The sequence below is a fragment of the Streptococcus pseudopneumoniae genome (assembly GCF_001074565.1).
Classification (GTDB): domain Bacteria; phylum Bacillota; class Bacilli; order Lactobacillales; family Streptococcaceae; genus Streptococcus; species Streptococcus pseudopneumoniae_J.
On record NZ_JUQX01000059.1, the window covers coordinates 57,672 to 107,322 of the forward strand.

The following is a 49,651-nucleotide window of genomic DNA, read 5'->3' on the forward strand; positions in this document are numbered from 1 at the left end:
TAAAGGACTTTCAGGTTCACAATGCTGGTATCAAAGAAGATAAAGAGGAAGTAGATACCAGTCGTCAGTAGAGAAGTGAAAACCGAAATATAAAACAACTTAGAAAAGACATAGTTGATTTTATTCTTGTCGTCCTTAACCTTACTGATAGCACGAATCCCGTAGTTGTATATTCCAAAGGCTGCTAGTGGAATGACAAAGCTGGCCCAGGTATTGGCGGTATTGAAGTAACCGTAGTTGGATTTGCTGAGAATCCGCGTCAGATAAGGGTTGGTTATCAGTGGAAAAACGATATTGAGAATATTGACCAGCAAGCTGGCCAAGGCATTTACTTTTATATTTTTCATTGAACTTTCTTTCTTAAATCTAAAATCATATCTAGTATTATATCACATTCTCGCTTCATTCTTTTGATAAAATCGTAAAAATCTAGTATAATAGATAGACTGAAAGTATGAGGTTACTAGATATGAAGATGAAACAAATTAGTGATACAACACTAAAAATCACGATGACTTTAGATGATTTGATGGATCGGGGAATGGAGATTGCAGACTTTCTCGTTCCTCAGGAAAAAACCGAAGAGTTCTTCTATGCTATTTTAGATGAGTTAGAGATGCCAGACAATTTCTTGGATAGTGGCATGTTGAGTTTTCGTGTAACACCAAAACCAGATAAGGTGGATGTCTTTGTGACCAAGTCTAAGATTGACCAAAACCTTGATTTTGAAGATTTGGCGGACCTACCTGACATGGAAGAATTGGCCCAAATGTCGCCAGATGAATTTCTCAAGACACTAGAAAAGAGTATCGCAGAGAAAACCAAGGATGATATTGAGGCTATTCAATCCCTAGAGCAAGTCGAGGCTAAGGAAGAAGAACTGGAGCAAGCGAACAAGGAGATTGAGAGCAAGAAGGAACCTTATATCTACTATATCTTGCGTTTCGCTAATCTTGCTGACCTAGTTGCTTTTGCAAAGACGGTTAACTACCAGATGGAAACATCTGAACTCTATAAGATGAATGGACACTATTATTTGACAATCTTAGTTGATGTGGAAAACCATCCTAGTCCATATCCAGCCTGGCTCTTGGCTCGTATGCGTGAATTTGCTGACGACAGTGATATCAGTCGTTCGGTTTTACAAGAGTATGGTCACATCTTAATCAATCACGACGCTGTGTTCGGTCTTCAAAAAATTAATTCATAGTTTTTAGAAATCAATTTTTACTTATCAGAAAAGGCGAATCAGATGATTCGTTTTTTCTTTTCTATCTATAAATAGTGGTTTTCTTGGATAGGAATTTTCACAAAATTCTGTTATAATGGCTATATCAGAAAATTTCTAGGAGACAAACATGACAGTTAAAATTGCTTTACTTGGATTTGGTACCGTTGCAAGTGGTGTGCCATTCCTACTAAAGGAAAATGGAGAAAAAATCGTTCAGTCAGCTCATTCAGAGATTGAAGTAACCAAGGTATTGGTCAAGGATGAAGATGAAAAGAACCGCTTGCTTGCAGCAGGAAATGACTTTAACTTTGTAACCAATGTAGACGATATTTTATCAGATCAAGACATTACGATTGTAGTGGAATTGATGGGGCGTATCGAACCAGCTAAAACCTTTATCACTCGTGCCTTAGAAGCCGGGAAACACGTTGTTACTGCTAACAAGGACCTTTTGGCTGTCCATGGCGCAGAATTGCTAGAAATCGCTAAAGAGCACAATGTGGCACTCTACTATGAGGCTGCAGTTGCTGGTGGGATTCCAATTCTTCGTACCTTGGCAAATTCGCTGGCTTCTGACAAAATCACTCGTGTCCTTGGTGTGGTTAACGGAACTTCTAACTTTATGATGACCAAAATGGTCGAAGAAGGCTGGTCTTACGATGATGCTTTGGCTGAAGCACAAAGACTAGGATTTGCAGAAAGTGATCCTACAAATGATGTTGATGGGATTGATGCAGCCTACAAGATGGTTATTTTGAGCCAATTTGCCTTTGGGATGAAGGTTGCCTTTGACGATGTAGCCCACAAGGGGATCCGCAACATCACACCAGAAGATGTAGCTGTGGCTCAAGAGCTTGGTTATGTTGTGAAATTGGTTGGTTCTATCGAAGAAACTCCTTCAGGTATTGCCGCAGAAGTGACCCCAACCTTCCTACCTAAAGCACACCCACTTGCTAGTGTGAATGGTGTAATGAACGCCGTCTTTGTAGAATCTATCGGTATCGGAGAATCTATGTACTACGGACCAGGTGCTGGTCAAAAGCCAACTGCAACAAGTGTTGTAGCTGATATTGTCCGTATCGTTCGTCGCTTAAATGATGGTACCATTGGTAAAGACTTCAACGAATATAGCCGTGAACTTGTCTTGGCAAATCCAGAAGATGTCAAAGCAAACTACTACTTCTCAATCCTGGCTCCAGACTCAAAAGGTCAAGTCTTGAAACTTGCTGAAATCTTTAATGCCCAAGATATTTCCTTCAAGCAAATCCTCCAAGATGGCAAAGAGGGTGACAAGGCTCGTGTAGTGATTATCACTCATAAGATTAATAAAGCACAACTTGAGAAGGTTTCAGCTGAGTTGGCCAAAGCTTCAGAATTTGACCTCTTGAATACCTTCAAGGTGTTAGGAGAATAGGATGAAGATTATTGTACCTGCAACCAGTGCCAATATCGGGCCAGGTTTTGACTCGGTCGGTGTAGCTGTTACCAAGTATCTTCAAATTGAGGTCTGTGAAGAACGAGATGAGTGGTTGATTGAACACCAGATTGGCAAATGGATTCCCCACGATGAGCGCAACCTTTTACTCAAGATTGCTTTACAAATTGCGCCAGACTTGCAACCGAGACGCTTGAAAATGACCAGTGATGTTCCCTTGGCGCGTGGCTTGGGTTCTTCTAGCTCGGTTATTGTTGCTGGGATTGAACTAGCTAACCAACTGGGGCAGCTCAACTTGTCAGACCATGAAAAATTGCAACTGGCGACCAAGATTGAAGGCCATCCTGACAATGTAGCTCCAGCAATCTATGGTAATCTCGTTGTTGCGAGCTCTGTTGACGGAGAAGTTTCTGCTATCGTAGCAGACTTCCCAGAGTGTGATTTCCTAGCCTACATTCCAAACTATGAATTGCGTACCCGAGATAGCCGCGGTGTCTTGCCTAAGAAATTATCCTACAAGGAAGCTGTTGCAGCAAGTTCGATTGCCAATGTTGCTGTTGCAGCCTTGTTGGCAGGAGATATGGTGACAGCTGGACAAGCAATCGAGGGGGACCTCTTCCACGAGCGCTATCGTCAAAGTCTGGTTCGTGAATTTGCGACGATTAAACAAGTAGCTAAGGAGAATGGTGCCTATGCGACCTACCTCTCTGGTGCTGGGCCAACAGTTATGGTTCTGGCTTCTCATGATAAGATGCCCAAAATTAAAGCTGAATTGCAAAAGCAGTCTTTTAAAGGTAAACTTCATGATTTGAAGGTGGATACCCAAGGTGTTCGTGTCCAAGCAAAATAAAGAATAGAAGATAGGATGGGGAAAGTCTCGACTAGGGGGCTTCCTATCCTTTTTTTGAAAAGAAGTTTATACTCAATGAAAATCAAAGAGCAAACTAGGAAGCTAGCCGCAGGCTGCTCAAAACAGTGTTTTGAGGTTGTGGATAGAACTGACGAAGTTAGCTCAAAATACTGTTTTGAGGTTGCAGATGTAAGCTGACGTGGTTTGAAGAGATTTTCGAAGAGTATTAGTTAAAAACTTGATAAAGGAGAAATAAAGATGGCAGAAATTTATCTAGCAGGTGGTTGTTTTTGGGGTTTAGAGGAGTATTTTTCCCGAATTTCGGGAGTGCTAGCTACTAGTGTCGGCTACGCTAATGGGCAAGTCGAAACGACCAATTACCAGCTACTTAAGGAAACAGACCATGCAGAGACTGTTCAAGTGATTTATGATGAGAAAGTAGTGTCACTTCGAGAAATTTTGCTTTATTATTTCCGTGTCATTGATCCCTTGTCTATTAACCAGCAGGGGAATGACCGTGGTCGCCAATATCGTACTGGTATTTATTACCAAGATGAAGTAGATCTACCAGCTATCTATACAGTGGTGCGGGAGCAGGAGCGTATGTTGGGTCGAAAGATTGCAGTAGAAGTGGAGAAACTTCGCCACTATATTCTGGCTGAAGACTATCATCAAGACTATCTCAAGAAAAATCCTTCCGGTTACTGTCATATCGATGTGACAGATGCTGAGAAGCCATTGATTGACGCCTCAAATTATGAAAAGCCTAGTCAAGAAGTGTTAAGGGAAAGTTTGTCAGCAGAGTCTTACCGTGTCACCCAAAAAGCTGCAACAGAGGCTCCATTTAGCAATGCTTATGACCAGACCTTTGAAGAAGGGATTTATGTAGACATCACGACGGGTGAGCCACTCTTTTTTGCTAAGGATAAGTTTGCTTCAGGTTGTGGTTGGCCAAGTTTTAGTCGTCCGATTTCTAAGGAATTGATTCACTACTACAAGGACTTGAGCCATGGGATGGAGCGAATCGAGGTTCGTTCTCGTTCAGGCAATGCTCATTTGGGTCATGTTTTCACAGATGGACCTCGTGAGTTAGGTGGCCTCCGTTACTGTATCAATTCGGCTTCCTTGCGTTTTGTAGCCAAGGATGAGATGGAAGAGGCAGGATATGGCTATTTATTGCCTTATTTAAACAAATAAAACAGAGAGGGTGGGCGCTTCCCATTTTCTTTATTTCCAGAATAAGAATAGAAGGGATCTATGAAACACTTACTATCTTACTTCAAACCCTATATCAAAGAATCCATTTTAGCTCCCTTATTCAAGTTACTAGAAGCTGTTTTTGAGCTCTTGGTTCCCATGGTGATTGCTGGGATTGTTGACCAATCCTTGCCTCAGAGAGATCAAGGTCATCTCTGGATGCAGATTGGCCTGCTCCTTATCTTTGCAGTGATTGGCGTTTTAGTAGCCTTGATTGCTCAATTTTATTCAGCAAAGGCAGCGGTAGGTTTTGCCAAGGAATTGACTAACGACCTCTATCGTCATATTCTTTCTTTACCAAAGGAAAGCAGAGACCGTTTGACAACTTCTAGCTTGGTCACTCGCTTGACCTCGGATACCTACCAGATTCAGACTGGTATTAATCAGTTTCTGCGTCTCTTTTTGAGAGCGCCTATTATCGTTTTTGGAGCAATCTTTATGGCCTATCGCATCTCGGCTGAGCTGACTTTCTGGTTCTTAGTCATGGTTGCCATTTTGACCATTGTCATTGTAGGCCTTTCTCGGCTGGTCAATCCTCTCTACAGCAGTCTGAGAAAGAAAACGGACCAACTGGTTCAGGAAACACGCCAGCAATTACAAGGGATGCGAGTTATTCGTGCTTTTGGACAAGAAAAACGAGAGTTACAGATTTTTCAAACCCTTAACCAAGTCTATGCTAGATTGCAAGAAAAAACAGGTTTCTGGTCTAGTTTATTAACACCTCTGACCTATCTGATTGTCAATGGAACTCTCCTCGTTATCATCTGGCAGGGTTATATTTCAATTCAAGGAGGTTTACTCAGTCAAGGTGCTCTTATCGCCCTTATCAACTACCTCTTGCAGATCTTGGTGGAATTGGTCAAGCTTGCTATGTTGATCAATTCTCTCAATCAATCCTATATCTCAGCCAAGCGAATCGAGGAAGTCTTTGCTGAGGCTCCAGAAGATATCCATTCGGAGTTAGAACAAAAGCAAGTTGCCAGTAATCAGATTTTACAAGTCCAAGAATTGACTTTTACCTATCCTGATGCGGCTCAGCCTTCTCTGAGAAACATTTCCTTTGATATGACTCAAGGACAAATCCTTGGTATCATTGGGGGAACAGGTTCTGGTAAGTCAAGCTTGGTGCAAGTCTTACTTGGTCTTTATCCAGCAGATAAGGGAAGCATTGACCTTTATCGAGATGGACGTAGTCCTCTTAATTTGGAGCAGTGGCGGTCTTGGATTGCCTATGTACCTCAAAAAGTCGAGCTCTTTAAAGGAACTATTCGTTCCAACTTGACTTTGGGTTTCAATCAAGAACTATCTGACCAGCAACTCTGGCAGGCCTTGGAGATTGCGCAAGCTAAGGATTTTGTCAGTGAAAAGGAAGGACTTTTGGATGCCCTAGTTGAGGCAGGAGGGCGAAATTTCTCAGGCGGACAAAAACAAAGGCTATCTATTGCCCGAGCAGTCTTGCGACAAGCTCCATTTCTCATCCTAGATGATGCGACCTCAGCTCTCGATACCATTACCGAGTCCAAGCTCTTGAGAGCTATCCGAGAAAATTTGCCAAACACGAGCTTAATCTTGATTTCTCAACGAACCTCAACACTTCGGATGGCAGACCAGATTCTCCTCTTGGAAAAAGGTGAGCTCCTAGCTATCGGCAAGCACAATGACTTGATGAAATCCAGCCAAGTCTATCGCGAAATCAATGCATCCCAACATGGAAAGGAGGACTAGCATGAGACGACAAACTGCAAACCAGACGCTCACACGTTTGGCTAAAGACCTTGCAAGTCATCCCTTCCTCCTTTTTCTAGCCTTTCTAGGAACTATTGCCCAAGTTGGCTTATCGATCTACCTACCTATTCTGATTGGGCAGGTCATTGACCAGGTTCTAGTGGCTGATTCTACGCTAGTTTTTTGGCAGATTTTCATTCAGATGATATTGGTTGTCATAGGAAATACCCTAATTCAATGGGGCAATCCCCTCCTCTATAATCGCTTAATCTTCTCTTATACCAAAGACTTGCGAGAGCGAATTATCCATAAGCTCCATCGTTTACCGATTGCTTTTGTGGATCGGCAGGGCAGTGGGGAGATGGTCAGTCGTGTGACCACAGACATCGAACAGTTGGCAGCTGGCTTGACCATGATTTTTAATCAATTTTTCATTGGTGTCTTGATGATTTTGGTTAGTATTCTAGCCATGCTCCAAATTCATCTCCTCATGACCCTCTTGGTCTTGCTGTTGACGCCACTGTCCATGGTGATTTCACGCTTTATTGCCAAGAGATCTTATCATCTCTTTCAAAAGCAAACAGAGACAAGGGGGATTCAGACTCAGTTGATAGAAGAATCGCTTAGCCAGCAGACCATTATCCAGTCCTTTAATGCTCAGGAAGAGTTTATCCAAAGGCTGCGTGATGCTAATGACAACTACGCAGGCTATTCTCAGTCAGCCATCTTTTATTCATCAACGGTCAATCCTTCGACTCGTTTTGTCAATGCACTCATTTACGCGCTTTTAGCTGGAGTAGGAGCTTATCGTATCATGATGGGTTCCACCTTGACCATCGGTCGTTTAGTGACTTTTTTGAACTATGTCCAACAGTACACCAAGCCCTTTAACGATATTTCTTCAGTTCTAGCTGAGTTGCAAAGTGCTCTCGCTTGTGCAGAGCGCGTCTATGCTGTCTTAGAAAGTCCTGAGGTTGCTGAAACAGGTAAGGAAATCTTGACCAGTGACCAAGTGAAGGGAGCTATTTCCTTTAAACATGTCTCTTTTGGTTACCATCCTGAAAAGATTTTGATTAAGGATTTATCCATTGATATTCCAGCTGGTAGCAAGGTTGCTATTGTTGGTCCGACAGGTGCTGGCAAATCAACCCTCATCAATCTCCTCATGCGTTTTTATCCCATTAACTCGGGAGATATCTTTCTAGACGGAAGATCCATTTATGATTATACCCGAGCATCATTGAGACAACAGTTTGGGATGGTGCTACAGGAAACTTGGCTCAAGCAAGGGACCATTCATGACAATATTGCCTTTGGCAATCCTGAAGCCAGTCGGGAGCAGGTGATTGCTGCTGCAAAAGCAGCCAATGCAGACTTTTTCATCCAACAGTTGCCACAGGGATACGATACCAAGTTGGAAAATGCAGGAGAATCACTATCTGTCGGTCAAGCCCAGCTCTTGACTATTGCCCGTGTCTTTCTAGCCATTCCCAAGATTCTTATCTTAGACGAGGCGACTTCCTCCATCGATACTCGGACAGAAGTGCTAGTTCAGGATGCCTTTGCCAAACTCATGAAGGGACGAACAAGTTTTATCATTGCCCACCGCTTGTCTACTATTCAGGATGCGGATCTGATTCTAGTCTTGGTGGATGGTGACATCGTGGAGCATGGTAACCATCAGGATCTCATGGCTAGAAAGGGCAAGTATTACCAAATGCAAAAGGCTGCGGCTTTTAGCTCTGAATAAGCCATCCCTGTCCATTTAAAGTCTTAATGACACTAAAAGTTGCCTTCGGGTGACTTTTTTGTTACAATAGCTAGAAAAAATCAAGGCCTTAGAAGGAGAAAACCAATGAAAGTCTATCAGCATGTAAATATCGTGACTTGTGACCAAGATTTCCATGTCTATCTGGATGGTATCTTGGCTGTTAAGGATTCTCAAATCATCTATGTCGGTCAAGAGAAGCAAGAGATTTTAGATCAAACTGAGCAGATTATAGACTATCAAGGGGCTTGGATCATGCCTGGATTGGTCAATTGCCATACCCATTCTGCTATGACAGGCTTACGCGGAATCCGAGATGATAGCAATCTCCACGAATGGCTTAATGACTATATCTGGCCAGCAGAAGCAGACTTCACTCCCGACATGACTACCAAGGCGGTCAAAGAAGCTCTGACGGAGATGCTCCAGTCAGGAACAACAAGCTTCAACGATATGTATAATCCCAATGGTGTGGATATCCAGCAAATTTATCAGGCAGTCAAGGCTTCCAAGATGCGTTGTTATTTCTCACCGACCCTCTTTTCTTCAGAGACAGAAACAACTGCTGAGACTATAAGTAGAACACGTGCCATTATAGATGAAATTTTAGGATATGAAAATCCAAATTTCAAGGTCATGGTAGCCCCTCATTCTCCTTACAGCTGTAGTAGAGACCTGCTGGAAGCGAGCTTAGATATGGCAAAAGAGCTGGACATTCCTATCCATATCCATGTGGCGGAGACTCAGGAGGAATCAGGAATTATCCTCAAACGCTATGGCAAACGCCCCCTTGCCTTTCTCGAAGAACTGGGTTACTTAGATCATACTTCCGTCTTTGCTCATGGGGTCGAATTAAACGAGCGAGAAATTGAGAGCTTGGCATCCTCTCAAGTGGCTATTGCCCACAACCCTATCAGTAACCTCAAACTAGCCTCAGGAATTGCTCCAATCATCCAACTTCAAAAAGCTGGAGTGGCAGTAGGTATTGCGACAGATTCGGTTGCTTCCAATAACAATCTTGATATGTTTGAGGAAGGTCGTACCGCAGCTCTCTTACAGAAAATGAAGAGTGGAGATGCCAGCCAGTTTCCAATTGAAACAGCCCTCAAAGCTCTAACGATAGAAGGTGCTAAGGTTCTTGGAATGGAAAACTTGATTGGAAGTCTTGAAGTTGGCAAGCAAGCGGATTTTCTGGCCGTTCAACCACAAGGGAAAATCCATCTCCAACCTCAGGAAAATATGCTCTCTCACCTCGTTTATGCAGTCAAATCCAGTGATGTTGATGATGTCTACATTGCTGGAGAACAGGTTGTCAAGCAAGGACAAGTTTTGACAGTAGAGCTTGAAACAGAATTTCTATAAAAAAATCAAAAAAAAAGTCTGCAAAAATCTTGCATTCTTTTTTTGTCTATGCTATACTTATATACGGTTTGAAAAAACTGCCTAAGACAGTAGGGGAGCTCGACTCATAAGTATCCTACCGAGGACAAAACGTATCATGTAAAAAGAAGCGTATTGTACTTTCGTGTCTAGGTTTGGGCGCGTTTTTCTTTTGGAGAAATTCCCCAAGCAAAATAATTACGGAGGTGAACACACTAATGAGTGAAGCAATTATTGCTAAAAAAGCGGAACTAGTTGACGTAGTAGCTGAAAAAATGAAAGCTGCTGCATCTATCGTCGTTGTAGACGCTCGTGGTTTGACAGTTGAGCAAGATACAGTTCTTCGTCGTGAGCTTCGTGGAAGCGAAGTTGAGTATAAAGTCATTAAAAACTCAATCTTGCGTCGTGCAGCTGAAAAAGCTGGTCTTGAAGATCTTGCATCTGTATTTGTTGGACCATCTGCTGTAGCATTTTCTAACGAAGATGTTATCGCGCCAGCGAAAATCTTGAACGATTTTGCTAAAAACGCTGAAGCACTTGAAATCAAAGGTGGTGCAATCGAAGGCGCTGTCGCATCTAAAGAAGAAATCGTTGCTCTTGCAACTCTTCCAAACCGCGAAGGACTTCTTTCTATGCTCCTTTCTGTACTTCAAGCGCCAGTGCGCAACGTTGCTCTTGCAGTCAAAGCGGTTGCAGACAACAAAGAAGACGCAGCTTAATCTTAAGCTACGCAGCGTAGCCTAGCTACGAAAAAAACTATTATAAAATTTAAAACTTATTTGGAGGAAATAACAATGGCATTGAACATTGAAAACATTATTGCTGAAATTAAAGAAGCTTCAATCCTTGAATTGAACGACCTTGTAAAAGCTATCGAAGAAGAATTTGGTGTAACTGCAGCTGCCCCTGTAGCTGTAGCTGCTGCTGGTGGTGCTGAAGAAGTTGCTAAAGATTCATTTGACGTTGAATTGACAGCTGCTGGTGACAAAAAAGTTGGCGTTATCAAAGTTGTACGTGAAATCACTGGTCTTGGACTTAAAGAAGCTAAAGAACTTGTTGATGGTGCACCAGGTGTCATCAAAGAAGGCGTTCCAACTGCAGAAGCTGAAGAAATCAAAGCTAAATTGGAAGAAGCTGGAGCTTCAGTTACTCTTAAATAAGAGGCATATACCAATTAGAATTCGGAATACTATAGTATCAGCCTTTTAGAATCGTGAACACATTTTAGAAACTGATAAATTAATTTGGTTTCCTACCAAAAACCCTACCAAAAATTAATTTGGCAGGGTTTTTCTTTTTAACAAATTTATCGTGGAGAACAATTGAATATTGTTCTCCTTTTTTTATTTTCAGGAGGGAAAATGACAAAAGAATTACAATCATCACGCTATATTGTCATTTCGTTTTTAGTACGTGAAATGGGAATTGATATTGTTGAAGCCATCACTCTTATGGCTGAATTAGAAAAAAGTGGCTTGGTTCGATTGGAATCAAGTGGAGATTTAATAATCAAAGAACTTGGAGGAGCGCTATGAAACGAATTACCGCAAATCAATACCAAACTTCAGAACGGTATTATAAATTACCTAAAATTCTTTTTGAGGATGAGAAATATATGGATATGAAACTAGAAGTAAAGGTGGCTTATTCTATTTTAAAAGATCGTTTAGAATTATCTCTCAGTCGTGGTTGGATAGATGAAGAAGGCGCGGTTTATTTAGTATTTTCTAATTCTAAACTGATGAGGCTGTTAGGTTGTTCGAAGTCAAAATTACTGTCCATCAAAAAAATTCTTAAAGAATATGACTTAATTGATGAAGTCCAACAGTCTTCGAGTGAGAAAGGAAGACTAGCTAATAAGATTTATTTAGGGGAATTATCTTCTACCCCAGTAGCTAGTTCGCACAGGCCTAGCGTTAAAAAAAGACTAGGGCAGGTTGAAAATGAAACGGGCCCCGTCTCACATTCAGCCCCTAGTGAGACTGAAGTTAGTGAGACTAAATATAGTGAGACTGATTCTTTATTTATTGAGGATGAGGAAGAGAGGAACTCTCAACCTATCTTGAGAAGAAAAGTAGAAAAGGTCACAAAATATGATCGAGATTATATTTGGGGATTGGTACAGGATCAATTTAGACGAGAGGGTTTTTCCGAAACAGCCAGTGAAATTGCTATGACTGATTTTGAGAGAATCTATCAGTATGCTCTTGACAATGTTCGCTTTGTTAGAAGAGCGGAAGTTTTAGCTGAATTTGTGTTTAATGGCCTATATTCCGTTTGGAATAACCGTGTTAGAAAAGGAGGTGGTTAAAATGTCGCCAATCGAGTGGATATTAGTTATGCTCATTGTCATTTCAAGTGGTGTGACTATTTGGACATTTATAGTCGGTCAGAAAGGGGTGATAAAGAAATGAAATTTATTGATTTATTTTCAGGTATCGGTGGTTTTCGACTAGGAATGGAAAGTGTCGGACACGAGTGTATTGGATTTTGTGAGATTGATAAATTTGCTAGGAAAGCTTATAAGTCCATTTTTCAAACAGAAGGAGAAATAGAATTTCATGACATACGAGATGTTTCAGATGACGAATTTAAAAAACTTAGAGGGAAAGTCGATGTCATCTGTGGGGGATTCCCTTGTCAAGCATTTTCAATCGCAGGAAGACGATTGGGATTTGAAGATACTAGAGGAACTTTGTTCTTTGAAATTGCTCGAGCGACCAAACAAATCCAACCACGTTTTCTTTTTCTTGAAAATGTTAAAGGCCTACTCAATCACGATAAGGGACGGACGTTCACCACAATTCTTACCACACTTGATGAGTTGGGGTTTGATGTTGAGTGGCAGGTGCTTAACAGTAAGGATTTTGGCGTTCCCCAAAACAGAGAGAGGGTGTTTATTATCGGACATTCTAGAAAGAAAGGTACCAGACTCCTATTTCCTTTCAGACGAGAAGGTCAAGCAACTAACCCTGAGACTTTGAAAGCACTAGGGAATTTAAATCCATCAAGAAGTGGAATGAGTGGTAAAGTCTATTATTCAGAAGGTCTTGCGCCAACCTTAGTTCGTGGAAAAGGAGAAGGATTTAAGGTTGCGATTCCTTGTATGACACCAGATAGATTAGACAAAAGACAAAATGGTAGACGCTTTAAGGAAAATCAAGAGCCGATGTTTACTTTAAATACTCAGGATCGTCATGGCATTGTCGTTGTTGGAGATTTACCAACTAGCTTTAAGGAGACTGGTCGCGTCTATGGAAGTGAGGGCTTATCTCCAACACTGACTACGATGCAAGGTGGAGATAAAATCCCCAAAATACTAATTCCAGAACCAATCCAATTTCTAAAAGTACGGGAAGCAACGAAAAAAGGATATGCTCAAGCAGAGATTGGGGATTCAATCAATTTAGAAAGACCAAGTTCTCAGTATCGTCGTGGTAGAGTTGGAAAAGGTATAGCGAATACGTTAACAACTAGTGGGCAAATGGGAGTAGTAGTGGCTAGCTATGAAGGAGAAGATAAACAAGTTTACCAAGTAGCTGGTGTCTTAATTGATGGGCAATTTTACCGTTTGAGGATACGACGAATCACTCCTAAAGAGTGTTTTAGACTGCAGGGCTTTCCTGATTGGGCTTTTGAAGCTGCTAGAAAAGTCTCTAGTAATAGTCAGCTCTATAAACAAGCTGGTAATAGTGTAACCGTTCCTGTGATTGCCGCAATAGCAAAAAAATTAAAAGAAATAGAGGAAAAAGATGAAAGCATTAAATAAAGAATCAATACTAGGTTGTGATGAATTAGAAACAGAATTACATGACGCAGAAATCAAACAGCTGGATGAACAAATATTTTTGATGCCCAATTATCCATGTGAGTTTGAGGTGACATTTTTAGATGATTACCATAAAAAACACAACTACCCCCTATTTTACGAATCCTATCTTCAAAACATTATGGAATTCCTTGAAAGTCAGGATATAAAGAACGGAGCTGATGCCTTTGTAGATGATCATCAGAATCTTGTTTTTGTTTTATATGGACAAGGCTATCGAGCCGAGGGAAAAGAGGGAATACTTACAACCCAAGTAACTGTAAAAGCTTATGATGAAGACAAGAAACCGATTAACTTCGCAAATTTATTAGATTCCTTAATCGTCTCAGAATATCAAATGGAACCGAATCTTTGGGAGGTCTCCCATGATTGATCTCTATCTAAGTAAAAATAGCCAAAGAAATCAACTTCTTTTAGACTTCTTCCAAAACTATGGCATCGAGGTATCTTGTCATTCAGTTTCTGAAATGACAAAGGACAAATTAATTGAGATGATGAGCTATTCTTCAGATTGTTTCGAGTTTTTATCTCCAAATTTATTACGTTTTAAGAATCGAGATAACCTAAAATTAACAGATTTCATCGAAATGATATTAAAAAATCCTGAACTAACCATCAGACTTCCTCTTGCGGTTTCAAATAAGCGGGTTTATCCAAATCTGAATTTGGAAGAGGCTAGAGCTTTATTGCCAAGAGATACGAAACAATTGATTTACATGGCACAAACACATTATTTATCTAACTAAAGGAGAAGCAATATGGCTGAACGATTTTGGGAGAACTTGTCCATTATTTTGGCTGAAAGAAATATCAGCTGGATTGAGTTAACCAGAAAAATGTTTGCGGGAGAGTTTCACTATCCAAGTGAATTGAATCGCTTGTATCAAAAGATTCGTCACTACAAGATGGAACAACGAATGCCTCAAAGTCCATGGGTAGAAAGGATTGTGCAGGTATTAGATTTAGATTATGAAGATTTATTTCGGAGGTAACTATGAAAAGAATAATTCCAGTTTATATATTCCAACAAGTAAATGTCCTATTGGTATCCCTATACTTACTGAAATTGCTTTGTATCGGTGAGTTAACTATACTACAGATTCTCTATGGTGCATCACTCATTTCTTTTTTATGGATATATGGCCAACGAAAACAAGTGGTCAAGGTCAATATGAAATCTAGGATAAAATGGCTTGGTATTGGATTCGTTAGCCTACTAATTATAAGTCTATGTTTTAGTCTGATTCATGCTCAAGGAAGCACGAATCAAGCAAACTTAATTGGCCTTCAACATCAAGTTCCTTGGTTTTCATTTTTATTGTTCTTAATCAATGCGAGTATGGTTGAAGAATTTCTGTATAGAGAAATTTTATGGAACTTGGTCAGAAAATTAGATATCAGAATTGCGTTGACAAGTGTTTTGTTCGCTTTGGCTCATCATCCAGGAACCATTCTAGCTTGGTGTTTATATGTTTCACTTGGCATGTTTTTAGGGATGGTACGCTATAAATCGGATTTATGGGGCAGTATGGGGCTACATTTGGTGTGGAACCTACTAGTTTATAGTTTGCTGCTTTTTTAGACCAAATTAGTTTGTTTTAGGGAAATGAAATGCTAACGTTATGTAACAATGTTAGTCTTTTATTTCAAACTCTTTGATTAATACGAATTTAGCTCGACAGAAAAATTAGAAATGTGATAAAAATTTCAACTACTCTTATCTATAATAAAGCTACTTGTTCTTTGAAAATTGAATCCACTCCGTCTTGATTAGCGTGCCTGTGTAAGTAGGGACTGAGAGTATTTCCCTGTGAAGGGCAACTGGCACAAGACGTGTGTGAGAATTTTCTAACAGACACGGAGTTTATCGTTACCAGACTTAAACGATGCGACAAACTAGATAAAGGAGTTAATCATGAAGGTAGTAAACTTGTATGATTTAAAACAAATGGGAAATAAAGGTGGTTGTACCATCCAATTGATTCATCACTTTCCTTTTGGTATGGGCTTAGGACATCTAAAAAAAGACTACATTGAATTTAAACGTGTTGGTATCATTGATGGAAAAGCAGTAGAAGTTACTCTTCGAGAACCTTATTCGAGAGATCTACTGCAGGTTGTCAAGTCAATTAAGCAACGTCAAAAATTGATAGCTTATCGTTATAAAGAAGGAAAGCTGCTATTTGTGAAGAAGGAGGCATCAGATGTCCTCTGAACAACAGGAACGAATGGCAGTTCAATATGCTGAGCGTAGTCTTTTATTTACTGTAAAAAGTCTTTTAAAGATTCTAGAATGGTCTAGACGTCAGGCTTTAGCACAGGATTCCGCCTATAAGATAGGGGTGCAGAAATTAGAAGAATTGCTACAATCTCCTTATTCGATTGATACGATTAATCTGAAAAAAGATTTTTTAGACAAACCAATTGATATAGAGAAGTTTAAAGCTTTCTTAGAAAAAGAAGAGATTCCTTTAGCCATCGCTTGGCAAGGGGATTCTCTACATTTCTACACGAAAGACCGTTCGATTCTGGACAATCATTTAGACCATCTGTTAGAAAAAATGGTTAATAATCCAGAGAAATTAGCTGATTTTACCATGGATAAGTCATTAGACGATGCAATTGATGAGGCTAAATCCCAAATAACCTTTAGACAAGAAGGGGCCGTCAAACAGAAAGAGATGGTGAGATGATGTACAGTGGAAAGAAATTCCTACTATTCTCACTGTTAGGTATCTTACTAGGCTATCTTTTTCATCGTTTGACGCTTTTGTATGATTCCTATACTGGAAATACCTTAGATAAATGGACTCATCTTCTGATGGAAGGTCAAGATGAAGTTCTTCAGTCGCCATGGAATGTTTCCTTTACTGGAAAATCAAGTGCTTTTTTTCTACTAGGCTTTGTGATGATGTTGCTGGTTTATCTCTATTTAGAGACTGGTAAAAAACAATACCGAGAAGGGGTAGAATACGGGAGCGCTCGTTTTGGAACTCTAAAAGAAAAGAAGCTCTTTTACGGTAAGGAATTTTCTCATGATACAATCTTAGCACAAGATGTTCGTTTGACATTATTAGATAAAAAACCACCCCAATATGATAGAAATAAGAATATTGCGGTAATCGGAGGTTCAGGAAGTGGGAAGACATTTCGCTTTGTGAAACCCAATCTGATTCAGATGAATAGTTCTAATATTGTAGTGGATCCTAAAGATCACTTGGCCGAGAAAACAGGCAAACTCTTTTTAGAACATGGCTACCAAGTAAAGGTGTTAGATTTAGTCAATATGAAGAACTCAGATGGCTTCAATCCTTTTCGCTATATAGAGACAGAAAATGATTTGAATCGCATGCTGACGGTTTATTTCAATAACACCAAAGGCTCTGGCTCCCGTAGTGATCCATTTTGGGATGAAGCTTCTATGACTTTGGTACGAGCTTTAGCCTCTTACTTGGTCGATTTCTATAACCCACCTAAAACAAGAGAACAGCTCATAGAAGAAAGTCGATTAAGTCAAAAGGAATATCAAAAATTGTTGAAACGTCAAAAAAGAGAAGTGGAAGAACGAAAAAAACGAGGGCGTTATCCAAGTTTTGCTGAAATCTCAAAACTCATTAAACACTTATCCAAGGGTGAAAATCAAGAAAAAAGTGTCTTAGAAATTCTATTTGAAAATTATGCTAAAAAGTATGGAACTGAAAATTTTACCATGCGAAATTGGGCAGATTTTCAAAATTATAAGGATAAGACTCTGGATTCTGTTATAGCTGTAACCACTGCTAAATTTGCCCTCTTCAATATTCAAAGTGTCATGGATTTGACCAAAAGAGATACCCTTGATATGAAGACATGGGGCCAGGAAAAATCAATGGTTTACTTAGTTATCCCAGATAACGATAGCACTTTTCGCTTTCTTTCAGCCCTCTTTTTTTCAACCGTATTTCAAACTCTAACAAGACAAGCAGATATTGATTTTAAGGGTCAATTGCCTCTTCATGTGAGAGTTTACTTAGATGAGTTTGCAAATATCGGAGAAATCCCAGATTTTGCTGAACAAACCTCAACAGTCCGTTCTCGAAATATGAGTCTCGTTCCTATTCTTCAAAATATTGCCCAACTTCAAGGGCTCTATAAAGAAAAAGAAGCTTGGAAAACCATTTTGGGGAACTGTGATAGCTTAGTCTACTTAGGTGGTAATGATGAAGATACCTTTAAATTCATGAGTGGCTTACTCGGTAAACAAACCATTGATGTTCGAAATACTAGTCGTTCCTTTGGCCAGACAGGTTCAGGATCCCTTTCTCATCAAAAGATTGCTCGTGATTTAATGACACCTGATGAAGTCGGAAATATGAAACGGCATGAATGCCTGGTTCGAATTGCCAATATGCCTGTCTTTAAAAGTAAAAAGTACAATTCCACTAAGCATCCAAACTGGAAATACCTAGCCAATCAAGAAACCGATGAACGGTGGTGGAACTATCAAATCAATCCTTTAAATCAAAGACAAGAAAATCATCTTGAAGGCCTTAGAATTCGTGATTTAACTTTTGAATCTAGTTTAAAATAAAAATAGAAAAGAGGAAATAGATGATTACGCATTTTAAATGTTTTGTTTATGGAGTAGACGCAAGTGCTATGTTTGCACAAGCTATGTCTTTGTTACAGAAGGGATTGATTGCGGTTGGTGCCTTTCTCGTTGTTGTAGGGATTGTCAACCTAGCAACCAATATTAAAGATGGTGGACCAGGTGTTCGGAATGCCATTCTTGAAATTGTCGGTGGAGTTATGGTCGGGGCTGCTGGAGCCTTTGTAACTCAGATTTCAATTTAAGAGGATAAACAATGACATGAATTTTAGTTTAGTCTCACCCTTTGTTTACCTTGCATCTGAAAAAATATCAGCTGAAAATTTATTTGAAGGATTTAATGTGGATTTACAATCTACGGTAGATCTGATTAAATCTCTATCTAGCTATAATCCAACAGTTTGGACTTATATGTCTAGTATTACTAAAAGTGTCATGCAACCTCTTGGAGTTGCGATTTTATCAGTTGTTCTCATCCTAGAATTTTCAAAGATGGCAAAGAAAATTGCTAACTCAGGTGGAGCGATGACCTTTGAAGCATTAGCGCCGATGTTGATTAGTTATATTATGGTCGCAGTTGTAATTACCAATACTACCGTTATTGTAGAAGCTATCATCGGGATTGCGAGTCACGCCATTGAACAAGTGGCCTCGATTGTGGCTCACGGTGGGGCGAAGTATGATACAATCTCTGGATTAAAAGGGTCAGGATTTATTGGCCGGATGATTGTGGGCTTTTTCGCACTCCTCATTTGGCTAGTTCGGATAGTAAGTGCAGCCATGGTCAATCTTTTGGTATCCATTCGATTTATTCAACTCTACCTTATGATTCCATTTGCCCCTCTTACGATTCCAACATTTTTAAGTGATGAGTGGAAGTCTATTGGTATTGGCTATTTAAAAAATATTATGGTCTATGCGGTACAAGGGGTTCTTATTTTTCTGATTGTTTCTCTTGTTCCTTTGTTTGAATCTGCTGGGAAAATAGCCGTTTCAAATGGTGCAGGAGTCCTGCAATCTCTTGCGATTATGTTTGGTAGTTTAATACAAGCTATCTTACTGATTATTGCCCTCGTTGGTTCTCAACGTACGGCTCGCTCAATCTTAGGTATGTAATTAGATAAAGGCTAGGAAGTGATTGCTTCTTAGCCTTTTTAGAAAGGAAAGTCATGAATACACGTGTCTTTAAAGACATCTCAAAATACCAACACAGGGCTTGGTTAGGTTTCACCACAAGACAAATCATCTTTGTTTTACCAGCCTTTATTGTCACAATTATTGTTTTGGGCTTGAATCTCTTTTTCTGGCAATTTGGAGATTGGTTTGTTTACGGTTTTGTGTTTGCTTTTACCATTCCCCTCATGCTTTTTGGAGTCTATAAACCCAATGATTTATATTTTGAACATTATTTGAAATACCGTCTTCATTTTGAATTAACGGTTCCCCTACGCACAATTACAGGAAAGAAAGGACCTGAACATGAAAAGAAAATCAAATACATTAAAGAAACAAAAAACTTCAATGACTAATAAAAAGGAAAAAGTTAAAGGGAAAAAAGAGGAAGTGTTACCATCAACGGCTAATACTCTTTCTTATCAAGCCCTGTATCAAAATGGTCTGATGCAGGTAAAAGAAGATTATTTCTCACAAAGCTATTTACTTGGTGATGTCAATTACCAGACCGTTGGTTTAGAAGATAAGGGCGCAATCATTGAGAAGTATTCTGATTTGATTAACTCCCTAGATGACCAAACCAACTTCCAATTGACCATCTTTAATAAAAGATTGAATTTAGAAAAGTTTAGACAAAGTGTTTTGTATGAGGAAAAAGAAGATGGATATGATACCTATCGTAAAGAATTGAATCGGATGATGAATCAGAATTTAGACAGTGGTGAAAATAATTTTTCAGCTGTGAAACTGATTAGCTTTGGTAGAAAGGATTCTAATCCCAAACAAGCCTATCGTTCCTTGTCCCAAATAGGAGAATATTTCAAGAGTGGTTTCTCAGAAATTGATGCACGATTTGAATCCTTGGCTGGAGAAGACCGTGTCAACTTGTTGGCCGATATGCTTAGAGGAGAACACCATCTTCCTTTTTCTTACCGTGATTTAACCAGATCTGGTCAGACAACTCGTCACTTCATAGCACCAAATCTCTTGGATTTTAAAAACAAGAATTACCTACAAATTAATGACCGCTTATTGCAGATTGTCTATGTGAGAGACTACGGCATGGAATTAGGGGATCAGTTTATTCGAGACCTCATGCAAGGAGATTTGGAATTGATTGTGAGCCTCCATGCCCAAAGTTCGACCAAGGCAGATGCCATGAAGAAACTACGTACAAAGAAGACCTTGATGGAATCTCAAAAGATTGGGGAACAACAAAAACTTGCTCGTACAGGTATCTATTTAGAAAAAGTAGGCCATGTTTTAGAAAGCAATATCGATGAAGCTGAGGAACTCTTAAAAACCATGACAGAGACAGGAGATAAACTATTTCAAACAGTATTCTTGATTGGTGTCTTTGGTCAGGATGAAGAAGAACTCAAACAAGCTCTAGACACGATTCAACAAGTGGCCGGCTCAAATGACCTAATGATTGATAAACTTCCATATATGCAAGAAGCAGCCTTTAATAGTTTGCTGCCATTTGGTTGTGATTTTTTAGAGGGAGTATCACGGAGTTTATTAACGTCTAATGTAGCAGTGAACTCTCCATGGACTTCAGTAGACTTACAAGACCGCAGTGGGAAATATTACGGTATCAATCAAATCTCAAGCAATATTATTACCATTGATCGCAGCCTATTAAATACACCGTCTGGTCTGATTTTAGGGACATCTGGAGCTGGGAAAGGGATGGCAACCAAGCATGAAATTATCACGACCAAAATCAAAGAATCTGGTGAAAATACTGAAATTATCATTGTGGATCCAGAAGCAGAGTACAGTGTCATTGGACGGGCTTTTGGTGGAGAAATGATTGATATTGCGCCAGATTCCCAAACCTATCTCAATGTCCTTGACTTGTCTGAGGAAAATATGGATGAAGATCCTGTAAAGGTAAAATCAGAATTTCTTTTATCTTTTATCGGCAAGTTATTGGATAGGAAAATGGATGGAAGAGAAAAATCGATTATCGACCGAGTTACCAGACTCACCTATCAGTCATTTAAAGAGCCTTCTTTGGAAGAATGGGTCTTTGTATTGAGCCAACAACCAGAAGAAGAAGCGCAGAATTTGGCACTTGATATGGAACTGTATGTCGAAGGTTCTCTTGATATTTTTTCTCATAAAACAAATATTCAGACAGGATCCAATTTCTTAATCTATAATGTTAAAAAGTTAGGAGATGAGCTGAAACAAATCGCTCTTATGGTTGTTTTTGATCAGATATGGAATCGTGTCGTTCGGAACCAAAAATTAGGGAAGAAGACCTGGATTTATTTTGATGAAATGCAGCTTCTCTTATTAGATAAATATGCCAGTGATTTCTTCTTTAAATTGTGGAGTCGTGTCAGAAAATATGGAGCTAGTCCGACTGGGATAACCCAAAACGTCGAAACCTTATTGTTAGATCCAAACGGTAGACGGATTATTGCAAATAGTGAATTTATGATTCTCCTTAAGCAAGCAAAAAATGATAGAGAAGAACTGGTTCAACTCTTAGGTTTGTCAAAAGAACTCGAAAAATACCTAGTCAATCCAGAAAAAGGGGCAGGACTAATAAAAGCTGGTTCCGTTGTCGTTCCCTTTAAAAATAAGATTCCTCAAGGTACACAATTGTTTGATATCATGAGTACAGATCCTGATAAAATGGCTTCTAATTAAGGGGAAGGTAAATGAAGGATAAGAGAGAAATCATACGTGCCCGAAAGGCATTTAGAAGAAGTCTAAAAGATGAGAAGAAATTCTTGAAAAAAGGAAAGAAGGAGGTGAGAAAACAGAAAAAAGATTCCGCTGTACTGGATGAAAAAGCATGGAAAAAAGAGATAAAGCAAAAGTTAGAGGAGATGAGAGAAGCTTCAAAGGAGAGAGTAAAACAAGCAAATGAAGACTACAATCATATTCTTCAAAATAGTCCTCCATCTCTTTTGACTCGTAAAGAATTAAGAGACAGACGATTGCCTCATGCTAGGAAACGATTGAAAATAGCCAAGAAGCAATTTAGAGAAGCCAAGGTAGAAGCAAAAGAAGAAAGAAAAGAGAGTCGTAAAGAAAGAAAAACCAATCAAAAATTTCTCTACGGTCAGGAATCGAAACATAAATCTAATTTTTTCTTTCAAGGGAAGAGTTTAGAAGAATTAAAAGCTAAGAAAGAAGTCAAGGCCGCAAAAGAGAATCTAAAATCTACTAAACAAGCCTATAAGTCCAAAAAAGTCAGTAGGAAAGCCAAAACTTTTCTTTATGTCCTTGGACGTGAAGGTGGAGAGTTAGCTTCAGAAAATGAAGATTTAGAAGGTTATCGCACTCTACAAGAGACCATTAGAAAAGGGAAACGCTACAGTCGGCTTTCTTATAACATTGGGAAAGCTAGTGTCAAAACAGGACAAGCAACAGGTCGTTTTACCAAGAAAAGACTGACCAACACAAAAGAGCGATACCATCATTTTAAGGATGGAAAAGGATGGAAACTAGCGAAAGATAATCCAAGCTCCTTTAAAAATCAGTTTCGAAAATTAAAGAAACAAGGTCTTACAAGTGTCCGAAATATCTATCAAAAACTAAAAGCAGCCTTTTCCTTCTTTACATTTGCGGCTGGAAATCCTGTAACCTGGAGAGTTGGAGGATTAGTTTTTCTTCTCTTACTTATGATGAGCTTCTTTTTAGGATTTTCATCTGCTAGTTTGATTCAACAAGATGAATTTGAATTAACAAAAGCTTATACCCACCTAACTTGGGAAGACGCAGAACATACTCGTACAAATGACAAAGGCATTACCTATTACACAAAAGTTGATGATGTGATGGGATATATGAACTTTAAATTCCATGACTATGAGTTACACAAACCAGTTCACTTATTTAGTTCAGAAACTTACAAGGATTATCTGTCTACTTTGTGGCATGATTTAAACGATGGGGAAGATTTGAAATCCATGCAAGACCTCTATGAAACTCCTAAGTATAAACTATCGAAAGACGATCAAGAAGAAATGAAGGAACTAAAAGAAGAGGGTGTGTATGCTTCCATGCAGGAATTGGACAATCCATTTGAGGGACAAAGCAACGAAGATAGTCTAACCATGACTTATCGTTATGGATACTATGATTTAGACGGAAAACCTACCCTTCAGGAGTACATTCTACTAGAAGCGAAGGCTCATCAAACGATTGTTGCACCAATGGATGGAGTTGTATCTCTAGATGGCGACAATGTTATTCTTACTAACGGAAAAGGAGAGAATGAGAGTCGATTGACCTTGTATTCTATTCATAATGGCCGTGCGATTGAGGGGACAAGAGTCCTAACGGGTGATATTATTGGTGAAACACCAGACGATACAGGTTTGAAAGTTTCCTATCAAAAGTATAAGAACAAGAAAGAAAAATTGGTGTATGTCAATCCGCAATTTTATTTTCCAAAGGTCATTCAACTTCAGACAACTATCTTACCTGCCATTGGTCAGTTTGGTGGGGATGAGTTTGAACGAGCGAAACATATTTATGAGTTTTTGAAATCTCAAGGGGCAAGTCCCCAAGCCATTGCGGCAATTTTAGGAAATTGGTCGGTAGAGTCTTCTATCAATCCTAAACGAGCTGAGGGAGATTATTTATCTCCTCCAGTTGGCGCTACCGATTTCTCATGGGATGATGAAAGCTGGTTAGCAATTGGAGGTCCAGCCATTTATGGAGGTGCTTATCCTAATATTCTTCATAGAGGTTTGGGATTAGGTCAATGGACGGATACTGCAGATGGGTCAACACGTCATACGGCTTTATTAAATTATGCACATAGCAAAAATAAGAAGTGGTATGATTTAGACCTCCAACTTGATTTTATGCTTCATGGGGATAGTCCTTACTATCAAAGTTGGTTAAAGGATTTCTTTGGAAATACGGGTAGTGCAGCCAATCTCGCCCAACTCTTCCTCACCTATTGGGAGGGAAATTCTGGTGACAAACTACTGGAAAGACAAACTAGAGCAACGGAATGGTATTATCAAATTGAAAAAGGCTTTAGTCAAACAAATGGAGGACAGGCAAAAAGTGACCCACAATCCCTTGAAGGGGTTCGTGGGGACTTGTATGATCATTCTGTTCCTGGTGGTGGAGATGGTATGGCCTATGCCTATGGACAATGTACATGGGGTGTTGCGGCTCGTATGAACCAGTTAGGATTAAAGCTAAAAGGTAGAAACGGAGAGAAGATTTCAATCATTAATACCATGGGAAATGGTCAGGACTGGGTTGCGACAGCTTCAAGTCTTGGTGGAGAAACGGGTTCCACACCAAGAGCAGGTGCCATTGTTTCTTTTGTGGGAGGTACACATGGCACACCAGCCATCTACGGTCATGTGGCTTTTGTCGAGAAAGTATATGATGACGGTTCTTTCCTTGTGTCTGAAACCAACTATGGTGGCAACCCTAACTATACCTTTAGAAAAATCTCTCAAGCAGATAGTGCCATCAGTTTTGCCTATACAACGAAATAAAAGAATCATGTCATCAGTTTAGGTGACATGATTCTTATTTTTTATATAGTGACATATTTAATGCCATAGGCTGATAAGTTACTTGATGATCGTCTTTAATCAATTGACTGTAAGCAACAAATCCGAACTGTTCATAAAATTGAATGACTTTAGGATGATTGATACTATCTAAAAATACCATCTGAGTTCCTACAATTGCTCGAAATTCTTCAATTTTTTGAATTACAATTTCAAATAACTCTTGTCCTGATAGTTTATTTAGCTTTGTGTTTTTGCCGAATTGACCGATAAGTAACACAGGGAGATAATCAATATTTTTGGGACTTTTCCCTTTTAGGACGAGTTTCTTTTTTAAGGATTTCTCTAAATCAGAAATATCAACAACTTTGAGAGATAAACTAAAGAATCCTATGATGTTATTTGTTTCAGTTTCTTCAACGATAAAATTACGAGACCGATGTTGTTTTTCAAAATTGGGGGCTTTATCAGATAGATAAGTCAACATCTCTCCATTACCGTTGAAATCAACATTTTCTAAAATGATAGTTTTAAATAGCTCCTGAACTTGTTTCTCAGTTTTATCAGGAGCTAGCACTTGAATATTTTCAAGATATTGCTTAAGTGGTGTTACTTGAATTGTCATCTTACAGATACTTTGAAATGAGTTTATTTTTCGTTGGAGCGGTAGCGTCCTGTGATTCAATAGATTTCAAGACGGCTTGTAGCTTTTTAGATGGTTTATGATTAAGAATTTTTAGAGCATCTTCGTTTGTTAGTTTTATATCACGTGTTAAACTGATTGTAGCCATTTGTTCTACCTCCTGTTTCTACTTAAATTCATTATAGCTTATTTTGAACAAAAGTTCAATCTGAAGATAGTGTATGTTTTTTATAGTGTATAAATCCAAAATAAGTTTTTCTCTTGCGTTTGTAGATCATATTCGTTAGAATAATGGTGTAGATGAGTGGTCGGCTCATGGTCAATCTGATAGTAATCTTGGACATAAGGGCCAAGCGGTGGCGGACACCAGAACGAAATCCGATAGCTATCTTGGACGTAAGGGCCAAGCGGTGGCAGACACCAGAATAAACCGACTGACTAGGTGGCTTACAGGTTCTGTAAGTCATCTTTTTACTTTGATAATAATGTTTTATCATTTTAAGGAGAACGCAGTTTTGGCTCGTTCTCTTTTTTTGTTGTGATACTTCTTTCAAGGATTATTTGGTAGGATTGGAGTGAAAAAAGATTAACTAGGAAAGAAGGAAGTATATGGAAGCCATTTATCAACGTGATTCGGATCAAGATGGATTAACTGATGCTCAAGAATTGGCGCTAGGAACCAATCCTCTTAGCGCAGATTCTGATGGTGATGGATGTTCAGATTTAGTGGAAATAGAAGAAGGAACCAATCCCTTAGAAAAGGATTTACAAGACATAGGCCAAACAAGTATCACTGAACCGTCCTCAGTATTTATGGAAATGAAACAAAAGATTTCAGATATGATGGAGAGTCACTACAAGGAATTTATACAGGCTCTGATTAGTATTGAAACAGGGATTGAAAACCAACAAGACCTAGAAGACTTATATACATACTACATGAGAACGGATGCCGTTTCTCTTTTATCTAGTGATTTAGAAACCAGTCCTCAAGAGGTTGAAATGGAGATAGAGTTGTAGGGGAATCATGTGATTCTCCTATTTTCGTATAGATGAAAGGAGCGAGTATGGAAGTAATACAATTATTGGCTATGTTTCGTGGAACAATTCCAAAAGATAGAGAGAAAATGGACTTATTTCTTCGTTATCAAGCGCAACATTTTGATAAGAAATGGCAGGATTTGGTAGAGAGTTTTTTGACTGAAGAGGGCAAGATAGAAGAGATACCTCATGTCTATTCGTTTCATCAAGATATTATTTCTTTCCTAGAGGCCAGTTCTGAAAATAATGACCAAGATTTAGAAAGTTACACAAGAAATTTTGGACAAGCAGGTCTAAGTAGATTATCTCAATTAAGTAATTTTGAGAAAAACTTGGTGCTAGAAGTCGCAACCTATAATCTTTTCACTCGATTTTACATCCAATCTGAAAAAGAGAAGCTAACACCATTGAGTGAGCTTGTATTTCATCAGAATCAGGATGTCAATTTAGTCAATGTCTATCGGGTTGCGAATAATCTATCTGACCGCATTAGTAGAGATATAGAGGAGTTTCTTCTAATGGTTGATTCCAAAGAACTAAAAAAAGAGGTTCTTGAGATTCATTTTGAAGAAAAAGAGGGAGATGTTCTAGCCTATTTAGGTTCAGAATTGATGGCTACTTTAGATACCGTTACGGATCTTGTCCATCATGAAGAAAACTACACACAACTCCCACTGACACAAAAGCTGAAGATAATTACTCATTTTGATGAAGTAAAAGCTAAAAGCGAAAAGTCTAATCAAGTAGAGGAAGTTTTATCTCCTTCAAGTGATATTGAGCAGGAAACGGAAGAAACTAACTCCTTTTCTAATGTCGATAAAATTGTAGAAGAAGCTTTGAGGGAATATCCAATCGGTTCACAAGTAAGTTATAAAGGACAAGTATTTCAGTTGGTTTCGATTGAAAATGCACACTTAAATGACTTAGTTCGATTAGAGTTATTCAATGATTCCAACCAGTTATTTGAAGAGAATCCTATCTTATACTTGAACAGTTTGGAAGAGATTGAACAAGTATTGTCTTTCGTAGAACTTGAAAAAGAAGATTCAGAGATTGAGATTGATTCATCAAGTGAAAGTCAGGAAATAGATTTGTTTTCCTATCTGGAAGAAGAAAATGAAAATGAAAATGAAAATGAAAAGGAAAAAGATAAGGATAAGGAAACAGAAACGCTTATTTCAGATATGGAAGAGACGGATGTACCCGTTCAAGATTTTGTTTTTCCAGATGATTTAGAGGACTTTTACCCTAAGACAAATCGAGAAAAAATTGAAACGAATATCGCCGCAATTGATCTTGTTAAAAGATTAGAAAAAGAGGGACGACAAGCAAGTCCAGAAGAACAAGAACTACTAGCCAAGTATGTTGGATGGGGTGGTCTTGCCAATGAATTTTTTGATGAACTCAATCCAAAGTATGAATCAGAGCGTTTAACTCTCAAGAGTTTAGTAAGTAAGTCAGAATACTCCACTGTGAAACAAAGTTCCCTCACAGCCTATTATACAGACCCAATGATTATTCGCCAGATTTGGCAAAAATTACTGGATGATGGTTTTGAAGGAGGAAGGATACTAGATCCTTCTATGGGGACTGGAAATTTTTTTGCAGCTATGCCTAGAAGTATACGAGAGAAATCAGAACTCTATGGGGTTGAATTAGACAGTGTGACAGGCGCAATCGCAAAACAACTCCACCCCAATACCCATATTGAAGTGCGAGGATTTGAGGAAGTTCCCTATCAAAATAATAGTTTTGATTTAGTCTTAACGAATGTTCCTTTTGGAAATTTTCGCATTGCCGATAAAAACTATGATAAACCTTATATGATTCATGATTACTTTGTCAAACACTCACTTGATTTAGTAAGAGACGGAGGACAAGTGTCGATCATCTCATCTATCGGGACAATGGATAAGCGGACAGATAATGTCTTACAAGAGATTAAAACCAACACTCATTTTTTAGGGGGAGTACGTTTGCCGGATACGGCTTTTAAAAAGATTGCAGGTACTCGAGTAACCACAGACCTCCTCTTCTTTCAAAAGGATCAAGCAAAGAATCTTAATGAGGAGGAACTTGTTTTTAGTGGCTCTATTCCATTTGAGGAGGATAAGCGTGTCTGGATTAATCCTTATTTTGATGGGAAATACAATACACAAGTTTTGGGTGAATATGAGGTACGTAATTTTAATGGAGGAACCCTCAATGTTAAGGGGGTATCAGAAACATTATCTACTGATATAATGAAAGCATTAGAGAATGTGGAAGCACATAAACAAATTGACAATTCTTTGAAAGCACCTGTATTTATCCAAGAAGAAGTGGATAATTCTATCCCAAGTCGTATACGTGAGGACTTAGCGCTCTATTCTTTTGGATATGAGGGAAATCAAATTTATTATCGAGATACGCATGGCATTCGGAAAAGTTCAAAAGTAGACGAAATTAGTTATTATGTAGACGAGAAGGGAGAATTTAAAGCCTGGGACAGTTCTTTGTCTGAACATAAAATAGATCGATTCGTGCAACTTCATTTGACAGATGAGGAAGCACTAGATGTATACAAGTCAGAAGAAGCGAGCAAAAGAGGGAAATATAAGGGACTGTTCAAAAAGACTGTCTTTTATGAAAGTCCCTTATCGGATAAGGACATTAGTCGCATTAGGGGAATGGTTGATCTAAGAGAGACCTATCAGGCCTTAATTGAAATTCAACGTCATCCAGATTATAGTCGGTCTGATTTTCAGGTATTACTTAGTAAACTCAATCGTGACTATGACCATTTTGTAAGTCAATTTGGATACTTGAATGCCTCCGTTAATCGGAACTTATTTGATAGTGACGATAAGTATTCCTTACTAGCTAGTTTAGAAGATGAATACATTGATTCTAAAAGTCAGAAAGTAAAATATAAAAAATCTTTAGCCTTTGAGAAAGCATTGGTTAGGCCCGAGAGAGTGATTACAAGAGTATCAACGGCTTTAGATGCCTTAAACTCCAGTTTATCGGATGGTAGAGGGGTTGATTTAGACTATATGGTATCAATTTACCCTGAACATAGCCAAGCAGCTATTTTAGATGAGTTAGGGGATCAGGTTTTAATGGATCCAGAAAGCTATTTAAGAGGAGAAAGAAAATATCTTTCTAAGAACCAGTTTTTATCAGGAGACATTCTCAATAAGATAGAAGTAGTTCAACTGTTAGTAGAGGAAAACAATCAAGAATGTGATTGGAGCCATGCTTTAGATTTGTTAGAATCTGTCCGTCCTCCACGGATTCATCTGGCAGATATTGAGTTTAATATAGGCTCACGTTGGATTCCTCAATCCGTTTATGGTAAATTTGCCTTTGAATGTTTTACCAATCATGAATTTGAATTGTCTTCGCCAGATGTTGAACAAGTCATTGAAGTGAATCCTGTCGATGGCCAGGTTCACTTAAGGACATCATTTGCTTATCAATATCCAAGTGCCAAAGATAGTAGTCTTGGAGTTAGCGGGTCACGTTATGATACAGGAAGAAAGATCTTTGAGAATTTACTTAATTCGAACCAACCGACGATTACCATGACTGTTACGGAAGGAGAAAAGAAAAAGACCATCACAGATTTGGAAAAAACCTCTGTTCTAAGAGCAAAAGAGCAGCATTTACAAGAGCTCTTTCAAGAATTTGTCTCACGGTATCCAGAAGTCCAACAAATCATTGAGGAAAGCTACAATCGTCTTTATAATCGAACGGTTAGTCGAGAGTATGACGGTAGCCATTTAGTTATTGATGGCTTGGCTCAAAACATTAGTCTTCGTCCTCACCAAGAGAATGCCATTCAAAGAATCGTAGAAGAAAAAAGAGCCTTATTAGCTCACGAGGTAGGTTCAGGAAAGACCTTGACCATGCTTGGTGCTGGGTTTAAATTAAGGGAGTTGGGGATGGTTCATAAGCCCTTGTATGTAGTGCCCTCTAGTTTGTCTGCTCAATTTGGTCAAGAAATCATGAAATTTTTCCCTACTAAAAAGGTCTTTGTGACCACTAAGAAAGATTTTGTGAAGGCGAGAAGAAAACAATTTGTGTCACGTATTATTACAGGAGATTACGATGCCATTGTCATTGGGGATTCTCAATTTGAAAAAATCCCTGTCAGTAAGGAAAGACAGATGAACTATATTGAGGATAAACTCAATGAACTACGAGAGATTAAAACACATTCTGAAAATAAGTATACCGTTAAAGAAGCGGAACAATCAATTAGTGGTTTAGAGAGACAATTGGAAGAACTCCAACGCTTCAATCGTGATAGCTTTATTGATTTTGAAAACTTAGGAATTGATTTTCTTTTTGTGGATGAAGCACATCACTTTAAAAATATACGTCCGATTACTGGACTTGGAAATGTAGCAGGGATTACCAATACAACGTCTAAGAAGAATGTGGATATGGAAATGAAGGTTCGACAGATTCAGGAAGAACATGATTTTAAAAACATTGTCTTTGCGACAGGAACACCAGTTTCCAATTCTATTAGTGAGCTCTACACTATGATGAACTACATTCAACCAGATATCTTAAAACGCTATCAAGTTGATTATTTTGACTCTTGGGTAGGTGCTTTTGGAGAAATTCAAAACTCTATGGAATTAGCTCCTACAGGGGATAAGTACCAACCTAAGAAGCGATTTAAAAAATTTGTCAATCTTCCTGAGTTGATGAAAATCTATAAAGAAACAGCCGACATTCAAACACAAGATATGTTGGATTTACCTGTCCCAGAAGCCCATATTATTCCTATTGAGAGTGAGTTAACTGAAAATCAGAAACTCTATTTAGAAGAATTGGTTATGAGGTCAGATTCGGTCAAATGTGGAACAGTTGATCCGAGCCAGGATAACATGTTAAAAATTACGGGTGAGGCACGAAAACTAGCAATTGATATGCGTTTATTGGACTCTAGTTATAGTCTAGCAGACAATCATAAACTGCTTCAGGTAGTGGATAATGTTGAGAGAATTTATCGTGAAGGAATGGAAAATAAGGCTACTCAGATGATTTTTTCAGATATTGGCACACCTAAGAAAAAAGATAATGGCTTTGATGTTTATTCTGAAATGAAGGCTTTATTAGTTGATAGAGGAATCCCTAGTAAAGAAATTGCCTTTGTACATGATGCCAATAGTGATGAAAAGAAGAATAGTTTATCTCGAAAGGTTAATGCAGGAGAGGTGCGGATTCTCCTTGCCTCAACTGAAAAAGGAGGAACAGGTTTAAATGTTCAGAGCAAGATGAAAGCAGTTCATCACCTGGATGTACCGTGGAGACCAAGTGACATTCAGCAACGCAATGGACGTATTATCCGACAGGGAAATGAAAACAAGGAAGTGGATATTTACCACTACATTACAAAAGGTTCATTTGATAATTATCTATGGGCAACTCAGGAGAACAAACTCCGTTATATTAAGCAGATTATGACTTCTAAGGAGCCGATTCGTGCTGCAGAAGACATTGATGAGCAGACCATGACAGCTTCTGATTTTAAGGCACTAGCAACAGGTAATCCTTATCTCAAATATAAGATGGAACTAGAGAATGATCTAACCCTATTAGAAAATCAAAGACGCGCCTTTCAACGCAGCAAGGATCACTATCGTCATACAATCTCCTACTGTGAAGAAAATATGCCCATTCTTGAGAAACGATTAAGCAAGTATGAAGGCGACATTCAACAGTCTGAAATGTCGAAAGACCAAGCATTTTCTATGACAGTAGGCAAGCAATTTTTTGATCAACGAGCTGAAGCAGGGGAATCCCTACACCGTCTTATCCGTCATAATCAATCAGACAGCAAAGAATTTCGTACCCTAGCCAGTTATCGAGGATTTGACATTAAAATGCTTAGTCTTCCAACAAATCAACCTCTTCCTGAAACTTTCTCTGTTAAGATTGTAGGAGAAAATCTGTATTCTGTCAGTTTAGATTTGTATTCTCCTTTGGGGACAATTCAAAGGCTCCAACATACGATTGATCACATTAAAGAGGACCAAGTGAAAACTCAGAACTTATTGGATGAATTAAAGGATAAATGGACTACTGCTAAAGTTGAAATTGAGAAAAATTTTCCAAAGGAAGAGGATTATCAAACTAAAAAGGCCGAATACAATGTACTCGCGCCATTGATTGAAACAGAAACGGATTTAGATATTATTGATCAGGCCTTAAGACAATTCCACGAAAAAGAAAAAGAAAAGCAAGAACAACTTTCTTTTGAATTGGATTAAAAAATATATATAAATAGCGGACAAGAAAAGAAAAGCGCGGTAAAATAAAGATAGAAAGAAACGAGGTGACGATTATGATGGAAGATACCTATTATCAATTGGAAGAGGCCTTGGTACAGGGATTTCAAACACCTGAAGAATACCAAGCCTACAAGGAGCTAAAGGAACATTATGAGGAAGTGACAGGGGATTACAGTTTTTCTAAACAAGAACTCACTAGTCAATTGGAAATCGCTCTTCAGAATCATCGAGGCGAGGACTTTGAAGATTATGAGAAAGAGGAGTATTTGGTCTTAGTTCAAAAATTAGAAGAGTTTGATTATTCTCTTGCCACCCATTATCGTCAGTTGATTGACTAGAAAGGAGAAAGTCATGAAAGATTTACTCCTTATCCCAGTAATTTTTTTAGCAGTAGGAGGAATTCTCATTCTTTTATGGAGACTCTTTCTTATTGCAAGTGGACTTTTCCTTATTGGTTTTGTCAGTTTTCTTATTTTCATAGAAGTCTATGGAATTTATCTGTTCTTTACTGAACCGACCCTTTATATGGAAGATTTATCCCAGAATGGTCTGATCAGTTTTACAGGATTTTATGTGGTATTTAATCTAGCCTTGCTTGTATGTGGTGTTTTGAAAATCATTAGTTGGACAAGAAGATTAAAAAGTAGCTGAGCAAGAGATTGTTCAGCTACTTTTTAATTGGGCACTATAAAAATTTTTCTCGAAAATAAGAAACTTGCACGATTTACTCATTACTTAGCCAATACTAGAGTTTATACTAGTTACTGTAAAGATGATCATCTAAAAGAAGGAAGGAGGTAACCTTATGCCTAAAAATACAAGTCGTCCAGAGATTGATTCACTAAGTTTCGAGGTTGAAAACCAAGAACTTTCCGGTAAATCAGGTTCTGGTTGGTTTACAGCTGTTCAACTTACATTGGCGGGACGTTGTGGACGCTGGTTCACAGGCTCTTTCGAATGCACAACGAATAATGTGAAATGCGGATAGCCTAGATTTCGATACTCATCAATTTGAAAATGAAATTTTAAGTTAATATAACTTTGTAGAAATTAAACTGTTTTTAATGATTCTTTTACTTAAATTTTCATTTTCTTTGGAGAGTATAGAACTAGGTTTAAACCATAGTGAGTAGGAGTAGAAGAAAATGAGAAAAAATAACAATCATAAAGAAATTGATACACTTGATTTTGAAGTAAAAAACCAAGAGCTTTCTGGTAAATCAGGTTCTGGTTGGTTTACAGCTGTTCAACTTACATTAGCAGGACGTTGTGGACGTTGGTTTACAGGATCTTATGAATGTACATCAAATAATGTGAAGTGTGGCTAGTTTTTCTCACTACTAAAAAGTTTGATGTAGATTTGTTTCTATAGGATTCATTTTTCAATTTGAAACTTGTTTTAGTCCTTTGGTTTGAGAGTAGACTGAAGGACTATATACAAGGTTTATGGAAAATATAAACGGAACGAAAGAAATTTACGGAGTAAAATTATGAAAAGTAAAAAAGTAAATACTGAGATTGATACGCTTGAATTTGAAATTGACAATCAGGAACTCAATGGTACCTCAGGATCTGGCTGGTGGTACACAGCTTTTAAAATGACACTAGCAGGTCGCTGTGGATTGTGTTTCACCTGTTCCTATGAGTGTACGACAAATAATGTTCGTTGTTAGATAAAACAAAAGGTAAATTCTAGTATTTTATTACAAAACATTGACAACACTTTGATTTAGTGTTATATTTACAAGGAGAAATACAAATGAAACAAGACAACTTTGAGATTGATTCTTTGGATTATGAAATTAATAGCCAAGAGTTGAATGGTAAATCTGCTGCAGGGTGGCGTACGGCTGTTAGATTAACAGTACAGGGTCGCTGTGGTTGGTGGTTTACATATTCTTATGAATGTACTTCGCCAAACGTGCGCTGTGGATAAAACTACCTCCATTCTTTGAGAGGAGGATAAAATGGAAGGAATTATTGGAACACTAGACTTCTATGCACCTGTAGTGGTCTTAGGAGTTATTGTCATAGGGATTGTTTACTTTATGAAAAAAAGAAACAATCGAAAATAATCAATATCGACCGATACCTAAAAAGTATCGGCTTTTTTTATAGCGTAAATATATTGCACAAAATACTCATGGCAAACCTTGAAAGAAACCGTATAATGAGAGTGTAAAAAAGAAACGGAGGAATGAAATGATGAAACAGCTTATCGTGACAGCATTAACGAAAACATTTGGTCAAGGGGATAATATCGTTCATGCTTTATCAGATGTGAACTTGTCCGTTGAAAAAGGTGAATTTCTGGCAATTATGGGGGCCAGTGGTAGTGGAAAAACAACACTCCTCAACTGTATTTCAACGATTGATAAACCAACATCAGGTGAGATTCGATTTGAAGATTTTGACATCATCCATGCCAAGGAAAATGAACTAGCTGACTATCGTGCTAAAAACATTTCCTATATTTTCCAAGCTTACAACTTGGTGGAAACCTTGACGGTCTATGAAAATATCGTTTTACCTCTTCAAATTCAGGGGAAAAATATCAAAAAACATCAGGATAAGATTGAGGAAATTTTGGATAAGTTGGCCATCCAAAACTTAAAAGATAAGTTTCCTAATCAGTTATCAGGTGGTCAACGACAACGTGTGGCAACTGCTAGAGCCTTGATTGATGATTCTAAACTGATCATCGCAGATGAGCCGACAGGAGCCTTGGACTCTGCCAATTCTGAAAAACTGATGGCACTTTTGCAGGAAATCAATAAAAGTTTTGGTATTACCATTTTACTGGTTACGCATGACCCTGCCGCAGCCAAGTACTCTTCACGGATGGTGCTACTTAGCGATGGAAAGATTATGGATGATTTGGAACGTAACAGCTTATCTAATGAACAGTATTTGCAAGAGATTTACAGCCGTACCAGATAGGAGGAGGAGAGTATGTATCCAAAATTGATTTTACGAAATGTATTTCGAAATTTACAGACCTATACCATCTATTTTTTCAGTCTGACCTTGATTTATAGCTTGCTCTACGCTTTTAATGCTTTACCAAGCCATCCAGTGATGCAAAGTTTATCAGGAGCAAAGGAAATGTTAACGACGGTGATGAGCCAGTACATGGGCTTGCTTTCCTATCTGATTCTATCGGCGATTGCCTTTCTCGTCGTTTATTCTACAAACTTTGTCCTGGGACGGCGCAAGAAAGAGCTGGGACTTTATGCAACGCTGGGAATGAAGAAGAAGCAGATTATCCGTACCCTGTTCTTTGAAACCATGCTGGTCAATATCTTTTCCTTGATTCTAGGTTTCTTGCTTGGGCTGGTCTTGTTGGTTGTTCTAGCTAAGGTGGCTTCTGAGTTTTTCATGGCGAATTACTTTGGTAATTTGGTTTTCTTTGATATAAAGTCTATCATCTTACTAGTTTATTCCTATTTGGTAACTAGTTTTATTGTTGGTGTCATGGACATTCTTACCTTTAGAAAGCAAAATATCATTGCACTCATTCAAGAAAATGGGGTCAAGAAATCTGTCTTGGCAAAAGGCAAGCCAGTTCTTCAAGCACTTCTCTTTATTCTTTCGACAGCTGTTATCGGTTTTGGTGCTCTCTATTTTTCAGACTATCACCATCTATCACTCTTGAAAAGCTGGGGTATCTTACTTGTATCTGTCTTCGTGATTTTTGTGATTTTATTTTACAATACCTTGAGCCATTTTATCTTGGTTTCCCTTAGAAAACTGCCTCAAACCTACTATAACAGACTAAACAGTTTTAAAATTCGTCAATTTTCAAAACAAGCTGACAGTAATTCGGTCACGTTGGCTGTCTTATCCTTGACCTTGACACTGGCTCTCAGCTTACTAGTTTTTAGTGGTAGTGCCTATACGACTATGAACCGAGAGCTGAACAAATACTCACCTTATGACGTATCTGTCAATCTTTATCGTGGTCAAGAGTTCCAGTTTTCTCAGGAATCTGTAAAAGACAGATTGAAAGCAGATGGATTTGACTTTAACCTCATCAAAGAGGAGTACAGCTATCCTATCTATTCTAGTGATTTAACCTATAAAGATTTGATTGATACTAGCAATCTTTGGGCGCATGATAAGGAACTTCCTGAATCAAAAGTACCGATTTTAGGAATTTCTGCCTACAATCATCTCCGCAAACTGCAAGGGAAAAAAGCGGTTGACTTGGCAGATAACCAATTTCTGGTCAATGCCAACTATAAAGGAACTGCCAAGCAGATTCAGGACTTTCTATCAACGACCAAAAACCTCACGATTAATGGTCATTCTCTCAATCTTGCATCTTCCAAGCCACTTGAAACAGTTTACTTTTTATCTTCAGTAGGTACAAATGACACAGGAACCTTGATTGTACCCGATAAGGTAGTAATTGGACTGACGGAAGACCACATGACCTATGTTGCCAATTTCAAAGAAAATATTGACAAGCGGAAAGTAGAAACATTCTTGAGTCAGTGGATTGAAAAATACTACTTCACTCGTGATGGTACAGAGTTGAATCCGTTCACCTATCAAACGAAAGGAAGAATTTTTGAGATTTATCTTGGATTTATGGGCGTCATCGTCTTTGTCATGATTTTTGTCAGTGTTATTTTTATCATTATTTCCCTCAGTATCTTGTCACTTCAAACTTCTACAAGTTCTTTGGATAGTGTCAATGATTATCAAATCTTATACCTTCTTGGGAATAAGAGAAAGCAAAATCGCTCTATTCTTTTGCAACAGATTCTAAGTTATTTCTTGGTTCCGCTGGTTATCGCAGGTCCGCTAGCACTTGCCTTGAGTACAGCTCTTTTGGGCTATTTTGAGAATTTCGCTAATACCAGCATTTCTATTGATATCACCTATCTGGGAGTAGCGGTTTTACTCTTTGTCCTTTACCTGCTAGTGACTTACAGAGTAAGTTGGCAAATTATTGAAAATTAAGTCAAATACCAGAGTTGCTTATCCGACAATTCTGGTATTGTGTTATAATGATATTAAAGTAGTTCAGGAAGTGGATACATATGAAACAGTTTGTTAAATTGATCTCGAAAAACTCACTTTTATTGTGGTGGTTGACGATTTTTAATCATCTAACTTTGATGATTTATATTTATTATAGGATTCCTCTGGACTTTTCGACAGATTTTTCCTTACAGATGGTTTTATTGCTGATTATTGCTTTAATTGCATTTAGTTATATTTGTAATATTGTGACCTTTCGTTATAGTGAGTTGAAACTCTGGTTGCTCCTGATGATGTTTCTCATTAGCTGGCAATCCATATTTAATCAAGGAGTTACGAGCACCCTGTTGCACTTTTTTGATATCCTTCATCCGCTCAACTCTTTTTTATTGGTGTATAGTTCTCTGTCTATTCTCTTTCTGGGAGAGAAAATAGGAGAAGAACTGATGAGTGTGTCCTTTGTGTTGACACTAATCACCGTTAGTTCGTATCTGTTAAGTCCTTCAATTTTTCTCTTTCTGTCCTTGTTTGCGTCTTTCTTTTTAAACCTTGTTCCCTTGATTTTATTTATTTTATATCATGAAGAGTTGAAAAGTAAACTCAAGTATCAGAGACGAAATTTGTGGATATTAGCTTTAATATTGCCTCTTTCTTATTTCTTTTTGTATATCAATACGACGGGCTCAGGAGTGATGAACCTAGCCTGGTATCTGGAAATTGTTGGCATCTTAGTTTTTTTACACTTCAAAACTATTATCAGCTCTCTTCAAAAAAAGGTATCAGAGTTAAAATTGTCCTATATAAAAGCTTTTTCACACTTATTTTTACTAGTTATGTTTTTGTTAGTAGGTATTTTCATCATCTTTCGTCTAGATTTAAACACGAGCTTTTTGGTCTTGAATATCATGTTACTATTGTTCGGGATTTGTTCGGAAGAATTGATTCGCCTCTTTCGTTCTGCTGAAATGCTAGATGCTAGGGATTATGTAAAAGTTCTCTTTTTAAAGCGTAACCGTATGGTGAAAAATCTGCTGGCAAATGAAGACACAGAACAACAGTTCTCCGAATTTCTTCACAATGAAATCCTGCAAAATGTGATTGCAATAAAAAATTTCAATAAATATAGTAGCAATCAAGTTTTTGGTGAACAGATCAATCTGGTGACAGAGGAGTTGGTTCAGCGGATTCGTGAGCGGATGGATTATTATCAGCCAATGGTAGAAACAGACGAGCAGTTAGACATCCAGTATCAAGGGCTGATTAATCGAATTGTCAAGCGCTATCACGCAGAAAATGAAGTCGTCACACAGTTTCCTGTCCACTTTAGGCTTTTATCTCCTTACGATAAAATTGTCTATCGTCTGGTTGAGGAATTGGCGACCAATGCCGTTAAGTACGCTAGTGGTGGAACGATTTCTTTGAAGATTGATGTGCATGATGACGCTATTTTTATAATTTCTGAAAATGACTGCCTTCAAACAGAAAAATCCTTAGGTTATGGCTTGAAAAATATGTTTAATAAAATTAGTGTTTTAGGTGGACAGATGCAGATTTTTGAAAATAATAAGAGATTTCGTGTAGAAATTACTCTCCCGATTGATAAGGAGTTGTGTTATGAGAATTTTGTTAATTGATGATCATAAATTATTTAGTCAAAGTATCAAGATGATTTTAGAGTTATCGGAAAACATTAAAAAGGTCCAGTTAGTGGATAATTTTTCGACTATTTCGGAGATTGCTTTTAATGACTACGACATTATTTTGATTGACATCAACCTGACGAGTCTGTATCAAGATGATGGGCTGACCTTGGCACAAGAGATTATCGACAATGGTTGTTCTAGTAAGGTTGTGATTTTGACAGGTTACAGTAAAAAAATGTATGAACACCGAGCTAAAGCTATGGGAGCTTATGGATTTCTGGACAAAAGTATGAACCCAGATGAGTTGGTTAAAAAATTGGAAAAGATTTATCTAGGTGGTAAGGTCTTTTCAGATGAAGTGATGGTAGAGGTGCTAACACCACGAGAAATCGAGATACTAGAGCTGGTTAGAAATGGCTTGACCATTGATGATGTCTGTGACAAGGTCTATGTGAGTAAACGTACAGTTTCCAATCACTTGGCCAATATCTTTTCAAAATTGGGAGTGACTAACAGGCAGGAGGCGATTCACATAGCTGAGCAGTTGGGCTATTTTCCACCAGATTAAAAAGTTGCAGAAGATGCAGCTTTTTTAATTTATTTACAAAAATTGCACATATTACTCATTCTAATAAACGGTAAATTTGATAATCTATTAGTAATTAAGGAGGAGATCATTATGTCTATTGTATCTGAAAAATGGTTAAGTTTATTTAATAATATCGAAGATGATGAGCAGTTAGATGAATTTTTAAAGACTACCTCTGGAGATAGTCTACAAGATTGGGAAGAAAAATTTCTTCAGTACGAGCAGTGTGGAAAAGATTATATTGAGCGAGAGTTAGGAACAATCTTATATGATGAATATAACCCTCAGGAAAAGCTCAGAGTAAGTATTCATTGGCTAGATTTATTTAAACCAATTTGTTTTAAATACTTAGAGCGATTATCTAGCTTTTTAAATAAAACGCAATGTATAACCAATACAAATGAATTTATTCTAGATATTGAATCAGTATTTTTTGAAATTTGTATGAATATGAGCTATAGAACGGTTGTCTTAGAGATTAATGATTTAAGGAGAGCGTCTCGTTTAGAAGGTGAAGATAGTAAAAATAGATACAATTATTTTATCAATACTTTATTAAAGGACAGAGATTATATATTGGAGTTTTATAAAAAGTATCCCGTCTTGTTTGAGTTATTAGATAAGAAGATTTCTAACGTCTTAGACTATATTGAACAAATTATTCTCCATTTTGAAGAGAACCTAATTGACCTAGAAAGTTATTTTAATTATAAGAATTTAAAATTATCGAGTATTGATTTTAATGCTGGCGATACTCACTCTAATGGTAAGAGTGTTTGTATTCTTAAATTAAATACTAAGAAAAAGCTAGTTTACAAACCAAGAAATATGTTTATCGATGTTAATTTAAACTTATTCTCTAAAGAATTTGCTCATCGTTTTGGACTTTCAGAATTATTATTCGTCCCTAAAACACTGAGTAAAGATTCTTATAGCTTTGTAGAGTTTATAGAAGAGAAAGAATGCAATTCACTTCAGGAGGTAGAAGCTTATTATACAAATATGGGAAAACTTTTAGCATTTTTACATATTTTTGGTGCTAAAGATTATCATGGTGAAAACATTTTAGCTTGTCAAGAACATCCTTATCTTATTGATAATGAGACGATATTGCATTTCAGTGAGCCTGTAAATATCACTTCAAATGCACAAAATATTTATAATTTTGTAACTAACTCAGTTTATAGTGTGGGAATATTACCAATGAACCTTTATTCAGTAAATAATGACAAAGGAATGGAAATTGGAGCATTAAATTCAGGTGAAAGGCGAGAATCACCTTATTTATCCCATCAACTGGCTAATGTTGGGACTGATGAAATTAGAATTGAAAAAGTATTTAAAATAGTCGGGGATTTCCCTAGCACAGTAAGATATAAAGGAAAAAACGTATCGTGTTCTAGTTACCTCAACGAAGTTCAAAGAGGATTTGAAACTATTTACAAAATTGTTTTACAAAATAGAAATATAGTTTCTAGGATGATCGTTAAATATTTTGAAAATTGTGAGACGAGATATATTTATCGAAATACCAATATTTATGTACAATTTCTTGAAACAAGCCATCACCCAGAATTGTTAAAAAATAAATATGATTTTGAAATGTATTTGCTTCGTTTATTTGAATATGGTGATGTTGCTAATCTTTTTGATAATGTTATGATGAAAGATGAGGTTTGCCAGCTTAGAAAAGGTGATGTTCCAATATTTTATGCGAATACAAGTAGCAATGAAATTCATAATGGACTAGGTCGATATATTTGTGCTTTAGACGGACATAGTATCGTTAATAAGGTTTTAAATAGAATAACTAGTTTATCAGATGATAATTTACTCAGACAAAAACGAATTATAAATATGGCTTTTATGGGGAGCGAGTTATTTCCAAAGAAATCTAGAGTATCTGAAGAACACATGAATACTGAAACTATTACTTCAAAAATAATCAATCGGATTTCATCAGCTAAATTTAAATTTAATAATGAGACTAGTTGGTTAGCGATGGTGGCTATGAATAAAAGCTATGAGATATATCCAATGGATTGTAGTCTATACAGTGGAACTTCTGGTATGATTTTGGGGATAACAAGCATAGATGATACTAGATTACGGACGCTTTTACCTGGGGTTATCAATTATACCAATAACTATATAAAAGAATTACAAGGGAATTTCCCTGTACACCAGTTAGGTGCTTTTACTGGTGTATATGGATACTTATATACATTGTGTGTGTTGAGAGAAGAAGGTACTCTATTTGATGAAGATATCGAAGAGATTATATATGAAACATTGTCATCAACATTTAGACATCTACGAAATATTGATAATTTAGATATAATAGGTGGTTTAGCAGGAATTTTAGGAGTATTGATAAAAATCCAGAAAACAATGCTCGATAGTTCTCGGGTAACTGAGTTGACTCAGAATTTGTCTGAAGGTATAGTTCAAAAAATACTAGAAAAATATAAAAAAGATGGCTTTTGGATTGAAAATGATCCTGGATATGCTCATGGTAATTATGGCATTATTACGCAACTTTATAGATATTCTTTATCTAACACATGCAAATCTGATGTAAAAACTTCCATTATTTCTTGTATAAAAGAATATCTTGACAAAGAGCGTTCGTTACTATGTGGAAAAAAAGGTTTTCCTTTAAGAAAAAATGCCAAGTATTATTCATGGTGTAATGGTATTGTGGGAATCGTTAATGCTAAGAACTATTTAGAAACTAATGAATTTCCTGACAAATTTTTAAAGACCGAAGTTCAAGATTATTCCAATAAAATTTTAAATCAAGATCCTACTTTAGATAATTCAATCTGTCATGGAAGTATCGGGAACCTAGTCATTTTAGATTCTATTTTAGGCTATTCTGTTGATATAGAAAATAGAATAGCTACTGAAAGTATCTCATATCTTTGGGATAAAGAAACTTATGAATGTGATGATTGGGGGATTTTGACAGGAGAAATGGGAATATTGATGGCTAATGATAGAAAAAGTAGGACTAGATTAAATGATATACTACTTTTAAATTAATGGGGGTTAGATATGAAAAGAAACATCCCGTTTATCGAACAACACCAAAAAACAGAGTGTGGATTATGCTGTGTTGCGATGGTGTCAAGTTATTATAATCACGAAATTTCCGTTAAAGATCTGAGAAATCTAAAAGAAACAGGGAGGGATGGAACTAGTTTTCAAAATTTAATTGAACTGTTAGAAAATATGGGATTTAAAGTGAAATCATTCCGTTTTCCAAAAGATAGACCAGATGTATATAAACAGATAAAAGTTCCAGCCATTGCATTGTGGGAGAGTAAGCATTTTGTTGTTGTAGAAAAAGTAACTTCTAAATTTGTTTGGGTAATTGATCCTGAACTCGGAAAACTAAGATATGATTTAAATGAGTTCTCAGCCGGTTTCTCAGAATTTTTAATTAGTATTTCTAGTAGTGATAGAGTAATAAAACAAAAATCAAAAGAGAATTACGGAGAGATTTATGCGCAACTTTGGCAATCTTGGCATTATTTTGTACCTCTGTTATTTCTAACTTTTGTAAGTTATGCGGTTAGCTTTATTCTGCCTATATGGACGCAACAGCTATTAAATCAAGCCACAGGTGGCAATCAGTTTAATCCAGCAATTTTAGCGCTCAATTTTATTATTTTTACATTACTATACTTTATTATAATGCTCGGTCAGAGATATCTTTCTATTAATCTGACAAACGATATAGATAAAAGACTGAATAATAGTGTAATTGGTCGTTTGTTTCAATTACCATATAAATTTTTCTCTACTAGAAGTAGTGGTGATTTAATTTATTCTATAAATGGTTTGGGTAGAATTCGGCAATTATTTACAAATCAGGTTGTACTAGGAATATTAGATATTGGTTTTGTAATTTGTATTTTGTTTTACTTTCTATATATTGATTTTTTCGTGGCGATTATCGCTCTTATGTTAGTGGTAGTAAATTTGTTGTTGCTTCTATTGACTAGAAAAAATTTGGAACAAAAAAGTAAATCTTTTGTGATAGCTCAGAATGATCTCCAAAATAAACAAATCGAAATGATTTATTCTATGATGGGAATAAAAATGGAAGGATTTGAAGTTCGAACGTTTAAACAATGGAAAGGTTATTTAGATAAGTATCTTTATAGATATAGAGCTAGTGAATTGTTCTCAAGTGTTGTTAATTCGTTATTTTCAATTATCACTTTTATATCTCCATTTATCCTATTATTTATTATGTTGTTGCCAGATAATCATTTAGGTAATAAGTTAGGTGGGATTTTTGCAGTATATTCTTTGTCATCTCTATTATTTGGTAAGATTAATAGTATTTTTGATACAATTGTAGCATTCTACAATAGCAAAACATTTTTATCTCGGATTTTAGAGATTTTAGGTGAAGAAACTGAGATAAATGGTGTAGTGAAACACGACTTAAATGGGGAAATCACACTTAAAAATGTTTCATTTTCATATACTAGAGATAGTAAAAAAGTACTTTCTAATGTGTCTATTGAAATAAAGAAGGGTGAGAAGGTAGCAATTGTTGGCTCTTCTGGGTCAGGTAAAAGTACACTTTCCAAATTATTAATAGGTTTATTTCCAGCCTCGTCAGGTAGTATTTTATTTGATGACTTAGATTATAATTTGTTGGATAAACAGTATCTTCGTCAACAAATTGGCATTGTCCCACAAGACATGACTTTATTTAATAAAACCATATATGAGAATATTGCTGGAGATATCTCAGTCTCAGAGGAAGAAATGACAAAAATTTGTAAGTTAGTTAATATCCATGATGAAATTATGGAAATGCCCATGGGGTATAATACTTTAGTTTCAGAAATGGGAATGAATCTGTCAGGAGGGCAACGTCAGAGAATTATTTTAGCAAGAGCGCTAGTTAAGAAACCCAAAATAATACTTTTAGATGAAGCCACAAGTTATCTAGATAATGTTAATGAAAAAGAGATTATGCAGAAATTTAAAGAACAAAATATTACAATTATTGTTATTGCACATCGACTTTCTACCATTATCGATTCTAACCAGATTTTTGTAATGGATAAAGGAGAAATTGTAGAACAAGGAAGTCATACAGAACTATTGAATATGAAAAATGGTTTGTATAAAAAACTTTATCAGACGGATTACTAAATTTGTAATATATATTGGCCACCTTCGGGTGGCATTTTTACTTCTGTGATACTTTTTTCAAGATTTATCTGCTATTCTTGACCTAGTTTTTATAGAAAGAAGGTCTAAGATGTTAAATAAAGTCAAAACTAAAGCCTTAATTAGTGTTGGAGCAGTGGCTGCAACTAGCTTTATTCTCATGATGGGATATACTGTTGGTCAACACTCGACTGCTAAACAAAGTCGTAAAGAGATTGAATTGGCTGCAGCTAAACTTGTAGAGGACAAACAAGCAGAAGATAAGGCAAGTATTTTGTCATCAGATACTGTAAAAGAATTTTTGACACAGTACTATACGAAAGAAAAACTAGGAGAAAATAATACACGTATTCAACCTTATATGACTGAATCGGCTTATTCTCAAGAATTGACAAGTCAAAATGATGCCATGAACCAAGTGTATAAGGACTATATTTTGGATTATCATTTTGAAAAAGCTGATATCTTTGTCAATCAGACTACGAATCAAGCCATTGCCATGGTGTCTTATAATGTAACCTATGTATCTGATTTAAAGAATGCCAACCAATCAAAGACAAACCAAACAGAAACTAGAACTGTTAAGTTGTCTTATTCTAAACTACCTGGTAAGTTATTAGTCAATCAAGTACAGGTTTGGAAATCTGGGTTAGATGATTTAGATAAGGCAATTCCTAAAACTTTAGAAGAATCATCATCAGTTCCATCACTACCAAATACTACGACAAAATGATGATATTACATGGAAATAGAAGAATGTAAGCAAATTTCAATTCTTGATGTAGCAAGTCGTTTAGGTATCTCCTTTAAACAAGTTTCTAGCAGTGTCTATGAACATCCTGAACACGATTCATTCCGGATTTTTTCGAATACCAATACTTTTAAATGGTTTTCAAGAGATATTCAAGGTGATGTCATTGATTTTGTTCGACTTGTTAAGAGAATTTCTTTTAAAGAAGCTCTAGCTTTTCTTTCTGAAGAACCTTTTCAAAAAGAAGCTGGTCAAGAAAAAAGAGAGAGACCATTTTATTATCCTTTAAAGAGAATAGAAGATTCTAACTGTAGTCTGGCCAGATATTACTTAACAGAATGTAGGGGAATTTCAGAAGAAATCATACAAAAGATGATTCAACAAGGTTTGATAGCAGAAGCTATGTGGAAAACAAATGAAACAGTTGAACCTGTTATTGTTTTTAAAAGTTTTGATCATCGTCACAAACTGCAGGCAGCAAGCTTACAAGGGATTTATAAGAATCATTCTCTTCCAAGAGAGAGGTTGAAAACGATTCTAAAAGGAAGCCATGGACATGTTGGAATATCCTTTGATATTGGTAAACCAAATAGACTGGTCTTTTGTGAATCGTTCGTCGACTTGATGAGCTATTACGAACTTCATCAACAAAATCTATCTGATGTTCGTTTGGTATCTATGGAAGGATTAAAAAGGTCTGTTGTCGCTTATCAAACTTTACGACTGATAGCTGAAGAAAATCAGAAGTTGGAATTTTTAGATACAGTAATACCTTCAAAGTTATTGCCTTTGTTCAATACAATTCGTGATACCACTACCTATTTTGATAATCATCCTGATTTATTGACACTGGCGGTAGATTGTGATGATGCAGGTAAAGATTTTTCTGATAAGTTATCTAGATCAGGTTTTCCTGTTTTACTGGATTTGCCTGATAATGAATCTGGGAAAGAAAAAATAGACTGGAATGATGTCCTTAGAGAAAAGAAATCAGATTTACAATTGATGATCGAGACTGCAAAAGAGACATTTGGAAATCCACCAGTAAGACAAACCTCTCAATGTTTAGAATTGTGATAACAAAATCAAGATGTTCTAGCTAAAATTAGTATGAAGGAGGATCGTATATGACCATAATTGAACGCTTAGAAGAAAAGGTCACTAGGCAAGAAAGTAAGGTAGCAAGAGAGACAGAAAAACTCGCTGCTTACAAAGAACAACTGGAGACAGCGATGTTTGCGACGTTCAAAAGGCGTCAAAGCATCAGTCACATGAGTTTTGAAGAAGCTCTTGACCATGCCTTTGGTAAAGAAAGACAATTCGATGATTCTGAATTTAGAAAGGATGAAATGAGTGAATGACAAAAGATTGGAATTTTAATCAACCATTAGAAAGTAAATCAGAAAATCAAGGGGATTCAGATAAAATTGCGGCCTTATTTGGAAATCATCAAGGAGGTAATGATGTAAATTATGAAGCAGCTTTTCAAAAGCGAAAACAAGCACCTGTGACGGAATCAAATTCTAGTTCTAAACCCAAAGTTACAGAGGTTAGAACAGGAAAAGAGACAGATATCACTAAAAGTTATCAGCAACATCTTAAAAGACTTATTGCGGATAACAATAGCGATATTCAAAGTAGTCAAAAGAAAATTGAAGAGCTACATACGTTGATCGACACAAAGAATAAAGATAATAAGAAATTGCAGTCCATTTATGATGCGATTTCCGAATTACATTAAGCAGTCCTGATAGGCTGCTTTTTTTGAGAGGTTATAGATGTTTACAAAATTTTTTAAGAAAAATCAAGACAATGCTGATATATTTAAGAAGCTAATTCATCGACTATCTGATATGTCTGTCCAAGATCTTGAAAAAATAGATCGACTGTTAGATATCATTTTCACTCCAGATCAAGAATCAGAACAACTAAAAACAGAAGCAACTTTCAGAGAAGAAACTTTGGACGACACATTAAAGGAAGCTAAGAACCAACTTCATAAGGAACAATTGGAGAAGAATTTAGAGATATTTAGGAAAAACAGTCAATAACGCACCAAAAATGGTGCATTTATTTTTTCTAAATGTTATAATAGTGGTATCAAATAAAAGGAGTTTGCCATGATTGGAAAGAACATAAAATCCTTACGTAAATCACATGACTTAACACAACCTGAATTTGCCCGAATTATAGGAATTTCTCGAAATAGTTTGAGTCGTTATGAAAATGGCTCTAGTTCAGTCTCTACTGAACTAATAGATATCATCTGCCAGAAGTTTAATGTATCTTATGTCGATATTGTAGGAGAAGATAAAATGCTCAATCCTGTTGAAGATTATGAATTGACTTTAAAAATTGAAATTGTGAAAGAAAGAGGTGCTATTCTATTATCTCGACTCTATCGTTATCAAGATAGTCAGGGAATTAGAGTTCATGATGAATCTAATCCTTGGGTTTTAATGAGTGATGATCTATCTGACTTGATTAATACGAATATCTATTTAGTAGAAGCTTTTGATGAAATAGAGAGATATAGCGGCTATTTGGATGGAATTGAACGTATGTTAGAGATATCTGAAAAACGGATGGCAGCCTAATGGGAATCCAAGATTATACCGATAGTCAATTTAAACAGGCTTTAGCAAGGAACATTCGCTCACTGACAAGAGGAAAAAAGTCCAGTAAGCAACCTATAGCGATTTTACTTGGAGGGCAAAGTGGTGCTGGTAAGACTACAATTCATCGTATTAAACAGAAAGAATTTCAAGGAAATATTGTTATCATAGATGGCGATAGTTTTCGTTCTCAGCATCCACACTATTTAGAACTGCAGCAAGAATATGGCAAAGATAGTGTTGAATACACCAAAGATTTTGCAGGGAAAATGGTAGAGTCTTTAGTAACTGAATTGAGTCATTTGGGATACAATCTTTTGATAGAGGGAACTTTACGAACAATTGATGTTCCAAAGGAAACAGCACAACACTTGAAAAGTAAGGGATATGAAGTACAATTAGCCATAATCGCAACAAAGCCCGAATTGTCCTATCTGAGCACCCTTATCCGATACGAAGAATTGTACGCTATCAATCCAAATCAAGCACGCGCAACTCCAAAAGAACATCATGATTTCATTGTAAATCATCTAGTTGATAATACACGACAATTGGAAGAACTAGCTATCTTTGAAAGAATTCAAATTTATCAACGAGATAGAAGTTGTGTATATGATTCAAAAGAAAATACAGCTTCAGCAGCAACCGTTCTTCATGATCTACTATTTGGAGAATGGAATCAAGTAGAGAAAGAGATGCTTAAATCAGGAGAAGAAAGATTGAAAGATTTAACGAATCGAAATGATTGTTAGATCATGAGTTTTAAAATATAGTCTACTTATAAGTTTTGTTAGTTTTTGAGCTGGGCGAAAAGTTTTTAAAATCAAAAAAACGCATAGTTGTATTGACCCCCAAAAGTTGGACAATTAATTTATCCGAAGGATTTAGTTCTGTATTGCACAGGGCTAAGTCCTTTTAGTTTGACTTTGATTCGTTTGTTGTTGTAGTAATCAATGTAGTCCACAATAGCTTGTTCAAGGTCTCCTAAAGACCTAAAGTGCTTCTCATAATCATAAAACATTTCGGATTTCAAAATGCCAGAGAAGGACTCCATCATGCCATTGTCTGGGCTGTTGCCCTTGCGTGATATGGATGCTTGAATTCCCTTACTCTCTAGGAACCGATGATAAGAATCGTGTTGGTATTGC

At 37.0% G+C, this 49,651-nt stretch carries 50 protein-coding genes and 1 other annotated feature (1 of these 51 running past the window's edge); of the genes, 45 read left to right on the forward strand and 5 right to left on the reverse strand.

The features are described 5' to 3' along the window. On the reverse strand, positions 1-347 hold the 5' portion of the coding sequence (locus ADI74_RS08690) for an oligosaccharide flippase family protein (protein WP_049538354.1). Its footprint begins 1,132 nt before the window's first position; 347 of the gene's 1,479 nt are visible here — the first part of the coding sequence; its start codon is at positions 345-347; the stop codon falls past the left edge of the window. 122 nt (positions 348-469) lie between these two features. Here ADI74_RS08690 and mecA point away from each other — a divergent pair, with 122 nt between their 5' ends. The 24 genes from mecA (at position 470) to ADI74_RS08810 (ending at position 24,725) form a co-directional block, all read left to right on the forward strand. Further along, a complete protein-coding gene (mecA, locus tag ADI74_RS08695) occupies positions 470-1,210 on the forward strand; it encodes an adaptor protein MecA (RefSeq protein WP_049538355.1) in 741 nt (246 codons plus the stop codon). Between the two features lie 148 nt (positions 1,211-1,358). Continuing rightward, positions 1,359-2,645: a homoserine dehydrogenase gene (locus ADI74_RS08700; protein ID WP_049538357.1), complete on the forward strand. Its 1,287-nt coding sequence runs from the start codon at positions 1,359-1,361 to the stop codon at positions 2,643-2,645. A gap of 1 nt (position 2,646) precedes the next feature. After that, complete coding sequence (gene thrB, locus ADI74_RS08705) at positions 2,647-3,516, forward strand: homoserine kinase (protein WP_049538359.1); 870 nt, start codon at positions 2,647-2,649, stop codon at positions 3,514-3,516. 258 nt (positions 3,517-3,774) lie between these two features. Then, on the forward strand, positions 3,775-4,713 hold the full coding sequence (gene msrB, locus ADI74_RS08715; RefSeq protein ID WP_049538361.1) for a peptide-methionine (R)-S-oxide reductase MsrB: 939 nt from the start codon (positions 3,775-3,777) through the stop codon (positions 4,711-4,713). 60 nt (positions 4,714-4,773) lie between these two features. Continuing rightward, positions 4,774-6,498, forward strand: a complete 1,725-nt coding sequence (locus tag ADI74_RS08720; protein WP_049538363.1) for an ABC transporter ATP-binding protein — start codon at positions 4,774-4,776, stop codon at positions 6,496-6,498. Between the two features lies 1 nt (position 6,499). Next, the gene (locus tag ADI74_RS08725; protein ID WP_049538366.1) at positions 6,500-8,248 is read left to right on the forward strand and encodes an ABC transporter ATP-binding protein; all 1,749 of its coding nucleotides are present in this window, start codon (positions 6,500-6,502) and stop codon (positions 8,246-8,248) included. A gap of 105 nt (positions 8,249-8,353) precedes the next feature. Beyond that, positions 8,354-9,628: a TRZ/ATZ family protein gene (locus ADI74_RS08730; protein ID WP_049538367.1), complete on the forward strand. Its 1,275-nt coding sequence runs from the start codon at positions 8,354-8,356 to the stop codon at positions 9,626-9,628. 62 nt (positions 9,629-9,690) lie between these two features. Beyond that, positions 9,691-9,826 (forward strand) — a sequence feature (ribosomal protein L10 leader region). Positions 9,827-9,864: 38 nt separating this feature from the next. Continuing rightward, positions 9,865-10,365: a 50S ribosomal protein L10 gene (rplJ, locus tag ADI74_RS08735; RefSeq protein WP_001287274.1), complete on the forward strand. Its 501-nt coding sequence runs from the start codon at positions 9,865-9,867 to the stop codon at positions 10,363-10,365. Positions 10,366-10,440: 75 nt separating this feature from the next. Further along, the gene (gene rplL, locus ADI74_RS08740; protein ID WP_049538368.1) at positions 10,441-10,806 is read left to right on the forward strand and encodes a 50S ribosomal protein L7/L12; all 366 of its coding nucleotides are present in this window, start codon (positions 10,441-10,443) and stop codon (positions 10,804-10,806) included. Positions 10,807-11,007: 201 nt separating this feature from the next. Next, positions 11,008-11,181, forward strand: a complete 174-nt coding sequence (locus ADI74_RS10990) for a hypothetical protein (protein ID WP_080980393.1) — start codon at positions 11,008-11,010, stop codon at positions 11,179-11,181. Beyond that, entirely contained in the window at positions 11,178-11,957 is a 780-nt protein-coding gene (locus ADI74_RS08745) for a replication initiator protein A (protein ID WP_049538369.1), read from the forward strand. The genes ADI74_RS10990 and ADI74_RS08745 overlap by 4 nt, the downstream gene beginning before the upstream one ends. Positions 11,958-12,056: 99 nt before the next feature. Beyond that, positions 12,057-13,415, forward strand: a complete 1,359-nt coding sequence (gene dcm / locus ADI74_RS08750; protein ID WP_049538371.1) for a DNA (cytosine-5-)-methyltransferase — start codon at positions 12,057-12,059, stop codon at positions 13,413-13,415. After that, positions 13,399-13,848 carry a hypothetical protein gene (locus ADI74_RS08755; RefSeq protein ID WP_049538372.1) on the forward strand — a complete coding sequence of 150 codons (450 nt, stop codon included), beginning with the start codon at positions 13,399-13,401 and terminating at the stop codon, positions 13,846-13,848. Before dcm ends, ADI74_RS08755 begins: the two co-directional genes overlap by 17 nt. Continuing rightward, the gene (locus ADI74_RS08760) at positions 13,841-14,221 is read left to right on the forward strand and encodes a hypothetical protein (RefSeq protein ID WP_000566543.1); all 381 of its coding nucleotides are present in this window, start codon (positions 13,841-13,843) and stop codon (positions 14,219-14,221) included. Before ADI74_RS08755 ends, ADI74_RS08760 begins: the two co-directional genes overlap by 8 nt. Before the next feature lie 12 nt (positions 14,222-14,233). Next, complete coding sequence (locus ADI74_RS08765) at positions 14,234-14,467, forward strand: hypothetical protein (protein WP_000840776.1); 234 nt, start codon at positions 14,234-14,236, stop codon at positions 14,465-14,467. A 2-nt stretch (positions 14,468-14,469) separates the two neighbouring features. After that, complete coding sequence (locus ADI74_RS08770) at positions 14,470-15,057, forward strand: CPBP family intramembrane glutamic endopeptidase (protein WP_049538373.1); 588 nt, start codon at positions 14,470-14,472, stop codon at positions 15,055-15,057. 333 nt (positions 15,058-15,390) lie between these two features. Beyond that, a complete protein-coding gene (locus ADI74_RS08775) occupies positions 15,391-15,690 on the forward strand; it encodes a hypothetical protein (RefSeq protein WP_000869759.1) in 300 nt (99 codons plus the stop codon). Further along, positions 15,680-16,168 carry a hypothetical protein gene (locus ADI74_RS08780; RefSeq protein WP_048791736.1) on the forward strand — a complete coding sequence of 163 codons (489 nt, stop codon included), beginning with the start codon at positions 15,680-15,682 and terminating at the stop codon, positions 16,166-16,168. Before ADI74_RS08775 ends, ADI74_RS08780 begins: the two co-directional genes overlap by 11 nt. Beyond that, positions 16,168-18,045, forward strand: a complete 1,878-nt coding sequence (locus tag ADI74_RS08785; protein ID WP_049538396.1) for a VirD4-like conjugal transfer protein, CD1115 family — start codon at positions 16,168-16,170, stop codon at positions 18,043-18,045. Before ADI74_RS08780 ends, ADI74_RS08785 begins: the two co-directional genes overlap by 1 nt. A 20-nt stretch (positions 18,046-18,065) precedes the next feature. After that, the gene (locus ADI74_RS08790; protein ID WP_049538377.1) at positions 18,066-18,308 is read left to right on the forward strand and encodes a hypothetical protein; all 243 of its coding nucleotides are present in this window, start codon (positions 18,066-18,068) and stop codon (positions 18,306-18,308) included. A 16-nt stretch (positions 18,309-18,324) separates the two neighbouring features. After that, positions 18,325-19,179 carry a conjugal transfer protein TrbL gene (locus ADI74_RS08795; RefSeq protein ID WP_049538378.1) on the forward strand — a complete coding sequence of 285 codons (855 nt, stop codon included), beginning with the start codon at positions 18,325-18,327 and terminating at the stop codon, positions 19,177-19,179. A 53-nt stretch (positions 19,180-19,232) separates the two neighbouring features. After that, a complete protein-coding gene (locus ADI74_RS08800) occupies positions 19,233-19,592 on the forward strand; it encodes a PrgI family protein (protein WP_001097589.1) in 360 nt (119 codons plus the stop codon). Further along, positions 19,543-21,900 (forward strand): VirB4-like conjugal transfer ATPase, CD1110 family, encoded by a 2,358-nt coding sequence (locus ADI74_RS08805; RefSeq protein ID WP_192833040.1) that lies wholly within the window; start codon positions 19,543-19,545, stop codon positions 21,898-21,900. Before ADI74_RS08800 ends, ADI74_RS08805 begins: the two co-directional genes overlap by 50 nt. An 11-nt stretch (positions 21,901-21,911) precedes the next feature. Beyond that, entirely contained in the window at positions 21,912-24,725 is a 2,814-nt protein-coding gene (locus tag ADI74_RS08810) for a phage tail tip lysozyme (RefSeq protein ID WP_049538379.1), read from the forward strand. A 34-nt stretch (positions 24,726-24,759) separates the two neighbouring features. Here ADI74_RS08810 and ADI74_RS08815 read toward each other — a convergent pair whose 3' ends face one another. The 3 genes from ADI74_RS08815 to ADI74_RS10995 are packed head-to-tail and all read right to left on the reverse strand — an operon-like array spanning position 24,760 to position 25,853. After that, on the reverse strand, positions 24,760-25,368 hold the full coding sequence (locus ADI74_RS08815; RefSeq protein WP_049538381.1) for a hypothetical protein: 609 nt from the start codon (positions 25,366-25,368) through the stop codon (positions 24,760-24,762). Between the two features lies 1 nt (position 25,369). Then, positions 25,370-25,534, reverse strand: coding sequence for a hypothetical protein (locus ADI74_RS11255; protein ID WP_000201399.1), 165 nt, complete (start codon positions 25,532-25,534; stop codon positions 25,370-25,372). Positions 25,535-25,589: 55 nt separating this feature from the next. After that, positions 25,590-25,853 carry a hypothetical protein gene (locus ADI74_RS10995; RefSeq protein WP_152906320.1) on the reverse strand — a complete coding sequence of 88 codons (264 nt, stop codon included), beginning with the start codon at positions 25,851-25,853 and terminating at the stop codon, positions 25,590-25,592. Between the two features lie 142 nt (positions 25,854-25,995). Between ADI74_RS10995 and ADI74_RS08820 the strand changes: the two genes are divergently transcribed. The 21 genes from ADI74_RS08820 to pezT all read left to right on the forward strand — a co-directional run bounded on the left by ADI74_RS08820 (position 25,996) and on the right by pezT (position 49,255). Then, entirely contained in the window at positions 25,996-26,406 is a 411-nt protein-coding gene (locus ADI74_RS08820) for a thrombospondin type 3 repeat-containing protein (protein ID WP_048791731.1), read from the forward strand. A gap of 47 nt (positions 26,407-26,453) precedes the next feature. Continuing rightward, a complete protein-coding gene (locus ADI74_RS08825) occupies positions 26,454-32,696 on the forward strand; it encodes a DEAD/DEAH box helicase family protein (RefSeq protein ID WP_049538383.1) in 6,243 nt (2,080 codons plus the stop codon). 74 nt (positions 32,697-32,770) lie between these two features. Beyond that, positions 32,771-33,055, forward strand: coding sequence for a DUF5962 family protein (locus tag ADI74_RS08830; protein WP_048791729.1), 285 nt, complete (start codon positions 32,771-32,773; stop codon positions 33,053-33,055). Positions 33,056-33,068: 13 nt separating this feature from the next. Next, complete coding sequence (locus ADI74_RS08835) at positions 33,069-33,368, forward strand: DUF5966 family protein (RefSeq protein WP_048791728.1); 300 nt, start codon at positions 33,069-33,071, stop codon at positions 33,366-33,368. 154 nt (positions 33,369-33,522) lie between these two features. Further along, positions 33,523-33,705 carry a salivaricin M family lantibiotic gene (gene slmA, locus ADI74_RS08840; protein ID WP_016397469.1) on the forward strand — a complete coding sequence of 61 codons (183 nt, stop codon included), beginning with the start codon at positions 33,523-33,525 and terminating at the stop codon, positions 33,703-33,705. A gap of 157 nt (positions 33,706-33,862) precedes the next feature. Then, positions 33,863-34,045, forward strand: coding sequence for a salivaricin M family lantibiotic (gene slmA, locus ADI74_RS08845; RefSeq protein ID WP_016397470.1), 183 nt, complete (start codon positions 33,863-33,865; stop codon positions 34,043-34,045). A gap of 162 nt (positions 34,046-34,207) precedes the next feature. Next, positions 34,208-34,390, forward strand: a complete 183-nt coding sequence (gene slmA / locus ADI74_RS08850) for a salivaricin M family lantibiotic (protein ID WP_023396278.1) — start codon at positions 34,208-34,210, stop codon at positions 34,388-34,390. 86 nt (positions 34,391-34,476) lie between these two features. Continuing rightward, positions 34,477-34,653, forward strand: coding sequence for a salivaricin M family lantibiotic (gene slmA / locus ADI74_RS08855; RefSeq protein ID WP_025172692.1), 177 nt, complete (start codon positions 34,477-34,479; stop codon positions 34,651-34,653). 269 nt (positions 34,654-34,922) lie between these two features. Continuing rightward, entirely contained in the window at positions 34,923-35,657 is a 735-nt protein-coding gene (locus ADI74_RS08860; RefSeq protein WP_048791727.1) for an ABC transporter ATP-binding protein, read from the forward strand. A 12-nt stretch (positions 35,658-35,669) separates the two neighbouring features. Next, the gene (locus ADI74_RS08865; RefSeq protein WP_048791726.1) at positions 35,670-37,685 is read left to right on the forward strand and encodes an FtsX-like permease family protein; all 2,016 of its coding nucleotides are present in this window, start codon (positions 35,670-35,672) and stop codon (positions 37,683-37,685) included. Between the two features lie 926 nt (positions 37,686-38,611). Next, positions 38,612-39,340 (forward strand): ATP-binding protein, encoded by a 729-nt coding sequence (locus ADI74_RS11360; RefSeq protein WP_239682820.1) that lies wholly within the window; start codon positions 38,612-38,614, stop codon positions 39,338-39,340. Beyond that, entirely contained in the window at positions 39,321-39,917 is a 597-nt protein-coding gene (locus ADI74_RS08875) for a response regulator transcription factor (RefSeq protein ID WP_048791724.1), read from the forward strand. Before ADI74_RS11360 ends, ADI74_RS08875 begins: the two co-directional genes overlap by 20 nt. Positions 39,918-40,028: 111 nt before the next feature. After that, a complete protein-coding gene (gene lanM, locus ADI74_RS08880; protein WP_048791723.1) occupies positions 40,029-42,983 on the forward strand; it encodes a type 2 lanthipeptide synthetase LanM in 2,955 nt (984 codons plus the stop codon). 12 nt (positions 42,984-42,995) lie between these two features. Next, positions 42,996-45,119, forward strand: coding sequence for a peptidase domain-containing ABC transporter (locus tag ADI74_RS11005; protein ID WP_048791722.1), 2,124 nt, complete (start codon positions 42,996-42,998; stop codon positions 45,117-45,119). 109 nt (positions 45,120-45,228) lie between these two features. Further along, entirely contained in the window at positions 45,229-45,870 is a 642-nt protein-coding gene (locus ADI74_RS08890) for a hypothetical protein (RefSeq protein ID WP_049538386.1), read from the forward strand. Positions 45,871-45,879: 9 nt separating this feature from the next. Next, a complete protein-coding gene (locus ADI74_RS08895; protein WP_049538387.1) occupies positions 45,880-46,965 on the forward strand; it encodes a toprim domain-containing protein in 1,086 nt (361 codons plus the stop codon). 50 nt (positions 46,966-47,015) lie between these two features. Further along, on the forward strand, positions 47,016-47,249 hold the full coding sequence (locus ADI74_RS08900) for a DUF5965 family protein (protein WP_000152419.1): 234 nt from the start codon (positions 47,016-47,018) through the stop codon (positions 47,247-47,249). Then, positions 47,246-47,629, forward strand: coding sequence for a DUF5945 family protein (locus ADI74_RS08905; protein ID WP_049538388.1), 384 nt, complete (start codon positions 47,246-47,248; stop codon positions 47,627-47,629). Before ADI74_RS08900 ends, ADI74_RS08905 begins: the two co-directional genes overlap by 4 nt. 37 nt (positions 47,630-47,666) lie before the next feature. Continuing rightward, positions 47,667-47,939 (forward strand): hypothetical protein, encoded by a 273-nt coding sequence (locus ADI74_RS08910; RefSeq protein WP_049538389.1) that lies wholly within the window; start codon positions 47,667-47,669, stop codon positions 47,937-47,939. Positions 47,940-48,008: 69 nt separating this feature from the next. Then, the gene (gene pezA / locus ADI74_RS08915) at positions 48,009-48,485 is read left to right on the forward strand and encodes a type II toxin-antitoxin system antitoxin PezA (protein WP_049538390.1); all 477 of its coding nucleotides are present in this window, start codon (positions 48,009-48,011) and stop codon (positions 48,483-48,485) included. Then, positions 48,485-49,255: a type II toxin-antitoxin system toxin PezT gene (gene pezT, locus ADI74_RS08920; protein ID WP_049538391.1), complete on the forward strand. Its 771-nt coding sequence runs from the start codon at positions 48,485-48,487 to the stop codon at positions 49,253-49,255. The genes pezA and pezT overlap by 1 nt, the downstream gene beginning before the upstream one ends. 119 nt (positions 49,256-49,374) lie before the next feature. On the opposite strand, the gene ADI74_RS08925 is transcribed toward pezT, so the two are convergent. After that, a partial coding sequence (locus ADI74_RS08925; protein WP_049538392.1) for an IS3 family transposase occupies positions 49,375-49,651 on the reverse strand: 277 nt, incomplete at its 5' end.

What these genes read in the sequence shown, in the direction of transcription:
- mecA (WP_049538355.1), top strand. Translation starts at nt 470, where the DNA reads ATGAAGATGAAACAAATTAGTGATACAACACTAAAAATCACGATGACT.
- ADI74_RS08700 (WP_049538357.1), top strand. Translation starts at nt 1,359, where the DNA reads ATGACAGTTAAAATTGCTTTACTTGGATTTGGTACCGTTGCAAGTGGT.
- thrB (WP_049538359.1), top strand. Translation starts at nt 2,647, where the DNA reads ATGAAGATTATTGTACCTGCAACCAGTGCCAATATCGGGCCAGGTTTT.
- msrB (WP_049538361.1), top strand. Translation starts at nt 3,775, where the DNA reads ATGGCAGAAATTTATCTAGCAGGTGGTTGTTTTTGGGGTTTAGAGGAG.
- ADI74_RS08720 (WP_049538363.1), top strand. Translation starts at nt 4,774, where the DNA reads ATGAAACACTTACTATCTTACTTCAAACCCTATATCAAAGAATCCATT.
- ADI74_RS08725 (WP_049538366.1), top strand. Translation starts at nt 6,500, where the DNA reads ATGAGACGACAAACTGCAAACCAGACGCTCACACGTTTGGCTAAAGAC.
- ADI74_RS08730 (WP_049538367.1), top strand. Translation starts at nt 8,354, where the DNA reads ATGAAAGTCTATCAGCATGTAAATATCGTGACTTGTGACCAAGATTTC.
- rplJ (WP_001287274.1), top strand. Translation starts at nt 9,865, where the DNA reads ATGAGTGAAGCAATTATTGCTAAAAAAGCGGAACTAGTTGACGTAGTA.
- rplL (WP_049538368.1), top strand. Translation starts at nt 10,441, where the DNA reads ATGGCATTGAACATTGAAAACATTATTGCTGAAATTAAAGAAGCTTCA.
- ADI74_RS10990 (WP_080980393.1), top strand. Translation starts at nt 11,008, where the DNA reads ATGACAAAAGAATTACAATCATCACGCTATATTGTCATTTCGTTTTTA.
- ADI74_RS08745 (WP_049538369.1), top strand. Translation starts at nt 11,178, where the DNA reads ATGAAACGAATTACCGCAAATCAATACCAAACTTCAGAACGGTATTAT.
- dcm (WP_049538371.1), top strand. Translation starts at nt 12,057, where the DNA reads ATGAAATTTATTGATTTATTTTCAGGTATCGGTGGTTTTCGACTAGGA.
- ADI74_RS08755 (WP_049538372.1), top strand. Translation starts at nt 13,399, where the DNA reads ATGAAAGCATTAAATAAAGAATCAATACTAGGTTGTGATGAATTAGAA.
- ADI74_RS08760 (WP_000566543.1), top strand. Translation starts at nt 13,841, where the DNA reads ATGATTGATCTCTATCTAAGTAAAAATAGCCAAAGAAATCAACTTCTT.
- ADI74_RS08765 (WP_000840776.1), top strand. Translation starts at nt 14,234, where the DNA reads ATGGCTGAACGATTTTGGGAGAACTTGTCCATTATTTTGGCTGAAAGA.
- ADI74_RS08770 (WP_049538373.1), top strand. Translation starts at nt 14,470, where the DNA reads ATGAAAAGAATAATTCCAGTTTATATATTCCAACAAGTAAATGTCCTA.
- ADI74_RS08775 (WP_000869759.1), top strand. Translation starts at nt 15,391, where the DNA reads ATGAAGGTAGTAAACTTGTATGATTTAAAACAAATGGGAAATAAAGGT.
- ADI74_RS08780 (WP_048791736.1), top strand. Translation starts at nt 15,680, where the DNA reads ATGTCCTCTGAACAACAGGAACGAATGGCAGTTCAATATGCTGAGCGT.
- ADI74_RS08785 (WP_049538396.1), top strand. Translation starts at nt 16,168, where the DNA reads ATGTACAGTGGAAAGAAATTCCTACTATTCTCACTGTTAGGTATCTTA.
- ADI74_RS08790 (WP_049538377.1), top strand. Translation starts at nt 18,066, where the DNA reads ATGATTACGCATTTTAAATGTTTTGTTTATGGAGTAGACGCAAGTGCT.
- ADI74_RS08795 (WP_049538378.1), top strand. Translation starts at nt 18,325, where the DNA reads ATGAATTTTAGTTTAGTCTCACCCTTTGTTTACCTTGCATCTGAAAAA.
- ADI74_RS08800 (WP_001097589.1), top strand. Translation starts at nt 19,233, where the DNA reads ATGAATACACGTGTCTTTAAAGACATCTCAAAATACCAACACAGGGCT.
- ADI74_RS08805 (WP_192833040.1), top strand. Translation starts at nt 19,543, where the DNA reads ATGAAAAGAAAATCAAATACATTAAAGAAACAAAAAACTTCAATGACT.
- ADI74_RS08810 (WP_049538379.1), top strand. Translation starts at nt 21,912, where the DNA reads ATGAAGGATAAGAGAGAAATCATACGTGCCCGAAAGGCATTTAGAAGA.
- ADI74_RS08815 (WP_049538381.1), bottom strand. Translation starts at nt 25,368, where the DNA reads ATGACAATTCAAGTAACACCACTTAAGCAATATCTTGAAAATATTCAA.
- ADI74_RS11255 (WP_000201399.1), bottom strand. Translation starts at nt 25,534, where the DNA reads ATGGCTACAATCAGTTTAACACGTGATATAAAACTAACAAACGAAGAT.
- ADI74_RS10995 (WP_152906320.1), bottom strand. Translation starts at nt 25,853, where the DNA reads ATGACTTACAGAACCTGTAAGCCACCTAGTCAGTCGGTTTATTCTGGT.
- ADI74_RS08820 (WP_048791731.1), top strand. Translation starts at nt 25,996, where the DNA reads ATGGAAGCCATTTATCAACGTGATTCGGATCAAGATGGATTAACTGAT.
- ADI74_RS08825 (WP_049538383.1), top strand. Translation starts at nt 26,454, where the DNA reads ATGGAAGTAATACAATTATTGGCTATGTTTCGTGGAACAATTCCAAAA.
- ADI74_RS08830 (WP_048791729.1), top strand. Translation starts at nt 32,771, where the DNA reads ATGATGGAAGATACCTATTATCAATTGGAAGAGGCCTTGGTACAGGGA.
- ADI74_RS08835 (WP_048791728.1), top strand. Translation starts at nt 33,069, where the DNA reads ATGAAAGATTTACTCCTTATCCCAGTAATTTTTTTAGCAGTAGGAGGA.
- slmA (WP_016397469.1), top strand. Translation starts at nt 33,523, where the DNA reads ATGCCTAAAAATACAAGTCGTCCAGAGATTGATTCACTAAGTTTCGAG.
- slmA (WP_016397470.1), top strand. Translation starts at nt 33,863, where the DNA reads ATGAGAAAAAATAACAATCATAAAGAAATTGATACACTTGATTTTGAA.
- slmA (WP_023396278.1), top strand. Translation starts at nt 34,208, where the DNA reads ATGAAAAGTAAAAAAGTAAATACTGAGATTGATACGCTTGAATTTGAA.
- slmA (WP_025172692.1), top strand. Translation starts at nt 34,477, where the DNA reads ATGAAACAAGACAACTTTGAGATTGATTCTTTGGATTATGAAATTAAT.
- ADI74_RS08860 (WP_048791727.1), top strand. Translation starts at nt 34,923, where the DNA reads ATGAAACAGCTTATCGTGACAGCATTAACGAAAACATTTGGTCAAGGG.
- ADI74_RS08865 (WP_048791726.1), top strand. Translation starts at nt 35,670, where the DNA reads ATGTATCCAAAATTGATTTTACGAAATGTATTTCGAAATTTACAGACC.
- ADI74_RS11360 (WP_239682820.1), top strand. Translation starts at nt 38,612, where the DNA reads ATGTTACTATTGTTCGGGATTTGTTCGGAAGAATTGATTCGCCTCTTT.
- ADI74_RS08875 (WP_048791724.1), top strand. Translation starts at nt 39,321, where the DNA reads ATGAGAATTTTGTTAATTGATGATCATAAATTATTTAGTCAAAGTATC.
- lanM (WP_048791723.1), top strand. Translation starts at nt 40,029, where the DNA reads ATGTCTATTGTATCTGAAAAATGGTTAAGTTTATTTAATAATATCGAA.
- ADI74_RS11005 (WP_048791722.1), top strand. Translation starts at nt 42,996, where the DNA reads ATGAAAAGAAACATCCCGTTTATCGAACAACACCAAAAAACAGAGTGT.
- ADI74_RS08890 (WP_049538386.1), top strand. Translation starts at nt 45,229, where the DNA reads ATGTTAAATAAAGTCAAAACTAAAGCCTTAATTAGTGTTGGAGCAGTG.
- ADI74_RS08895 (WP_049538387.1), top strand. Translation starts at nt 45,880, where the DNA reads ATGGAAATAGAAGAATGTAAGCAAATTTCAATTCTTGATGTAGCAAGT.
- ADI74_RS08900 (WP_000152419.1), top strand. Translation starts at nt 47,016, where the DNA reads ATGACCATAATTGAACGCTTAGAAGAAAAGGTCACTAGGCAAGAAAGT.
- ADI74_RS08905 (WP_049538388.1), top strand. Translation starts at nt 47,246, where the DNA reads ATGACAAAAGATTGGAATTTTAATCAACCATTAGAAAGTAAATCAGAA.
- ADI74_RS08910 (WP_049538389.1), top strand. Translation starts at nt 47,667, where the DNA reads ATGTTTACAAAATTTTTTAAGAAAAATCAAGACAATGCTGATATATTT.
- pezA (WP_049538390.1), top strand. Translation starts at nt 48,009, where the DNA reads ATGATTGGAAAGAACATAAAATCCTTACGTAAATCACATGACTTAACA.
- pezT (WP_049538391.1), top strand. Translation starts at nt 48,485, where the DNA reads ATGGGAATCCAAGATTATACCGATAGTCAATTTAAACAGGCTTTAGCA.